Annotated in this window: 52 protein-coding genes and 1 rRNA gene (1 of these 53 running past the window's edge); 14 read left to right on the top strand and 39 right to left on the bottom strand. The window is 73.1% G+C overall.

Annotation, left to right across the window (positions count from 1 at the left end; translation table 11 throughout):
- The 6 genes from IE273_RS09405 to IE273_RS09380 form a co-directional block, all read right to left on the bottom strand.
- Nucleotides 1–663, bottom strand: the 5' portion of a protein-coding gene (locus IE273_RS09405) for a DUF1684 domain-containing protein (RefSeq protein ID WP_189814694.1). It extends 135 nt beyond the left edge of the window; only the first 663 of its 798 coding nucleotides appear in the window; its start codon is at nt 661–663; the stop codon falls past the left edge of the window.
- A 24-nt stretch (nt 664–687) separates the two neighbouring features.
- Nucleotides 688–2,052: an NtaA/DmoA family FMN-dependent monooxygenase gene (locus IE273_RS09400; protein ID WP_189814693.1), complete on the bottom strand. Its 1,365-nt coding sequence runs from the start codon at nt 2,050–2,052 to the stop codon at nt 688–690.
- On the bottom strand, nt 2,049–3,131 hold the full coding sequence (locus tag IE273_RS09395) for an LLM class flavin-dependent oxidoreductase (protein WP_189814692.1): 1,083 nt from the start codon (nt 3,129–3,131) through the stop codon (nt 2,049–2,051). Before IE273_RS09395 ends, IE273_RS09400 begins: the two co-directional genes overlap by 4 nt.
- A 106-nt stretch (nt 3,132–3,237) precedes the next feature.
- Nucleotides 3,238–3,999 (bottom strand): amino acid ABC transporter ATP-binding protein, encoded by a 762-nt coding sequence (locus IE273_RS09390; RefSeq protein ID WP_189814691.1) that lies wholly within the window; start codon nt 3,997–3,999, stop codon nt 3,238–3,240.
- A complete protein-coding gene (locus tag IE273_RS09385; RefSeq protein ID WP_189814690.1) occupies nt 3,996–5,756 on the bottom strand; it encodes an FAD/NAD(P)-binding protein in 1,761 nt (586 codons plus the stop codon). Before IE273_RS09385 ends, IE273_RS09390 begins: the two co-directional genes overlap by 4 nt.
- Nucleotides 5,753–6,610 carry an amino acid ABC transporter permease gene (locus IE273_RS09380; RefSeq protein WP_189814689.1) on the bottom strand — a complete coding sequence of 286 codons (858 nt, stop codon included), beginning with the start codon at nt 6,608–6,610 and terminating at the stop codon, nt 5,753–5,755. The genes IE273_RS09385 and IE273_RS09380 overlap by 4 nt, the downstream gene beginning before the upstream one ends.
- A 464-nt stretch (nt 6,611–7,074) precedes the next feature.
- Between IE273_RS09380 and IE273_RS09375 the strand changes: the two genes are divergently transcribed.
- Nucleotides 7,075–7,995, top strand: a complete 921-nt coding sequence (locus tag IE273_RS09375; RefSeq protein WP_373309315.1) for an ABC transporter substrate-binding protein — start codon at nt 7,075–7,077, stop codon at nt 7,993–7,995.
- Between the two features lie 6 nt (nt 7,996–8,001).
- Here the strand turns inward: IE273_RS09375 and IE273_RS09370 are convergent, their stop codons facing one another.
- A complete protein-coding gene (locus tag IE273_RS09370) occupies nt 8,002–9,291 on the bottom strand; it encodes a DUF5685 family protein (RefSeq protein ID WP_189814687.1) in 1,290 nt (429 codons plus the stop codon).
- Nucleotides 9,292–9,557: 266 nt separating this feature from the next.
- On the opposite strand from IE273_RS09370, the gene IE273_RS09365 reads away from it, so the two are divergent.
- Nucleotides 9,558–9,995, top strand: a complete 438-nt coding sequence (locus tag IE273_RS09365; RefSeq protein WP_103812297.1) for a cell division protein SepF — start codon at nt 9,558–9,560, stop codon at nt 9,993–9,995.
- A 40-nt stretch (nt 9,996–10,035) separates the two neighbouring features.
- Here IE273_RS09365 and IE273_RS09360 read toward each other — a convergent pair whose 3' ends face one another.
- Together IE273_RS09360 and IE273_RS09355 are read right to left on the bottom strand one after the other, a co-directional pair.
- Nucleotides 10,036–11,226: an acyl-CoA dehydrogenase family protein gene (locus tag IE273_RS09360; protein WP_189814686.1), complete on the bottom strand. Its 1,191-nt coding sequence runs from the start codon at nt 11,224–11,226 to the stop codon at nt 10,036–10,038.
- 112 nt (nt 11,227–11,338) lie between these two features.
- Nucleotides 11,339–12,994, bottom strand: a complete 1,656-nt coding sequence (locus IE273_RS09355) for an MFS transporter (protein ID WP_189814685.1) — start codon at nt 12,992–12,994, stop codon at nt 11,339–11,341.
- Between the two features lie 261 nt (nt 12,995–13,255).
- Between IE273_RS09355 and IE273_RS09350 the strand changes: the two genes are divergently transcribed.
- Nucleotides 13,256–14,479, top strand: coding sequence for a glycosyltransferase family 39 protein (locus IE273_RS09350; protein ID WP_189814684.1), 1,224 nt, complete (start codon nt 13,256–13,258; stop codon nt 14,477–14,479).
- 238 nt (nt 14,480–14,717) lie between these two features.
- Nucleotides 14,718–15,743 carry a phosphatase PAP2 family protein gene (locus tag IE273_RS09345; protein WP_189814683.1) on the top strand — a complete coding sequence of 342 codons (1,026 nt, stop codon included), beginning with the start codon at nt 14,718–14,720 and terminating at the stop codon, nt 15,741–15,743.
- 111 nt (nt 15,744–15,854) lie between these two features.
- Here the strand turns inward: IE273_RS09345 and IE273_RS09340 are convergent, their stop codons facing one another.
- Together IE273_RS09340 and IE273_RS09335 are read right to left on the bottom strand one after the other, a co-directional pair.
- A complete protein-coding gene (locus IE273_RS09340; protein ID WP_014671811.1) occupies nt 15,855–16,070 on the bottom strand; it encodes an I78 family peptidase inhibitor in 216 nt (71 codons plus the stop codon).
- Nucleotides 16,071–16,664: 594 nt separating this feature from the next.
- On the bottom strand, nt 16,665–17,363 hold the full coding sequence (locus IE273_RS09335; RefSeq protein WP_189814682.1) for a LysM peptidoglycan-binding domain-containing protein: 699 nt from the start codon (nt 17,361–17,363) through the stop codon (nt 16,665–16,667).
- A 543-nt stretch (nt 17,364–17,906) separates the two neighbouring features.
- Here IE273_RS09335 and IE273_RS09330 point away from each other — a divergent pair.
- Both IE273_RS09330 and IE273_RS09325 read left to right on the top strand, forming a co-directional pair.
- Nucleotides 17,907–18,698 (top strand): DUF8842 C-terminal domain-containing protein, encoded by a 792-nt coding sequence (locus IE273_RS09330; protein ID WP_189814681.1) that lies wholly within the window; start codon nt 17,907–17,909, stop codon nt 18,696–18,698.
- Nucleotides 18,699–18,753: 55 nt separating this feature from the next.
- Nucleotides 18,754–19,152 (top strand): hypothetical protein, encoded by a 399-nt coding sequence (locus IE273_RS09325; RefSeq protein ID WP_014671814.1) that lies wholly within the window; start codon nt 18,754–18,756, stop codon nt 19,150–19,152.
- A 63-nt stretch (nt 19,153–19,215) separates the two neighbouring features.
- Here IE273_RS09325 and der read toward each other — a convergent pair whose 3' ends face one another.
- From der to aroH, 5 genes are all read right to left on the bottom strand, one after another.
- A complete protein-coding gene (der, locus tag IE273_RS09320; protein ID WP_189814680.1) occupies nt 19,216–20,697 on the bottom strand; it encodes a ribosome biogenesis GTPase Der in 1,482 nt (493 codons plus the stop codon).
- A 66-nt stretch (nt 20,698–20,763) separates the two neighbouring features.
- Nucleotides 20,764–21,471 (bottom strand): lysophospholipid acyltransferase family protein, encoded by a 708-nt coding sequence (locus IE273_RS09315; RefSeq protein ID WP_189814679.1) that lies wholly within the window; start codon nt 21,469–21,471, stop codon nt 20,764–20,766.
- Complete coding sequence (cmk, locus tag IE273_RS09310; protein WP_189814678.1) at nt 21,429–22,124, bottom strand: (d)CMP kinase; 696 nt, start codon at nt 22,122–22,124, stop codon at nt 21,429–21,431. The genes IE273_RS09315 and cmk overlap by 43 nt, the downstream gene beginning before the upstream one ends.
- A 99-nt stretch (nt 22,125–22,223) precedes the next feature.
- Nucleotides 22,224–23,309, bottom strand: a complete 1,086-nt coding sequence (locus IE273_RS09305) for a prephenate dehydrogenase (protein ID WP_189814677.1) — start codon at nt 23,307–23,309, stop codon at nt 22,224–22,226.
- Nucleotides 23,306–23,668 (bottom strand): chorismate mutase, encoded by a 363-nt coding sequence (aroH, locus tag IE273_RS09300; RefSeq protein ID WP_014671819.1) that lies wholly within the window; start codon nt 23,666–23,668, stop codon nt 23,306–23,308. The genes IE273_RS09305 and aroH overlap by 4 nt, the downstream gene beginning before the upstream one ends.
- Nucleotides 23,669–23,815: 147 nt before the next feature.
- On the opposite strand from aroH, the gene IE273_RS09295 reads away from it, so the two are divergent.
- Nucleotides 23,816–24,280, top strand: coding sequence for a Rieske (2Fe-2S) protein (locus tag IE273_RS09295; protein ID WP_189814676.1), 465 nt, complete (start codon nt 23,816–23,818; stop codon nt 24,278–24,280).
- 22 nt (nt 24,281–24,302) lie between these two features.
- Entirely contained in the window at nt 24,303–25,046 is a 744-nt protein-coding gene (locus IE273_RS09290; RefSeq protein ID WP_189814675.1) for a nucleotidyltransferase domain-containing protein, read from the top strand.
- Here IE273_RS09290 and IE273_RS09285 read toward each other — a convergent pair.
- The 11 genes from IE273_RS09285 to pyrG form a co-directional block, all read right to left on the bottom strand.
- A complete protein-coding gene (locus tag IE273_RS09285; protein WP_189814674.1) occupies nt 24,972–25,721 on the bottom strand; it encodes a nucleotidyltransferase domain-containing protein in 750 nt (249 codons plus the stop codon). The genes IE273_RS09290 and IE273_RS09285 overlap by 75 nt on opposite strands.
- A gap of 4 nt (nt 25,722–25,725) precedes the next feature.
- Nucleotides 25,726–26,733, bottom strand: coding sequence for an ADP-ribosylglycohydrolase family protein (locus tag IE273_RS09280; RefSeq protein WP_189814673.1), 1,008 nt, complete (start codon nt 26,731–26,733; stop codon nt 25,726–25,728).
- Between the two features lie 64 nt (nt 26,734–26,797).
- On the bottom strand, nt 26,798–27,859 hold the full coding sequence (locus IE273_RS09275; protein WP_189814672.1) for a pseudouridine synthase: 1,062 nt from the start codon (nt 27,857–27,859) through the stop codon (nt 26,798–26,800).
- Nucleotides 27,860–27,872: 13 nt separating this feature from the next.
- Nucleotides 27,873–28,523, bottom strand: a complete 651-nt coding sequence (scpB, locus tag IE273_RS09270; protein ID WP_189814671.1) for an SMC-Scp complex subunit ScpB — start codon at nt 28,521–28,523, stop codon at nt 27,873–27,875.
- Nucleotides 28,520–29,536, bottom strand: a complete 1,017-nt coding sequence (locus tag IE273_RS09265) for a segregation and condensation protein A (RefSeq protein ID WP_189814670.1) — start codon at nt 29,534–29,536, stop codon at nt 28,520–28,522. The genes scpB and IE273_RS09265 overlap by 4 nt, the downstream gene beginning before the upstream one ends.
- 17 nt (nt 29,537–29,553) lie before the next feature.
- Nucleotides 29,554–30,102, bottom strand: a complete 549-nt coding sequence (locus IE273_RS09260; RefSeq protein WP_189814669.1) for a hypothetical protein — start codon at nt 30,100–30,102, stop codon at nt 29,554–29,556.
- Nucleotides 30,087–31,220, bottom strand: coding sequence for a ParA family protein (locus IE273_RS09255; RefSeq protein WP_078611716.1), 1,134 nt, complete (start codon nt 31,218–31,220; stop codon nt 30,087–30,089). Before IE273_RS09255 ends, IE273_RS09260 begins: the two co-directional genes overlap by 16 nt.
- Before the next feature lie 379 nt (nt 31,221–31,599).
- Nucleotides 31,600–32,724, bottom strand: a complete 1,125-nt coding sequence (gene ald, locus IE273_RS09250; protein WP_189814668.1) for an alanine dehydrogenase — start codon at nt 32,722–32,724, stop codon at nt 31,600–31,602.
- Between the two features lie 139 nt (nt 32,725–32,863).
- Complete coding sequence (locus IE273_RS09245; protein ID WP_189814667.1) at nt 32,864–34,924, bottom strand: tetratricopeptide repeat protein; 2,061 nt, start codon at nt 34,922–34,924, stop codon at nt 32,864–32,866.
- Between the two features lie 204 nt (nt 34,925–35,128).
- Nucleotides 35,129–35,755: an NUDIX domain-containing protein gene (locus IE273_RS09240; RefSeq protein ID WP_189814666.1), complete on the bottom strand. Its 627-nt coding sequence runs from the start codon at nt 35,753–35,755 to the stop codon at nt 35,129–35,131.
- Between the two features lie 101 nt (nt 35,756–35,856).
- A complete protein-coding gene (gene pyrG, locus IE273_RS09235; protein WP_189814665.1) occupies nt 35,857–37,506 on the bottom strand; it encodes a CTP synthase in 1,650 nt (549 codons plus the stop codon).
- Nucleotides 37,507–38,048: 542 nt separating this feature from the next.
- On the opposite strand from pyrG, the gene IE273_RS09230 reads away from it, so the two are divergent.
- The 3 genes from IE273_RS09230 (at nt 38,049) to IE273_RS09220 (ending at nt 43,037) form a co-directional block, all read left to right on the top strand.
- On the top strand, nt 38,049–39,851 hold the full coding sequence (locus IE273_RS09230) for a glycoside hydrolase family 15 protein (RefSeq protein WP_189814996.1): 1,803 nt from the start codon (nt 38,049–38,051) through the stop codon (nt 39,849–39,851).
- A gap of 70 nt (nt 39,852–39,921) precedes the next feature.
- Nucleotides 39,922–41,304 carry an FAD-binding oxidoreductase gene (locus IE273_RS09225; RefSeq protein ID WP_189814664.1) on the top strand — a complete coding sequence of 461 codons (1,383 nt, stop codon included), beginning with the start codon at nt 39,922–39,924 and terminating at the stop codon, nt 41,302–41,304.
- Between the two features lie 86 nt (nt 41,305–41,390).
- The gene (locus tag IE273_RS09220) at nt 41,391–43,037 is read left to right on the top strand and encodes a PucR family transcriptional regulator (RefSeq protein WP_189814663.1); all 1,647 of its coding nucleotides are present in this window, start codon (nt 41,391–41,393) and stop codon (nt 43,035–43,037) included.
- 7 nt (nt 43,038–43,044) lie between these two features.
- On the opposite strand, the gene IE273_RS09215 is transcribed toward IE273_RS09220, so the two are convergent.
- The 6 genes from IE273_RS09215 to IE273_RS09190 form a co-directional block, all read right to left on the bottom strand.
- A complete protein-coding gene (locus IE273_RS09215) occupies nt 43,045–44,247 on the bottom strand; it encodes a glycosyltransferase family 4 protein (protein WP_189814662.1) in 1,203 nt (400 codons plus the stop codon).
- 314 nt (nt 44,248–44,561) lie between these two features.
- Nucleotides 44,562–44,720: a hypothetical protein gene (locus IE273_RS09210; protein WP_189815016.1), complete on the bottom strand. Its 159-nt coding sequence runs from the start codon at nt 44,718–44,720 to the stop codon at nt 44,562–44,564.
- A 254-nt stretch (nt 44,721–44,974) separates the two neighbouring features.
- Nucleotides 44,975–46,717, bottom strand: coding sequence for a DNA repair protein RecN (gene recN / locus IE273_RS09205; protein WP_189814661.1), 1,743 nt, complete (start codon nt 46,715–46,717; stop codon nt 44,975–44,977).
- Nucleotides 46,718–46,756: 39 nt separating this feature from the next.
- Complete coding sequence (locus IE273_RS09200; protein WP_014671839.1) at nt 46,757–47,674, bottom strand: NAD kinase; 918 nt, start codon at nt 47,672–47,674, stop codon at nt 46,757–46,759.
- Complete coding sequence (locus IE273_RS09195; RefSeq protein WP_189814660.1) at nt 47,671–48,486, bottom strand: TlyA family RNA methyltransferase; 816 nt, start codon at nt 48,484–48,486, stop codon at nt 47,671–47,673. Before IE273_RS09195 ends, IE273_RS09200 begins: the two co-directional genes overlap by 4 nt.
- Nucleotides 48,487–48,493: 7 nt before the next feature.
- The gene (locus IE273_RS09190) at nt 48,494–48,772 is read right to left on the bottom strand and encodes a hypothetical protein (protein ID WP_014671841.1); all 279 of its coding nucleotides are present in this window, start codon (nt 48,770–48,772) and stop codon (nt 48,494–48,496) included.
- A gap of 42 nt (nt 48,773–48,814) precedes the next feature.
- On the opposite strand from IE273_RS09190, the gene IE273_RS09185 reads away from it, so the two are divergent.
- Nucleotides 48,815–49,162, top strand: a complete 348-nt coding sequence (locus tag IE273_RS09185; RefSeq protein ID WP_189814659.1) for a sterol-binding protein — start codon at nt 48,815–48,817, stop codon at nt 49,160–49,162.
- Nucleotides 49,163–49,174: 12 nt separating this feature from the next.
- On the opposite strand, the gene IE273_RS09180 is transcribed toward IE273_RS09185, so the two are convergent.
- From IE273_RS09180 to IE273_RS09165, 4 genes are all read right to left on the bottom strand, one after another.
- Nucleotides 49,175–50,047, bottom strand: a complete 873-nt coding sequence (locus IE273_RS09180; protein WP_189814658.1) for an ABC transporter ATP-binding protein — start codon at nt 50,045–50,047, stop codon at nt 49,175–49,177.
- On the bottom strand, nt 50,044–51,090 hold the full coding sequence (locus IE273_RS09175; protein WP_189814657.1) for a FecCD family ABC transporter permease: 1,047 nt from the start codon (nt 51,088–51,090) through the stop codon (nt 50,044–50,046). Before IE273_RS09175 ends, IE273_RS09180 begins: the two co-directional genes overlap by 4 nt.
- The gene (locus IE273_RS09170) at nt 51,087–52,130 is read right to left on the bottom strand and encodes a FecCD family ABC transporter permease (RefSeq protein ID WP_189814656.1); all 1,044 of its coding nucleotides are present in this window, start codon (nt 52,128–52,130) and stop codon (nt 51,087–51,089) included. Before IE273_RS09170 ends, IE273_RS09175 begins: the two co-directional genes overlap by 4 nt.
- 132 nt (nt 52,131–52,262) lie before the next feature.
- Nucleotides 52,263–53,291: an HAD hydrolase-like protein gene (locus tag IE273_RS09165; protein WP_189814655.1), complete on the bottom strand. Its 1,029-nt coding sequence runs from the start codon at nt 53,289–53,291 to the stop codon at nt 52,263–52,265.
- A 74-nt stretch (nt 53,292–53,365) separates the two neighbouring features.
- On the opposite strand from IE273_RS09165, the gene IE273_RS09160 reads away from it, so the two are divergent.
- The gene (locus tag IE273_RS09160; RefSeq protein WP_189814654.1) at nt 53,366–54,649 is read left to right on the top strand and encodes a DUF1015 domain-containing protein; all 1,284 of its coding nucleotides are present in this window, start codon (nt 53,366–53,368) and stop codon (nt 54,647–54,649) included.
- Nucleotides 54,650–54,736: 87 nt separating this feature from the next.
- On the opposite strand, the gene IE273_RS43250 is transcribed toward IE273_RS09160, so the two are convergent.
- Nucleotides 54,737–55,489, bottom strand: a complete 753-nt coding sequence (locus tag IE273_RS43250; RefSeq protein WP_194523979.1) for a tetratricopeptide repeat protein — start codon at nt 55,487–55,489, stop codon at nt 54,737–54,739.
- 294 nt (nt 55,490–55,783) lie between these two features.
- Between IE273_RS43250 and IE273_RS43245 the strand changes: the two genes are divergently transcribed.
- Entirely contained in the window at nt 55,784–56,686 is a 903-nt protein-coding gene (locus IE273_RS43245; protein ID WP_194523980.1) for a hypothetical protein, read from the top strand.
- 29 nt (nt 56,687–56,715) lie between these two features.
- On the opposite strand, the gene rrf is transcribed toward IE273_RS43245, so the two are convergent.
- A 5S ribosomal RNA gene (rrf, locus tag IE273_RS09150) occupies nt 56,716–56,832 on the bottom strand.
- Nucleotides 56,833–57,002 lie beyond the last annotated feature (170 nt).

The raw sequence follows: 57,002 nt of genomic DNA, 5'->3' as shown, positions 1-57,002 counted from the left end.
GACGGTCGTGCGTCCTTCGGCGTCCGGGGCCGGCGCGAAGAGGAAGCGGAACCGGAAGCTCGTGTCGCCGCTGGTGGCGTCGGCGAACACCGCCCACAGCAGCCCGTCCCCCTGCCGCGCGACCTTCAGCGTCCGTTCCTGTCCGGCCAGGGTGAAGGTGAGCTCCCCGGCGAGGCCGAAGCCGCGCTCGCGGCCGTCCGCGTTGCCGAGCCGGACGGTCCGTGTGCCCTCGTACGGCGTGAACCGGCCCGGCACCGACCAGCGGGGGTCGTGGGGCCCGGCCTCGATGCCCCGGAAGGCCTGCCGGGCGGCGGAGCCGGGGTCGTACACCCGCACCCCCCAGACGCCCTCGCGCACCAGCACGACCAGCCGCTTCCCGCCGAGCGCGACCCGCGCCCGCGCCTCCGGACCGCGGTCGGCGGCCAGCCTGACCTCACCCGCGAAGGGCCGGCCGTCCACGGTCAGGCCGTCGGTCCCGGCGGCGGTGAGCAGCACCCCGCCCTCGTCCGCCACCCAGTTCCCGGGAATGTCCGGAATTCGACCATCCGGATAGTCCTCGATCCAGTGCGTCGCGGTCAGCGCGAGCGGCCCGTAGGGCGCCGAGACCCGCTCCACGCGCTGCTCGTGCCACTGCTTCCAGGCGTCGGACGCGTCCGTCGTCATGCCGTCGGTTCCTTTCGTCGATGATCAGCGTTCCCCTGCCGGAGGTACCGGTGAGGACAGCCCGAGATGGGAGCGGAGTGTGCCGCCCCGGTATTCCGTGCGGAACGCGCCGCGCTCCTGGAGCAGCGGCACCACCCGGTCCACGAACTCCTCCAGTCCGCCGGCCGGGAGCCGCGGGACCAGGACGAACCCGTCGGCGGCCCCCTGGCGGACGTACCGGTACAGGTCGTCGGCGACCGCGTGGGGCGTGCCGACGAAGGACTGCCGGCCGCTCGCCTCGATCACCGTCTCCCGCAGGGACAGCCCCTTCTCCCCGGCCAGCGCCCGCCACTTCTCGGCGAGCGCGCGCGTGCGGCCGTCCCGGGTGCGGGGGGCGGTCTCGGGGAGCGGTCCGTCGGGGTCGTACCCGGAGAGGTCCGTTCCCCAGACCCGCTCCAGCGCGTACAGCGCGTACCGCGGGGTGACTTGCTGCCGTCGGATGCCGGCGGCGCGTTCCTGCGCCTCCGCCGCGGTATCCCCGAGGACGACGGTGATCCCGCACATGACCTTCAGGTCCCCCGGGGCACGGCCGTGTGCCGCGAGGCGTCCCTTGACGTCGGCGTATCGGGAGCGGGCCGCTTCCAGCGGGCCGTGCCGGACGAGCAGTACGTCGGCCGAGGCAGCGGCCAGCTCCCGGGCCCGCCCGGAGTCCCCCGCCTGGATCACCACCGGCCGTCCCTGGGGCGAGCGGGGCAGCCCGCACTCGCCGGCGATGTCGAAGTGCCGGCCGCGGTACGCGAACGGCCGGGGCACCCCCTCGGGACTCCAGGAGTCCCACAACCACCGTGCCACGCTGAGGAGTTCGGCGGCCCTGCCGTACGGGTCGGGTGCGCCGCCGGAGCGTACGTCCGCTGCCGCGCGGGGGTCCGCCGAGACCGCCACCCGCCAGCCCGCCCGGCCGGCGCTGAGGTGGTCCAGGGTGGCCAGTCTGCGGGCGAGGTCGTACGGCTCGCCGAAGACGGCGTTCACGGTGGCGGCGAGCCCGAGCCGCGCGGTGACCCCGGCGAGCGCGTTCAGCACGGCGACCGGCTCCGGGCCGCCCACCGCGTCAAGTTCGTGCAGCCGTCCCCGGTGCTCGGGCAGCGGCGGCTCCTCGTCGAGCAGGAGGAAGTCGAACAGGCCGCGCTCGGCGGCGCGGGCGAGCCGCTCGAAGGAGGCGAAGGCGAGCCGCGAGCCGACGGGCGCACCGGCCCATACTTCCGTACCGGGTCCTACGGCAGTACCGGTCCCGTCGGCGTCGTCGGCCTCCGGATGCAGGACCTCCGTATCCACGGCCTCCGCAGGAACGGCCCCCGCGTGCACGGCCCCCGGATGCGCGACCGCCAGATGCAGCCGCCGCCGTACGGTCATGACGCTCCCCCGGGCACGGCCGTCGCCCCGGGCACCGCGTACCGGTTGGCGGGCCGGGCCAGGCCCAGGTGCTCGCGCAGGGTGCTGCCCGGGTAGAAGGTGCGGAACAGACCGCGGTGCTGGAGCAGCGCCACCGTGCCGTTGACCAGCCGCTCCAGATCGCGGCGCGGTTCGACGGGGACGAAGTGGAAGCCGTCGGTGACCCCGTCGGCGTGCCAGCGGACCACCAGCTCCGCGAGGTCGACCGGGCCGCCCCGGTACAGCGGACCCCGCCCGGTGGGCCGCGGGCCGCCGCCCCCGTGTCCCGGCTCGGCCGCGTGCTCGCCGTCGCCGAGATCCACCAGCAGGCTCACCAGGACCCGCAGCGCGTCCGGGTTCCGCCCCGACGTCCGTGCCCGCTCCCGCAGTTCGTCCCGGACACCGGCGGCCTGTGCGGGGGCGGTGACGCGCACCAGGGCCACGTCCGCGTACCGGGCGGCGACCGCGCGGGCGGGGCCGTCGGTGGCGTCGACCACGCGGACGGGGTGGCCCTGCGGCGGCCGGGGCACGGTCGACGGGCCCCGGACCGAGAAGGCGGTGCCGGTGAAGTCGACGCGGTGCAGCCGGTCCCGGTCGAGGAAGCGGCCGGTGGCCACGTCCCGGATCTCGGCGCCGTCCTCCCAGCTGTCCCACAGCCTGGCCGCCACGTCGGCGACGTCACCGGCCTCCTGCCAGAGCGCCTCGGCCGGTGCGGCGTGCCGGCGGCCGAACAGCCGGGCCTCGCCCTCGGTGGTGGACACGTCGATCCGCCAGCCGGCCCGTCCCCGGCCGACCCAGTCCAGGGTGGCCACGGCGGCCTGTACCTGGAAGGGCTCGGTGTGCGTGGTGGTGACCGTCGGCACGAGCCCGATCCGCCGGGTCGCGGGCGCCACCCGGCACAGGACACCGAGCGCGTCGGGCCCCGGCCGCGCGAAGGAGTCGTCCAGCGTCACGAAGTCCAGCCCCCCGCGCTCGGCGAGCCGGGCCAGCTCGACGTAGGCCCCGGCGTCGGGGATCCCGGGCAGGTCGACGGCGGCGGCAAGGTGCGGCAGACCGCTCACGCCGACCCCCTCCGCACTCCTCGTCCCCGCCGCACCGGCGAGTCACCACGACGGCGCGGACCGGCGGTGCCGGACCCACCGCACCCCACGACCACGGCCCCCACCCTCACAGCGCCTTCGCCAGGAACGCCCGGGTCCGCTCCTCCCGCGGAGCGCCCAGCACCTCGTCCGGCGCCCCCCGCTCCACTATCCGCCCGTCGGCCATGGACACCACCGTGTCGGTTGCCTCCCGGGCGGACGCGATCTCGTGCGTGACGACGATCATCGTCGTCCCCCGCGCCGCCAGGTCCCGGGTGACGTCCAGCACCTCCCCCACCAACTCGGGATCGAGCGCCGACGTCGGCTCGTCGAACAGCAGCGGCTTCGGCTCCGGCGCGAGCGGCCGCGCGAGGGCCACCCTCCCCCGGTGCCTGAACGGCCCGGGGGCACCCCCGGCTGCTGCCCGCCGGACAACTGCCGCGGACAGGCGTCGGCCCCGTCCCCGAGCCCGAACCGTTCCAGCAGCCGGTGCGCGCTCTCCACCGCCGCCTTCCGGGGCCGCTTCAGCGCGGACACCGGGGGCCTCGACGACGTTGTCCAGGACGGTGAGGTGCGGGAAGAGGCCGAAGTTCCGGAAGACGAACCCGATCCGGGTTCTCTGGCGGAGCACCTCGCGCCCGGGCAGCTCGTACAGCCTGTCCCCGGCCCGCCGGTACCCCAGCAGCGCGCCGTCCACGCTGATCTCGCCCCGGTCCGCCTTCTCCGGGTGGTTGACGGTCCGCAGCGGCGTGGACGTGCCGGAGCCGGAGGGGCCGAGCACGCCGGTGACCTCACCGGCGCGCGAACCGACGCTCTTGTGCACCGACCTGGTGTCGACCATGACGCTCATCGCGCGAGTTCCTTTACGAGTGAGCCGCTGAGGAAGGCCAGCACCGCCCGGGCGGTCGCGTCGTTCTGCCGGAACGCGGGCCCGCCGGTGCGGGGGCGGGTGAAGGCGCCGGGGGCGCGGGTGTCGGTGTACGGGCCGAGCGCGAAGCGCCGGGGGTGCGGGCGTCCGGCGCGGTCGAGGACGCGGCCGTCACCGGGGTCGACCCGGAGCAGCCCGTCGGGGGTCTCGGCCGCGCCGTCGGCGTGCAGTTCGCGCAGCAGGCTGTCGCGGGCGCGCCGGACGGTGGGCGCGGGCAGCCGGGCCTCCACCAGCGCCCGGGCCTCCACGGAGAAGCCCGGCACGGTGGGGCTGGCGGCCCGGAACACCCCGTCCTCGGCGGTGACGGCCATGCCGGCCCCGACGAACCGGAGCAGTCCGGCCCGGGACAGCGCGAGCATCTGCCGCAGCCGGGGTCCGGGCGGCCCGGACGCCAGGTAGCTGAAGAACCCGTGCCACCAGGACCCGATGTCCCCGAGCCGCACCAGCTGCCCGTAGACGGAGAGCAGCCCGAGGAACACCCCGAGGTCCGGGCTGTGGGCGGGATCGTGGCGGCGGCGCAGGTCGTCCTCGATGTAGTCCCTGAGCCCTTCCTGGAAGTCGTCGTGCGAGGCGTACCGCACGCCGTCCAGGGGGTGGTCGAGCGCGGTGAGGTCGAGCCGGTCGGCCGGGTCCGGTACGGCGGCGGCGACGAGCGCCCGGGTCTCGTCGGGGCCACCGGCCGCCGCGTACTTCTCCTCGAAGTCGGCCCAGGCCATCGCCGTACGCCCGGGGTGGGCGGTGAACAGCCGGTGGTAGTGGGCGAAGCCCAGCTCCTTCTCGACCAGGGGCCACACATCGCGCCGGAAGTCGAAGCCCGCGGGCCGGGCCAGCAGCTCCGCCACCTCGGCGGGGCCGAGGAAACGGGGCAGCGGGGGCCGGTCGCCGGTCCAGTCGTAGCCGATCTTCGAGTGGTACGGCACTCCGCGCCGCGAGCCGACGTACAGCACCGGCTCCCGCCCCGAGGGACGGTACGTCTCCCCCTCGTACCGCCCGCCGCGCCCCTCGGTGAGCAGCACCATCAGGTCGACGAAGGCCAGCCCGAAGCCGCGGACGAGGACGGGCTCGCCGGGCGCCAGGGCGGTCAGGTCGCTGTCGGCGGTGAAGTCGGGCGGCAGGTGCACCAGGCCGTGCTCGCGGGCGTAGGCGGCCAGTTCGTTCTGCTCGGCGTCGAGTTCGCTGTCCAGGTGGCCCAGGGTGAGGATCACCAGGTCGGCCGGGAGCGGGTGCGGACGGCCCTCCAGCCACACCCGCTGGCGGCCCTCGCGGGGGCCGTCGACCCGCAGGGCGCGGTGGGGGTGGTGGTGGACGGTGACGTTCGGGGGCAGGTCGGCGACGGCCCGTTCGTACACCCAGCGCAGATAGCGGCCCTGGAGCTGCCGGTCGGGGAAGGTACGGCCGTCCAGCCGGGCCCACTCGTGCAGCGTGGGGCCCTCGCGCACCGGGCCGGCCATGGCCACCGTGTCGTCGGTGAACATGGTGACGTCCTCGGCCTGCGAGTTCATCCACAGCAGCGGTGACTGCGCCTGCCGCCATATGCGCCCGCCGCCGGGCGGGTGGGGGTCGACCAGGTGGATGTCGAGGCCCGGACCGGCGTACAGCTCGGGCGCGTTGGCGGCGAGGCGTTCGAGGAGGCCGGTCCCCCGCGGCCCGGCTCCGACGATGACCAGTTGCCGCCTCATCGGGCCGTCTCCGTGCCGCGCGCGTAGTACTTCTCGACGAACGTCTGGGCGATGCCGAGCAGGGTGGTGACGATGGCGTACCAGAGGGTGGCGACCATCAGCAGCGGGATCACCTGATAGGTGCGGTGGTAGATCAACTGGGCGGAGAACAGCAGGTCGTTGACGGCGATGACGCTGACGATCGAGGTGCCCTTGAGGGTGCCGATCAGCATGTTGCCGGCGGGCGGCACGATGGCGCGCATCGCCTGCGGCAGCACGATCCGCCACCAGCGCCGCCACCGGCTCAGACCGAGCGCCTGGGCGGCCTCGATCTGCCCGCGGTCGACGGAGAGGATGCCGCCGCGCACGACCTCGGCGGCGTAGGCGGCCTCGTGCAGGGTGAGGCCGATGATCGCGACGGCGACCGGGGTGAGCAGGTCGACGGTCCTCACACCGAAGGCCCGCGGGTACAGCGCCCCGATGTTGAACCACAACAGCAGCTGCACCAGGATCGGGATGGACCGGAACAGCCACACGTATCCCCAGCTGACCGCCCGCAGCACGGGGTTGGCGGAGAGCCGGAACGCGGCGAGCAGGGTGCCGAGGGCGAAGCCGAGGACCATCACGACCGCGGTCAGCCACAGCGTGAGCCACAGCCCGCGCAGGACGGAGTCCGAGGTGAAGTAGTCGCCGACCACGTCCCATTGGAACGCCTTGTTGCGCACGACGGAGTCGACGACGAGCCCGAGCAGCGCGAGGACGACGACGGCCGCCGCCCACTGGCCGTAGCGGCGCCGCGGGACGATCCGCGGGGCGTCCGCGGGCCCGGGTGTGTCCGGGACGGTGGGGATGTCGGCGAGGGTGTCCGATGACATGAAGGCTCCGTGACGCGCGTCGTCGAGGACGCGCCGAGTCGTCAGAACGGGTGGTGCCTTCACACGGGAGCGCGCCGCGCGGCGCGGATACGGCCGAGCCCCTCAGCAGGGCCGTGCATCGAGAGTACGGTGCCGTTTCCGTCCGCTGTCAAGGTTGTCCAGACTGTGAGCAGTACATCTCAAGTCGGTTGACGCGGAACCGGATGCCTGTTCCACTTGGCCCATGCATCCACAGCAGTGGCTGGTCACCCGCTCCCACATCGACTTCGGTCGCGTGTGGTCCTCGTCCTGTTGAGCTGACCCCCTGCTCCCGCCTGCCCTCCGGGCGGGCCTGCTCGCGTTCTCCCGCCGGTTCCCGGCCTGTTCTCCGCCTTCACACGCGCACCCCTCCCCCTCGCGTTTCCGCACACCCTCCCGCCTCAGGAGACCGCTACCCGATGCGCACGCCCGCTTATCGCCATTTCATGCCCTTTGTCGCCATCACCTCGGCCGCGCTGCTCCTCACCGCCTGCGGCTCCGGCTCCGGTGGCCCGGGCGGCACGGACGCCTCCGGTGTGGCGGCCAAGTCCGACGAGGTGCCCACCACGGACGTCGTCTCCGCCGTGCGGAAGAACGACGCCGCGGCGAAGCTGCTGCCCACCGGCACCACGGGCCTCACCGTCGCGGTCAGCGTCGGCGGCACCCCGCCCGGCACCACGTACCTCGCCGACGGCACGACCCTGACCGGTCAGGACGTCGACTTCACCCAGGCGGTCGCCCGGGTGCTCGGCATCAAGCTGAGGATCGAGCAGGCGAGCTTCGAGGCGATCCTGCCCGCCCTGGACAGCGGCAAGTACGACTTCGGCGCGAGCAACTTCGGCGTCACGGACGAGCGCCGCAAGACCATCGACTTCGTCACCTACGTCAACGACGGCCAGGGCTTCGCCACCCGAAAGGACAGCAAGCTCCCGAAGATCACCGACCTGAAACAGCTGTGCGGTCTGAACGTCGCGACCGGCGCCGGCACGACGTTCGAGGCCACGCTGGAGGCCGGCAAGCACGTGTGCTCCGACGCGGGCAAGAAGGCGTACCGGGTGCAGACGTACGCCGAGTCGAGCGCGATCTGGTCCTCGCTCCAGCAGGGTCGCAGCGACGTCGTGATGTCCACGATCAACGGTCTGCGGTACGCCGTGGCGCACCAGCAGGGCCTGAAGTTCCTCAACGAGTACCACCGCCTGGACGTCGGTTTCGCCTTCAAGAAGGGCACGGAACTGGCGCCGGCGTTCCAGGCGGCGGTGAACAGACTGCTGTCCGACGGCACCTACGACAGGATCCTCAGGAAGTGGGGCACGACGGGTTCCGCGATCGAGGAGTCCCGTGTCAACCCGCCGGAGCTGAAGGGCTGACGCTGCTCAGCAGCCGTCGCACGGGCAGCAGCAGTCACAGCCGTCGCAGCCGCCGGGGCAGGAGCAGCAGTCGCACCACTGGCAGCAGCCGTTGCGCTTCTTCCGGGACCACGGCCCCTCGTACTCCTCGGCGCAGCACATCTTGCAGGTGCAGCACAGCGCGAAGAACATCCCGCAGCCCGCCCAGAAACCGCGCCGGCCCTTGACCGGCTCGGGCGGCGGTCCGAAACCGCCCCCGAAGCCGCCACCTCCGCCGAAGCCGCCGCCCCCGCCGGGAGCACCGCCGCCGGCGTACGGATTGCCCGGGAGGGGGGCGCCGGCGCCGTACGGGTTGCCGCCGCCGTACGGCTGTTGCGGCGCTCCGGGACCGTACGGCCCCGGCTGCGTCCCCGCGTCGTAGGACCCCCGCGGCCCCCCGTGCCGATCGGCCGCGCACCCCGGTGCCGCCCCGAAGGCGCGGTCCGCCGAGCGGCGCAGTTCGTGGACGAGGAGGAGGTGGACGAGCCGGCCGTCGCGGAACTCGGCCTCCCGGAGGGCGAGCCGGATGCCGTGCAGGGCGTCCTCGGCGAGCCGGCGCGCCTCGGTGAGGGGCGTGCCGGTGGCGGTGAGCGGGTTCCAGGCGCCCGACTCGGCGTCGGCCCCCCGGTCCTCCACGGCGTCCAGCAGGTGGGCGAGCCGGCCGAAGAGCCGCCCGGCCTCGGCCAGCGGTCCGGCGTTGTCCGGCCGCCCGGCCAGCACCGCGGTGTGCGCGAAGGCCGCGGCGGTCGCGCTCTCGGTCGGCTCGGTGACCGTCAGCAGCGGGGTGCCGGGCCCGGCCAGGGCCTCGACGCCGGGCTGCCGGTCGACGGCGTCGACGAGGACGCCGGTGTCGAAGCCGACCGCCGCCCCGCCGCGCTCCCCGGCCCGGCCCCAGTTCGCGGCGATCCGGCGCGCGGCGGCGGCGACCGGCGCGCGCGCCAGCAGTCCGTCCCGGTCGGCGACGTGGTCGCGCATCTTCGCGGAGGCGAGCACGAGGGAGACGGCGGCGGCGAGCCGCGCGCCCTCACCCTGTGCGACGGACGCGGTCCGCATGCCCCGCAGCGCGCACGGCCCGGCCGTACGGCGAGTGCCGCTCAGCGGGCCGGTCTGAGCCTCGGTCAGGACCGAGAGGAGAAGCCCGTCATAGTTTGTCACGATCCGTGCGAACTGACCGTGGTCGCGGCGCAGGGCGAGGCACAGCCCGCACAAGTGCGCCATCCAGTCGGCCCTGAACCGCTCACCGAGCCGGTGGGCGCAGGGCCTGACGATTCCGAACACAACATCCCCCGTACTGTGATACGACGTTGGCGTTCACCCGTACGCACCGTGCATCACCCGTCCGCCGCAGACAATCATATTTCACTCTCAGTCAGCAGCCGTATGAGTCTCGCCCCTTGGGGCACAAGGACTCTCGACGGATCCGCTGTGCACCAGTACCGTCACAAACCCCCCGCGCGGCGTCTATCCACTTGGCGCGCCGTCCGCATCATGGATGACCATAGGGATGCGGAAAGCAAGAAGGACCGCTGTGAGAGGAGGCGTCCATGGGATCGGTACGCAAGGCGAGTGCGTGGCTCGGCCTCGTCGACGACAACGATGACGAGCGCTACTACGACGACGACTACTCCGAGGGCACCGAGTCCGGGGACGCCTGGGTCACCGACCCCCGGGTGAAGGTGGCCACGGACACGGCCGAGGACAAGGGCCGGCGGATCGGCACGGTGACCCCGGACAGCTTCCGGGACGCCCGCGCCATCGGCGAGCTGTTCCGGGACGGCGTCCCGGTCATCATGAACCTCACCAACATGGAGCCCGGCGACGCCAAGCGGGTCGTGGACTTCGCGGCGGGGCTCATCTTCGGTCTGCGCGGCTCGATCGACCGCGTCTCGAACCGGGTGTTCCTGCTCACCCCGGCCGACACCGAGATCATCAGCGGCGAGGCGTCCGCCCACCGCTCGGACGGCTTCTTCAACCAGAGCTGAGGCGGGGCCGCCGCACCGGCCCCGCCCTGCGCACCGGGGCTCACCGGAAGGCGTCGAGCCCGGTGAGCGCCTTGCCCAGCACGAGCTGGTGCATCTCGACGGTGCCCTCGTAGGTGAGCACCGACTCCAGGTTGGTCGCGTGCCGCATCACCGGGTACTCCAGGGAGATCCCGTTGGCACCGAGGATCGTCCGCGCCGTACGACAGATCTCGATGGCCTCGCGGACGTTGTTGAGCTTGCCGAAGCTGACCTGCTCGGGACGCAGGCGGCCGGCGTCCATCCGCCGCCCCAGATGGTGGGCGAGCAGGATCCCCTTGTGCAGTTCCACCGCCATGTCGGCGAGCTTGGCCTGGGTGAGCTGGAAGCCGCCGATGGGCCGCCCGAACTGCTCCCGTGACCTGGCGTAGTCGAGGGCCGCCTCGAAGCTGCTGCGCGCGGCGCCCATCGCGCCCCAGACGATGCCGTAGCGGGCGTGCGACAGACAGCTGAGCGGTCCGCGCAGCCCGGTGACCTCCGGCAGCACGGCCGTGGCGGGCAGCCGTACGTCGTCCAGGACGAGTTCGCTGGTGACGGAGGCGCGCAGGGACCACTTGTGCTTGATCTCCGGTGCCGAGAAGCCGGGGCTGTCGGTGGGGACGACGAAGCCGCGGATGCCCTCCTCGGTCTGCGCCCAGACGACGGCCACCCCGGCGACGGAGCCGTTGGTGATCCACATCTTGCGGCCGCCCAGCACCCAGTCGTCGCCGTCCCGCTTCGCGTGGGTGCGCATGGAGGCGGGGTCGGAGCCGTGGTCGGGCTCGGTCAGCCCGAAGCAGCCGATCACCTCGCCGGCCGCCATGCGCGGCAGCCACTGGAGCTTCTGCTCCTCGCTGCCGAACCGGTGGATGGCGTACATCGCGAGGGAGCCCTGCACGGAGACCAGCGACCGGATGCCCGAGTCGGCCGCCTCCAGTTCCAGGCAGGCCAGGCCGTACTGGACGGCGCTCGCGCCCGCGCAGCCGTAGCCGGTGAGGGACATGCCGAGGGCGCCGATCGAACCGAGTTCGCGCGCGAGGTCCCGGATGCCGGGCAGTTCGCCCTTCTCGTACCAGTCGGCGACGTACGGCAGCACACGGTCGGCCGCCCACGCGCGGACGGTGTCCCGGACGGCCAGGTCCTCCGGCTCCAGCAGGTCGTCGATCCCGAGCGGGTCGGCGGCATCGAACGGGGGCAGCTTCGCGGACGCGGACATGGAACACCCTCCGGAACACGGGACGTCACACGGGACGTCGGCAAAACTAGCAACGCTAGTTACGGCTCTCCGGCCGACGTTACGGTGCAGTGTCCCGCACGTCCAGAGGAGGTCAGGCGGTGACCCGCGGCTTCCCGGCCGCCGCCTCCGCCTCGCGCGGCGACGGCAGCGCGGGCTCGCCGCCCGCCGGTTCGCCGCCCGCCGACTTCCCGCCCGCCGGCTCCTCGCCGCACTGCATGAGCCACGGCAGCCGCAGTGCCATCACCGCGCCCAGCAGCAACAGGGCCGCGCTCGCCAGCAGCGTCACATGCAGTCCGTGCACGAAGGAGTCCCGCGCGGCACGGCGCAGCGCGGTCCCGGCCGGGCCGCCGAGCCGTCCGGCGACCTCGTAGGCCTCGCCGAGCGAGTGGCCCGCCGCGTCCGAGGCGGGCCGCGGCACGCCCGGCACCGACCGCAGGCCCGGCGCGTAGGCCGCGTTCATCACGCTGCCCAGCAGCGCGATGCCGATACCGGCCCCGAGCTGGTACGCCGTCTCGCCGATCGCCGCCGCGCCGCCGGCCTGGTCGGCCGGGGCCTCGCTGAGCATCGACTCATAGGCCCCGAAGAGCGTGGTCTCCAGGCCGAAGCCCAGCAGCACGAAGCCGGCCAGCAGCAGCGTCGGGTCGTCGGTGCCGCCCATGCCCGTCAGCGTCAGCACCGCCGCCGCCGTCAGGCAGAAGCCGAAGCACACCATGCGGCGCGGTCCGAAGCGGCGCAGCATGCGCGCGCCCGCGAGGCCGGCCGCCATCGCGGCGAGGGTGAGGGGCAGCAGCCTCAGGCCGGTCTGCAACGGTGACAGGCCGAGCACCAGTTGCAGGTACTGGGCGGCGATCAGCTCCAGGCCGACCAGCGCGAGCATGGCCAGCACGATGCAGCCCACCGAGGTGCTGAACGCGGGCCGGCGGAACATGCGCAGGTCCACCAGCGGATGCGGGAGCCGCCGCTGGCGCCGTACGAAGAAGAAGAGGAGGGCGGCGCCGGTCAGCAGCGGCAGCACGGTGACGGGGCTCGCGACCGCCTCCCCGCCGCCGAGCCGCTTCACGCCGAAGACCACGCCGAACAGCCCGGCCGCCGCCATCAGCGCGCCGGTCACGTCCCAGGGGCCCTCGCGGTCGCCCCGGGACTCGGGCAGCAGCATCCGGCCCACCGGCAGGCTCACCAGCATCAGCGGGATGTTGACCAGGAAGACCGCGCCCCACCAGAAGTGCTCCAGCAGGAAGCCGCCGAGCAGCGGTCCGATCGCCGCGCCGACCGCCGCGACCGCGCTCCAGACGCCGATGGCGAGGGCGCGCTCGCGCCGGTCGGGGAAGACCTGGCGCAGGATCGACAGGGTGGCCGGCATGATCATGGCGCCGCCGACACCGAGCAGCGCGCGGGCGGCGATGAGCGTCTCGGCGGTCGGTGCGAACGCGGCCACGGCGGAGGCCACCCCGAACAGGGCGTAGCCGAGCAGCAGGACGCGTCTGCGGCCGACCCGGTCGCCGAGGGTGCCGAAGAGGATCAGCAGCGAGGCGCAGACCAGCGGGTAGACGTCGACGATCCAGAGCAGTTCGATGGCGCCGGGCTTGAGGTCCTCGGTGACGGCGGGGACCGCCACGTGCAGCACGGTCGCGTCGAGCGCGACGAGCAGCAGGCTGACGCAGAGCACGACGAGGACGACCCAGCGGTTGGCACCTGCCCCGGGGGCCCGACGGCGCGGCCGGACGGCAGCCGTGGTCGTCCCGGACATGTACGTACCTCCCAGATGCTCCCTCGTGCGGGGCGGACCGACGGGGCGGGGACCCCCTGTCGTACGGCCGGAGAGGAGCGGTGTCTCCGGCCCGCGCGAACCCACGCGGGTGACTCGTCACAGTACGCGAGTCCGCCGCGCGGTCACGTGGCGGACCTCTCACCCACCGGAGGGAACCCGTGTGGCGTACGCCACGTCAGCCCCTCTTGACCCTGACCCCGGCGAGAGGTCCGGTGGAGCGCGCGGTCGATAATCGAGCCCGTGACCGATCTCGCGACGCGTGTGGCCCCGCCCCACGCCCCTCTTCCGCGCCGGGCGGCCCCGGCCCTCCTGGGCTACGCGGCCGTCCGCGCCCTGGGGCTGGTGGTGCTGGCGGTGTGGAGCGCCGCGCGCGGCAAGAGCGCGTTCACCTTGCTGACCGCGCGCTGGGACTCGCTCTGGTACACGCGGGTCGCCGAACTGGGGTACGGCTACGTGGTGCGGCTGCCGAACGGGGACGTCCACTCCAACCTGGCCTTCTTCCCGTTGCTGCCCTGGCTGGAGCGGCTGCTGCACGCGGTCACCCCGCTGTCGTACGCGGGCGCCGGGTTCGTGGTGAGCCTCGTGGCCTCGCTCGCCGCCGCGGCCGGGATCTTCGCGGTCGCGGACCGGGTGTACGGCCCCCGGACCGCGGTGTGCGCGGTGCTGCTGTGGGCGGTGCTGCCGGTCGGGATCGTGCAGTCGATGGCGTACAGCGAGTCGCTGTTCACGGCGCTGGCGGCCTGGTCGCTGTACGCGGTGCTGACCGGGCGGTGGGTGAGCGCGGGCGCCCTGGCGGCCCTGGCCGGGCTGACCCGGCCGGTGGGGGTGGCCGTGGTCGCGGCGGTGTGGGCGGCGGGCGTGGTCTCGTTCGGGCGAGAGCGCGGCGCGCAGCACACGCCGGGCGCGCACCATGACGGACACGCGCCCGCGCCCACCCCCGGCGCGTCCGGCGCCCCGTACGCCCCCGGCCGGCGGCGCGCGCTCGGCATGCTGCTCGCTCCGCTCGGGGCCGCCGGCTACGTCCTCTGGGTCGGCCACCGCACCGGGGAGGGCCCGCTCGGCTATCTGGACGTGCAGGCCGGATGGCGCAACGGGTTCGACGGCGGCTACGCCTTCGCCCGCTTCGTGGCCGACAAGTTCACGTCATTTCCGTCCGCTCTCGCCGGCCTCGGCCTGATCGCCGGGGTGGCCCTGCTCATCTGGCTGTACGTCACCGGGGTCCGCGCGCGCCAGCCGGTCGAACTGCTGGTCTACACGGGCGTCGTGCTCGTCCTCGCCCTGTGCGCGTCGAGCTACTTCGGCTCCAAGCCGCGGCTGCTGATGCCCGCGTTCCCGCTGCTGCTGCCGCTCGCCCGCGCCCTGGCCCGGCCGCGCGTACCCCGATCGGCCCTGCTCACGGCGGGGTTGGCGGTCGCGGCGGCGGTCTACGGGGCGTTCTGGCTGAACGGTTCCGGACCACCATGATCGACCGGGGCCGTCCGATGACGCCCCGGAGAATTCCGCGCCAGGACCGGGTTAACACATTCATAAGCGCCGCATAAACAACACCCGGCATGATCAAAGGAATTGGCCCGATCGGACTCACAGGATTGCGGAATCCCGGGAATTCGGCCCGCCCTTGAGAGGTTTCCCACATCACATCGTCATCACAAAGACGCTGTTTCGACCGGGAACACCGCTCACTCGCTGTAACGTCGATTGGGTGCGTACCGAACGAAACCTCACCCGGCGTCTGGACCGGGTGTTCGCCAGGCTGGACCGTGAGCCGGAACGACCGGCCCACATCGATGTGCCGAGGATGAGCCGGCACCGGGTCGTTCTGTTCTCCGCGACCCTGGCTTTCTACCTGGCGATCGTGTGGGCCGTGGTGACGACCTCCTGGCTGGTCCGGCTGGACTGGCAGGTCATGTTCTTCCGGCCGTACCAGCAGTGGCCCGAGATCCACGCGTTCCTCGACTACTACGTGGTGCTGGGCCAGCGCGGCCCCACCGCCGTGATGGTCGCGGCCTGGCTCGGCTGGCGCTCCTGGCGGCAGCACACCCTCCGCCCGCTGCTCACCCTGGCCACCTCGCTGCTCCTGCTGAACATCACGGTCGGCGCCGCCAAGCTCGGCATGGGGCGGCTCGGTCCGCACTACGCGACCGCGATCGGCTCGAACGAGATGGGCCTGGGCGGCGATATATTCCCCAGCGGCCACACCGCCAACGCGGTGGTGACCTGGGGAATCCTGGCGTATCTGGCCTCCACCCCGACGGCGCGCCGCTGGCTGTCGGCCCTCTCCGCGGTCACCTCGCTCGGCGTCGGCCTCACCACCGTCTACCTGGGTACGCACTGGCTGAGCGACGTGCTGCTGGGCTGGGCCGCCGGTCTGCTGATCCTGCTCGCCCTGCCCTGGTTCGAGCCGCTGATCGCCAAGGCCGAGCTGTGGCTCTTCGACCTGCGCGACCGCCTGCGCGCCCGCCGCGGCCTGCCGGCGCCCGAACCGGCCGTGCCGGTCACGCCGGTGCTGCTCAAGCCGCGCAACCTGCCGGCCGAGCAGCCGACGCCGGCCCGCGAGCCGGTGGCCTCCACCCGGTCCTCCCGGGGCCTGGCGCACCTCGCGCCCGGACCGCACACGGCCCGTTCGGAACGCACCCCGGTCACCCCGGCGGGCAGCCGCCGCCCGCCGCACGCCGACCGCCTCCCGCGCGGCACGTCCCAGCCGGCCCGGCCGCTGACCGGCGGCTGACGGACCACATCGGCACGGGGTCCGGTACGCACCACCGCCCCACGGCACGACGAAGGCCCCGCTCCTGCCCGGAGCGGGGCCTTCCGCGTATTCACCCGGGGGCCGGGCCGGTCAGCCCTTCCAGGCGCGGGCCACCCGGCCGTCCCGTACCTCGAAGTTCAGCCGTCCGGCCCGGTACTCCATGGTGATGATCGCGCCCGGCGGCAGCGACCGCACCGTCGACCAGCCGCGCTGCCGCGCGAGCCGTTCGGCGTGCGCCGCGTCGAGGCCGACGTACCCGTCCGGGCTGTCCTGGGGCTCCGCTGACGGAGTGGGAATCGGTGCCATGCGGCCACGCTAGGCCGCAACCGGCGGTGACGGAAGCCGGGCACAGACGGGTAAGGACCGTATCCGGTTCCCGTCACACTTCTGTCACAGCCACCGCGATCCCGTTTCGGCCGCGGTCACATCATCGTCCGCCACGGCGAGTGTCACACGAACGGGGGTTTCCGTTCGGCCCGCCGGGGTAATCGAACAGAATTCACGCGTGCCGGAGGGCCGCTCCGAATTACCCGGCGGAAAGTGCCGCAGTGGGGATCGGGACGGGCCCGGGGACGCGATTGTCCGCGCAATCCGCAGTGGCCCGGCGGCGGCTGACGCCACGTAGGAAATTCACGGATTCAGCACACAATCGCCGGACTCCCCCTGTCGGAACGCACGCCCGGCGAGGCCCGGGACGGCGGCTCGCGGGTGCGCGTGCCGCGGGCTGAAGTCCCCCGTGCCGGCCCCCGGCACCGGCCGACCACTCGCGGTGCGCCCGGAGCAGCGGGAGCGGGCGCGACAGGCGTGCCGAGGTCTCCCACCCGGGCCCGAGTCCGCCCGGGAACGCGGACAGCCGCCGTCCCCGTTGGGAACAGCGGCTGGTCCGCCTGCGGGCCGGGCTCAGAGCGCGAGGCGCTGCCCGGGCACGATCAGGTTCGGGTCGTCGCCGATGACGGCCTTGTTGGCGGCGTAGATCCGCTGCCAGGTGGTGCCGTGCCGGGCCGCGATGGTGCTCAGGGTGTCGCCCCGCCGGACGGTGTAGTCGCCGCCGTGCGGGGCACCACGGTGGGTGGTGGCCGCGGGGCGTTCCGGCGCCTTCGCCGGGGTGGACCGGGTGGGGGCGGACTTCGTCGTCGCGCCGCTGGTGCGGTTCGCCGTGCCGGAGGAGCCGGTGCGGGCCGCCGCCGGGGCGGCGCCGGAGGCCCCGGCCCGGCCCGAGCAGACCGGCCAGGCGCCCCAGCCCTGGGCCTGCTGGACCCTGGTGGCGACGGCGATCTGCGCGCTTCTGGAGGCCTGGTCGGCCGTCGGGGCGTAGGCGGTGCCGCCGTACGCGCGCCAGGTGCCGGCGGAGAACTGGAGGCCGCCGTAGTAGCCGTTGCCGGTGTTGATGTGCCAGTTGCCGCCGCTCTCGCACTGGGCGATGCGGTCCCACACCCCGTTGTCCGCCGCGGCGGCGTTGCCGGTCGCGGCCAGCAGCCCCAGCGGGGCCAGCAGGGCGGCTCCGGCGAGCGCGGCCGTCGTACGGCCCCTGCGGGCGCCCTCGGGACGGGCGCCGTCGGGACGGGTGGTGTTGCGGGTGGTATCGGCACACTCGGACATGTAGTTCCCTCTCCACGAACCCGGGCTCCCCCAAGGCGGAGCGCGGCTCGCCGCGTAGGACCGCGGTTCCTCGCGCCCGCCCCGCCCGCCGTGACCGGTGTCGGCGATCCTGCGCTGCCTGGTGCCGGTCGGCGGACGTACCCGAGCGGTGCTCGTTGCACACGGCGGAGGAATGTAAGGAGGGTGAGCGCCGGGAATCAACCAACTCGCCGTTGTTCCAGGCCACTTGCGCGTTACCCCGGGTATCGGCGATTTTCGGCCACCCACTACATGCACTGATTTCCTGATTTGTCGACCATCGATCGACGCTCGCTGTGACCCACTTCACCTCGTCAAGTTCCTTGACGGCGAATGGAGTTGACAGCCAGTGTTCGAATCGGCACCCCAGGTGATCGTGGGCGGGGGAAGGTGCGAACCAGTCGTCCCCGGGGCGTGACCACCACCACAGGACGCCCGTTGTCTTCTTCATGAGCCCGGAACCCCGGGGCTCATCGGCCGGGAGCCACCCGGCCGACCCAGCACCGCATCCCGAGGGAGCCACCCGTGCCGCGCATGCTCGACGTCAGCGACGCCGTACGCGCCGAGATCGGCGACGAAGAAGCCGACCGGCTGCTCGCCGGAGAGAACGCCCCGGGCAGTTACGACTGCACGTCCTGTCGCACCCCGGGCGACTCCGAGCAGGAGCGCACCAGCACCGTTCTGTTCGTCGGCGACGAGACCGCCGTCCTCGCCTTCGCCCACGCCAGCTGTCTGCCCTCGCAGGTCGTCCAGGTGACGGAGGAACAGCTCCAGGGCGCCGTCCGCTCCATCGGCGCCGTCGGCGGCGACCCGGCCGGCGGTGAGCCGCGCACCTCCGTGCCCGAGCAGGCGGTGCTCGGCGTGACCAGCGGACTCGTCCTGGTCGACGGGGAACTGCACCCCGCGCTCGTCGTCGAGCCGACCTCGCCGATCGTCCGTCCGGGCACCACCGGGACGGGCGACGACTTCCTGCCGCTGCTCATCGAGCAGGGCTTCATGCCGGTGGCCGAGCTGGCGTCCGTCCCTCCGGTGCTGCACGGCTGGTCGGTCCTGCTGGCCGTGGGCCAGCTGCACGCGGTGCTTCAGCCGTCGGCGGTCGGCGGGCAGCCGGTGGCCTGGTGGCAGGCGCACCAGCCGCTCCAGGTGACCGACAGCTGGCGGGCCGCCGCGAACAAGCACCAGCAGGTGCTGATGTTCGCCGCGCCGGTCGGGTCCATCGGGCGTCAGCCCCGGGAGGACCTGCTGCGGGACGCGCTGGACAAGGCCGCCGCGGTCGGCAGGCTGGTCGCCGCGGCACTTCCCCTCGCGGGCACCTGAGCCCCGGTGAGCCGTCCGGCCGCATCTCTTTCCGGTTACGGTCGTTTGGACATACGTGCACGCATACGACACTCCTCCCCGCCGGTCCTTCTCCTCCGTGCCGTCCGCCCGGGCGGCGCACGAGCCGTCCGGCGGGTCCTCGGCCACGCCGATCTACGACTCGCTCTACGCGGAGTGGGTCAGGACCTTCCGCACACTGCCGGGGGACCGCAGCGGTGAGGAGGAGCTGGGGTTCAGCGCCTTCGGCGACTTCCCGGACGGCACGGGCACGTACGGCGGGCACCGGGCGGGGTCGTTCAGCAGTTCCTACAGCGCCTACAGCGCGGGGGCCTACAGCGCCCGGCAGCAGTCGCAGTGGCAGCGGGTCGGCACGCTGGGCCGGCAGCACGAGACGGGGATGCAGCACGTGCCGGCCGCGGCCGCCCTGCCGCCGGGGCCGCGCCGGAGTGCGTGACGGGCACACGGACGAGGAGGGCCGCCCCGGAACACCGGGGCCGCCCTCCTCGTCGTACCGCCGTTACTTCTTCTTCGCGCCGCGCTTCTCGCGCACCCGCACCGAGATGTGGATCGGGGTGCCCTCGAAGCCGAACTCCTCGCGCAGGCGGCGCTCGATGAAGCGCCGGTAGCCCGCCTCGATGAAGCCGGAGGCGAAGAGCACGAACCGCGGGGGCTTGGTGCCGGCCTGGGTGCCAAAGAGGATGCGCGGCTGCTTGCCGCCCCGGACGGGGTGCGGGTGGGCCGAGACCAGCTCGCCGAGGAAGGCGTTCAGCCGGCCCGTGGGGACGCGCGTCTCCCAGCCGGCCAGCGCCGTCTCGATCGCCGGGACCAGCTTCTCCATGTGCCGGCCGGTGCGCGCCGAGACGTTGACCCGGGGCGCCCAGGCGACCTGGCCCAGCTCGGTCTCGATCTCCCGCTCCAGGTAGTAGCGGCGCTCCTCGTCCAGCGTGTCCCACTTGTTGAAGGCGATGACCATCGAGCGGCCCGCCTCGACGGCCATGCTGATGATCCGCTGGTCCTGCACGGAGATGGACTCGGCGGCGTCGATCAGCACGACGGCGACCTCGGCCTTCTCCACGGCGGCGGCCGTGCGCAGCGAGGCGTAGTAGTCGGCGCCCTGCTGGAGGTGGACACGCTTGCGGATACCGGCGGTGTCCACGAACTTCCACGTCTTGCCGCCGAGCTCGATGATCTCGTCCACCGGGTCGCGGGTGGTGCCCGCCAGCTCGTTGACGACGACGCGCTCCTCGCCGGCCACCTTGTTCAGCAGCGAGGACTTGCCGACGTTCGGGCGGCCGATCAGGGCCACGCGGCGGGGGCCGCCGATCGCGGTGCCGAAGGACTGCTCGGGGGCGTCCGGCAGGACCTCCAGGACGGCGTCGAGCATGTCGCCCGTGCCGCGGCCGTGCAGGGCCGAGACCGGGTGGGGCTCGCCGAGGCCCAGGTTCCACAGGTAGGCCGCGTCGGCCTCGCCGCTCGGACCGTCCACCTTGTTGGCGCACAGCACGACCGGCTTGCCGGCCTTGCGCAGCAGCCGGACGACCGCCTCGTCGGTGTCGGTCGCGCCGACCTTGGCGTCGACCACGAAGACCACCGCGTCGGCCGCCTCGATCGCGTACTCGGCCTGGGCGGCCACGGAGGCGTCGATGCCGAGGACGTCCTGCTCCCAGCCGCCGGTGTCGACGACCTTGAAGCGGCGGCCGGCCCATTCGGCCTCGTAGGTGACGCGGTCGCGGGTGACGCCCGGCCGGTCCTCCACGACCGCCTCACGGCGGCCGATCATCCGGTTGACCAGTGTCGACTTGCCGACATTGGGGCGGCCGACGACGGCGAGCACGGGCAGCGGGCCGTGGCCCGCCGCCTCGATGGCGCCCTCGACGTCCTCGATGTCGAAGCCCTCTTCCGCGGCGAGCTCCATGAACTCCGCGTACTCGGCGTCGCCGAGAGCCCCGTGCTCGTACTCGTGCTCGGCCGAGCCGTCGGGCTGGATGTCGTCGTTCATGAAGTCCGTACCTCGTCGTTCATTCGTGGTGATCGGTGGAACGAGCCCCCCGCGGGGGCTGATCCACTACTCAAGTGTCGCGCGGCGCCCGGTCAGGCGCCTGGCGTTTTCCAGGTGGCTGGTGAGCTGCTTCCGGATGCGCTCGGTCGCCTCGTCCAGCGCCGTGCGTGTGCGCCGCCCGCTGCCGTCGCCCGCCGCGAACGGGTCGCCGAAGACGACGTCGACGCGGGAGCGCAGCGGCGGCAGCGCCTTTATCAACCGGCCGGGCCGCTCCGCGCTTCCCAGGACGGCCACGGGGACGATCGGCGCCCCGCTGCGGACCGCGAAGTAGGCCAGCCCGGCGCGCAGCGAGGCGAAGTCACCCTCGCCCCGGGTGCCCTCCGGGAAGATGCCCAGCACTCCCCCGGCCGCCAGCACGTCGAGGGCCTGGCCGATCGCGGTGCGGTCGGCGGCGGCGCGGTCCACCTTCAGCTGGCCGATGCCGGTCAGGAAGGGGTCCAGCGGGCCGGTGAAGGCTTCCTTCTTGATCAGGAAGTGCGTCGGCCGGGGTGCCACGCCCATGACCATCGGGCCGTCGATGTTGTGGGAGTGGTTCACCGCGAGGATCACCGGGCCGGTGCCCGGCACCCTCCAGGCGCCGAGCACGCGTGGCCGCCACAGCCCGTACATCAGGCCGACGCCGATGCGCCGCCCGATCTCGGCGCCCCGCTCCGACGCGGCCGGCGGACGGCTCACTTCCCGGCCCGCTTCTCCTCGACCAGGGTGACGACGCACTCGATGACCTGGGCGAGGGTGAGCTCGGTGGTGTCCACCTCGACCGCGTCGTCGGCCTTGGCGAGCGGCGAGGTCTTGCGGCTGGAGTCGGCCGCGTCCCGCTTGATCAGGGCCTCGCGGGTGGCGTGGACGTCGGCGCCCTTCAGCTCGCCGCTGCGGCGGGCCGCGCGGGCCTCCGGGGAGGCGGTGAGGAAGATCTTCAGGTCGGCGTCCGGCAGGACGGTCGTACCGATGTCCCGGCCCTCGACCACGATGCCCCTGTCCGCGCCGGCGGCCAGGGAGCGCTGCAACTCGGTGATCCGGGCGCGCACCTCGGGCACCGCGCTGACCGCGCTGACCTTGGAGGTGACCTCCTGGGTGCGGATCGGGCCGCCCACGTCGACGCCGTCGACCGTGATGGTCGGGGCGGCCGGGTCGGTGCCGGAGACGATCTCCGGCTTGCCGGCGACGGCCGCGATGGCGGTCGGGTCCTCCAGGTCGATGCCGTTGGTCACCATCCACCAGGTGATCGCCCGGTACTGGGCACCGGTGTCCAGGTAGCTGAGGCCGAGCTGTGCGGCCACGGCCTTCGACGTGCTCGACTTGCCCGTGCCGGAGGGACCGTCGATCGCGACGATCACGGGCTTGGCGGTCGGGGCGGCGCCGTTTTCCACGGGAGGGCACCTTCCTGGTGAAGGGTGGTGAGCGGGGTCCGGGACGCGAGGGCGCCCCGCACAAGGTTACTGGCTCGCGGGAGGCGCCCTCACCGGGTGTTACCGGCGCAGCGCCCAGCCCCGCTCGCGCAGTGCTTCCTCCAGCAGCGGCACCGCCTTCGGTTCGACGCTCAGCTGGACCAGACCGGCCTGCTGCCCGGTCGCGTGCTCGATCCGGACGTCCTCGATGTTGACCCCGGCCCGGCCCGCGTCGGCGAAGATGCGGGCCAGCTGGCCGGGCTGGTCGTCGATGAGGACGACGACGGTCTCGTACGCGCGCGGGGCGCTGCCGTGCTTGCCGGGTACCCGCACCTGGCCGGCGTTCCCGCGGCGCAGCACGTCCTCGATCCCGGCGGTGCCCTCGCCGCGCTCGGCCTCGTCGGAGGATTGCAGGGCGCGCAGCGCCCGGACCGTCTCGTCCAGGTCGGCGGCGACGTCGGAGAGCAGGTCGGCGACCGGTCCCGGGTTCGCGGACAGGATGTCGATCCACATGTGCGGCTCGGAGGCGGCGATCCGGGTCACGTCCCGGATGCCCTGCCCGCACAGCCGTACGGCGGCCTCCTCGGCGTGCTCCAGGCGCGCGGCGACCATGTTGGACACCAGGTGGGGCATGTGGGAGACGAGGGCCACCGCGCGGTCGTGGGCGTCGGCGTCCATCACGACCGGTACGGCCCGGCAGTGCGAGACCAGTTCCAGGGCGAGGTTGAGCACCTCGGTGTCGGTGTCCCGGGTCGGGGTGAGCACCCAGGGGCGGCCCTCGAAGAGGTCGCCGGTGGCGGCCAGCGGGCCGGACTTCTCGCGGCCGGACATGGGGTGCGTGCCGATGTACGTGGTGAGGTCCAGGCCGAGCGCCTCCAGCTCGCGGCGGGGGCCGCCCTTGACGCTGGCGACGTCCACGTAGCCGCGGGCCGCGCCCCGGCGCATGGCGTCGGCGAGGACCCGGGCCACGTGGGCGGGCGGGGCGGCCACGATCGCCAGGTCGACCGGGCCCTCGGGGGCCTGGTCGGTGCCGGCGCCCAGGGCGGCGGCCGTGCGGGCCTGCTCGGGGTCGTGGTCGGCGAGGTGGACGGTGACGCCGCGCTGGGTGAGGGCCAGGGCGGCGGAGGTGCCGATGAGGCCGGTTCCGATGACGAGTGCGGTTCTCACTGGGCGATGTCCTTGCGCAGGGCCGCGGCGGCGCCGAGGTAGACGTGGGCGATGTCGGCGCGGGGCTTGTCCGACTCGATGTGCGCGAGGACGCGCACGACGCGGGGCATGGCGCCCTCGACGTCCAGTTCCTGCGCGCAGATCAGGGGGACGTCCACGATCCCGTGCTTGCGGGCGGCGGCGGCCGGGAAGTCGCTGTGCAGGTCGGGGGTGGCCGTGAACCAGATGCTGATGAGGTCGTCGGCGGTCAGCCCGTTCCGCTCCAGGACGGCGGTGAGCAGGGCCCCGACCCGCTCCTCCATGTGACCGGCCTCGTCCCGCTCCAGTTGGACGGCCCCCCGGACCGCTCGTACCGCCACGGTGCTGCTCCTCGCTGACATGCGTGTTCCGTTCTTGGTCCGTCCAGCGTAGTCAGCCCACGCGGGACGGGCGCGCGCCGCTCGCCCGCTGAGACGATGCGAGAGTTCCGGTATCCACCGATATGCACTTCTGTACGGAGGTCTGACATGACCCAGCCAGCGACACGGCGGACAGTTCTCGCCACGGGCGCCGGTGCGATCGCCCTGGGATGCGTGGGGTGCGGCGCCGAGAACGGCGGTGAGGCCACGTCGGCGTCGTCGGCGTCGTCGGCGTCGTCGGCGTCGTCGGCGTCGTCCCCGGCCGCGCAGGAGGCGGCCACCGACGGGAAGACGCTGGCGAAGACGAGTGACATCCCGGAGGGCGGCGGCAAGGTGTTCAAGAAGGAGAAGGTGGTGGTCACCCAGCCGAAGAAGGGTGACTTCAAGGCCTTCTCGGCGATCTGCACGCACCAGGGCTGCACGGTGAACGCGGTGGCGGAAGGCACCATCGACTGCCCCTGCCACGGCAGCAGGTTCCGCATCGACGACGGCTCGGTGGCCCACGGCCCCGCGACCAAGCCGCTGCCCAAGCGGTCGATCAAGGTGGACGGGAAATCCATCCACCTGACCTGAGGGTGCCGCGTACGCTCCGGGGATGCAGCCGCACGACCTCGTACGCGACCACACGGTCTACGCCTGTGTCATGGGCTCCCGCGCCTTCGGCCTGGCCACGGACGCCAGCGACACCGACCGGCGCGGGGTGTTCCTCGCCCCGACCCCGCTGTTCTGGCGGTTCGAGAAGCCGCCGACGCATGTCGAGGGGCCGGGCGAGGAGCGGTTCTCCTGGGAGTTGGAGCGGTTCTGCGAGCTGGCGCTGCGCGGCAACCCGAACGTCCTGGAGTGCCTGCACTCCCCGCTGGTGGAGCATATGGACGACACCGGCCGCGAACTGCTGTCCCTGCGCGGCGCCTTCCTGTCCCGGCAGGCGTACGACACTTTCACCCGGTACGCCCTCGGCCAGCGCAGGAAGCTCGACGCCGACATCCGCGCGACGGGCGCCCCGCGCTGGAAGCACGCGATGCACCTGCTGCGCCTGCTGATGAGCGCCCGGGACCTGCTGCGCACCGGCGAGCTGGTGATCGACGTCGGTGAGCGGCGCGAGCGCCTGCTGGCGGTGAAGCACGGCGAGGTGCCGTGGGCCGAGGCGGAGGCGTGGATGGTCCGGCTGGCGGCCGAGGCCGAGCGGGCCCTGCGGGGCAGCCCGCTGCCACCGGAGCCGGACCACGCGCGCGTGGCCGCGTTCCTGTACCGGGCGCGCCGGGCCTCAGCCCTCCAGGCGGAGCCGGACCACCAGGTCGTGCAGGGCGTCCTGGGCGCCGGCCGCGTCGGGCAGGGCTGAGCCGGCCTGCGCCTCGTCCAGCAGGGTGTGCAGCCGCTCCACGTCGGCCTCCACGCGCGCGTGGTCGACGTCGGCCTTGCCGTGCTCCCGGTCCCGCTTGGCGGCGATCAGCTCCGGCAGGTAGCCGGGGGCGCCGACCTCGTCCAGCAGCGTGGGCAGATGGGCCTGGACCTCGCCGCTGCGCAGGAGGTGGATGCCGGTGAGCAGCACCCGGAAGGTGTAGAGCAGCGGCTTGAGTTCGCCTGTCTTCTCGAACAGCCGCCACTGGGTCACCGCGAACCCCCGGTAGTGGTGGGCGTGGTGGCTGGTGAGGACACCGGGGGCGAGGGCGGCCAGCTCCCGGTGGGCCTCGGACGTGTGCACGACCAGGGGCGAGAGCAACTGCTCCAGCACATAGCCGTTGCGGCGGAGCATCAGCCGTGCGAACTTGCGCAGATCGTGGGTGACGAGGTCCAGTTCGACGCCGTACCGGACCCAGGTCCGCGAGCGGGTCTCCTCCGGCTCGCGCAGTCCGACGAGGTCGGCGGCGGGGAGCAGGTGGACGCCCCGCAGGTCCACGTCGGAGTCCTGCGAGGGGAAGCCGTACAGGTGGGCTCCCGAGACGGTGGCGAACAGCAGTGGGTCGGGCTGTTCCGCGACCACCGGGGCCAGGTCTATGTCGAGGTCGTCGATCATGGGCCTAAGCGTCCCAGAGCGCTCCCAGGGCCAACAGGTCGCCTCGGTACTCGATCCGCTCCGCCCAGTCGGCGGGCCAGGCCCCGGCGCCCAGCCAGGCGCCCGCGAAGGCGCCGGTGAGGCAGGCGATGGAGTCGGAGTCGCCGGCGGTGCAGGCGGCCCGGCGCAGGGCGGTGACGGGCTCGTCGGGGAAGAGCAGGAAGCACAGCAGCCCGGTCGCGAGGGCCTCCTCGGCGATCCAGCCCTCACCGGTGGCCAGGCAGGGGTCGGTCTCCGGGGAGACGGTCCGGGCGGCCTCCTGGAGCCGGCCGAGGATCTCCAGGCACTCGTCCCAGCCGCGCGCGATGAACTGCTCGGGGCCGGGGTCCTGCGAGCGGGTCCACAGGTCGCCGAGCCAGGCGTGGTCGTAGCGGGTGCGGTTCTCAAGGGCGTAGGAGCGCAGGTGCCCGACCAGTCCGGCCGGGTCGGTGCCCCGGGCGAGCAGGTGGACGGCGTGGGCGGTGAGATCGGAGGCGGCCAGCGCGGTGGGGTGGCCGTGGGTGAGCGCGGCCTGCAACTGGGCGGCGCCGGCGCGCTGTTCGTCGCCGAGCCCGGGGGCGAGCCCGATCGGGGCGACCCGCATGTTGGCGCCGCAGCCCTTGGAGCCGATCCGGCTGGCGTCCTGCCAGGCCCGGCCCTCCGCCGTGAGCAGATCGCACGCGGTCAGGCAGGTGTTGCCCGGGGCCCGGTTGTTCTCGGGCGACCGGTACCAGCCCACGAACTCCTCGCGCAACGGCCGCTCCAGGCGCTTCGGCGCGAGGGGGCCGCGCTCCATGGCGGTGGCGAGCGCGCGTCCGACGGCGAGGGTCATCTGGGTGTCGTCGGAGACACGGGCGCGCCGGGACAGCTCCAGCTCCCGCCAGGGCCCGAACATCGACAGGATCAGCGGCACGGTCTTGAACTCGGTCGGGAAGCCGAGGGCGTCCCCGAGGGCGAGACCGAGGAGTGCTCCGGTCGCCGGCTGCTTGGGCATATGCGCCGTCCCCCTTTATCGTCACCACGACAATAAAGGGGGACGGTGATCACGGCAAGGCGCTTTAGAGGTCGACTTCCTTCATCAGCATGCCGACCTCGGTGTTGGACAGGCGGCGCAGCCAGCCCGACTTCTGGTCGCCCAGGGTGATCGGCCCGAAGGCGGTGCGCACCAGCTTGTCGACCGGGAAGCCCGCCTCGGCCAGCATGCGGCGCACGATGTGCTTGCGGCCCTCGTGCAGGGTCACCTCGACCAGGTAGTTCTTGCCGGTCTGCTCGACCACGCGGAAGTGGTCCGCGCGCGCGTAGCCGTCCTCCAGCTGGATGCCGTCCTTCAGCCGCTTGCCCAGGTCGCGCGGGATCGGGCCGACGATGTGCGCGAGGTAGGTCTTCTTCACGCCGTACTTGGGGTGCGTGAGGCGGTGGGCCAGCTCGCCGTGGTTGGTGAGCAGGATGACGCCCTCGGTCTCGGTGTCCAGCCGGCCGACGTGGAAGAGCCGGGTCTCGCGGTTGGTGACGTAGTCACCGAGGCACTGCCGGCCCTCCGGGTCCTCCATGGTGGAGACCACGCCCGCGGGCTTGTTCAGCGAGAAGAACTGGTACGACTGCGTCGCGACCGTCAGGCCGTCGACCTTGACCTCGTCCTTCTCCGGGTCGACCCGCTTGCCCTGCTCGGTGACGATCTCGCCGTTCACCTCGACCCGGGCCTGCTCGATCAGTTCCTCGCAGGCCCGCCGGGAGCCGTAGCCCGCGCGCGCGAGGACCTTCTGGATCCGCTCGCCCTCCTGCTCGGCGCCCGGGAAGGTCTTGGGCAGCTTGATGTCCTTCTTGCCCGCGTACCGCTCCCGGTTGCGCTCCTCGACCCGCGTCTCGTACTCGCGGGAGCGCGACGGGGCCGTACGGCCGCCCTGCTGGGGCCGCTTCGGGCCGCCCTTGGTCCCGCCGCGCGCGGCACCGCCACGCCCGGCCTTGGGGCCGTCCTTGGTGGCCCCCGGGCCCACGTCGTAGCGGCGCTCCTCGGGGCGGGGCTTGCGGGGCCGGCCCTGCCCCTGCTTCTGGTCCCTGTCGTTGCCGGCACCGCGGTAGTTACCGCGCCCGCCGCTCTTGCCGCTGCCGCTGCTTCGCATCAAGGTTTCCGTCTTAGTCGTCTGCGTCCTGACCGCCGGGCGCGTCGGGCGCGTCCGGGTCGAACGACGGGACTCCCTCCTGGGTCTCGGCCTCGATCGCCTCCGCCTCCGGGAGGAAGGGCGCGAGCTCCGGGAGCTCGTCCAGGCCGCGCAGGCCCATCCGCTCCAGGAAGTAGTTCGTCGTCCTGTACAGGATCGCACCTGTTTCGGGTTCCGTGCCCGCCTCCTCGACCAGACCGCGCTGGAGGAGGGTGCGCATCACGCCGTCGCAGTTCACCCCGCGCACGGCGGAGACCCGGCTGCGGCTGACCGGCTGGCGGTAGGCGACGACCGCGAGGGTCTCCAGCGCGGCCTGGGTGAGCCGGGCGGTCTGGCCGTCCAGGACCAGCCGCTCGACGGCGGGCGCGTAGGCGGCGCGGGTGTAGAAGCGCCAGCCGCCCGCGACGAACCGCAGCTCGAAGCCGCGGCCCTGCACGGTGTACTCGTCGGCCAGCTCGCGCAGGGCGTCCGCGATCTGCCGCCTGGGCCGCTCCAGGATCTTCGCCAGGTGCTCCTCCGTCGCGGGCTCGTCCACGACCATGAGCATCGCCTCCAGGGCGGGCTTGAGGTCGAGGTCGGCGACGGTCCGCAGCCCGGCCGGGACCTCGGCGGTCTGCTCACTCACGGCTTCTTCTCCTCCTTGGGCGGCTCGGGCGGCCGGTCGAACTCGTCCGTGACCATGGGCGCCGCGTCCGTGTCCCCGCCGGTCCAGCGCACGCTCAGCTCCCCGAGCGCGGCCTCCTGCTCCAGGGCCACGGCCTTCTCCCGGTACAGCTCCAGCAGGGCGAGGAACCGCGCCACGACGGTGAGCGTGTCGTCGGTGTCCTCGATCAGCGCCCGGAAGCTCGCCTCGCCCAGCTCGCGCAGCCGGGCGACCACGATCCCGGCCTGCTCCTGCACGCTGACCAGCGGGGCGTGGATGTGGTCGACGTAGACCTGCGGCTTGGGCTTGGGCTGCATGGCCCTGACGGCGAGCCTGGCGAAGCCCTCGGGGCCGATGCTGATGACGACCTCGGGCAGCAGCTCGGCGTGCTGCGGTTCGAGGCCGACGGTACGGGGGTGGCGCCGGGCCTCGTCGTCGAGCCGCCGGTCGAAGATGTCGGCGATCTGTTTGTAGGCGCGGTACTGGAGCAGCCGGGCGAACAGCAGGTCCCGGGCCTCCAGCAGGGCCAGGTCGGTCTCGTCCTCCACCTCGGCGGCGGGCAGCAGCCGGGCGGCCTTGAGGTCGAGCAGCGTGGCCGCGACGACCAGGAACTCCGTGGTCTGGTCCAGGTCCCAGTCGGGTCCCATGGCCCGGATGTGCGCCATGAACTCGTCGGTGACCTTGGACAGGGCGACCTCGGTGACGTCCAGCTTGTGCTTGGAGATCAGCTGGAGGAGCAGGTCGAAGGGGCCCTCGAAGTTGGCGAGGCGGACCTTGAAGACACCGTCGGAAGCGGGCTCGGGCTCGGCGGGCTCAGACTCAGCGGGCTCAGCGGCCTCGGGCTCGGCGGGCTCCGGCTCGGGCAGCTCCGGTTCCGGTTCGGGAGCCTCGACCGGTAGGGCGGCCGGCTCGTCCGGCGTGGCTCCCGGCCCTCGCCCCAGCGCACGCCGACGACCGGCGGACGCGCCGGGGGCAGGGGCTCCGTTCGAGGTCATAGCCCCGCAGGCTATCGCTACCGCCCGCGCAGCCGTCGTACGAGGATGCTCGCGTCCCCACGGGACTCCAGGTCGGCCAGGACCACGGCCACCGCCTCGCGGACGATCCGCCCGCGGTCCACCGCGAGCCCGTGCTCGCCGCGGAGCACCAGTCGCGCGTGCTCCAGGTCCATCAGCTCCTCGGCGGAGACGTAGACGGTGATCTTCTCGTCGTGCCGCTCGCGTCCGCTGGGCCGCCGGGCCGCCGACCGGCCGCGCTTGCGCGGCTGCGCGGCGGCAGAACCTTCCTGCGCCGCCTGCCGGCGCGCCGGGCGGGTGCGGGACTCGCCGGCCTCGGCCGGATCGGCCTCCACCGCCACGTGCTCCGCGCCCTCCCCGTCACCGCTCTGGACGGGCACCGACTGCGGTGCGTCCTCGGCGGCGGCCACCTCGTCGCTCTCCCCCGCGGGAGCCGGCACCCGGGCCTCGCCGTTGGCCGCGCGGCGGGGCGTGGACGGCTGGAGCGCCATCCCCCCGGTCGTGCGGAACAGTTCGTCGGCCCCGGGCAGACTCACTCGGCGTGACACCGGGCGAGCACCTCCCTGGCGAGCTGGCGGTAGGCGGCGGCACCGACGGAGTTGGAGGCGTACGTGGTGATCGGCTCACCGGCGACCGTGGTCTCCGGGAAGCGGACCGTGCGGCCGATGACCGTGTGGTAGACGTGGTCGTCGAAGGCCTCGACCACGCGGGCCAGCACCTCGCGGCTGTGGACCGTGCGCGAGTCGTACATCGTGGCGAGGATGCCGTCGAGCTCCAGCTCGGGGTTGAGCCGTTCCTGGACCTTCTCGATGGTCTCGGTCAGCAGGGCCACACCGCGCAGGGCGAAGAACTCGCACTCCAGCGGCACGATCACCTTGTGCGCGGCCGTCAGCGCGTTGACGGTGAGCAGGCCGAGCGAGGGCTGGCAGTCGATCACGATGTAGTCGTAGTCGGGCAGCAGGGGCTTCAGGGCCCGCTGGAGCGTCGACTCGCGCGCGACCTCGGAGACCAGCTGGACCTCGGCGGCCGACAGGTCGATGTTGGACGGCAGCAGGTCCATGTTGGGGACCGCCGTCTTCAGCAGGACCTCGTCCGCGGACATGCCCCGCTCCATGAGCAGGTTGTAGACGGTGAGGTCCAGCTCCATCGGGTTGACGCCGAGACCGACCGACAGCGCGCCCTGCGGGTCGAAGTCCACGAGCAGCACGCGCCGGCCGTACTCCGCGAGCGCGGCACCCAGGTTGATGGTCGACGTCGTCTTGCCGACGCCGCCCTTCTGGTTGCACATCGCGATGATCGTCGCGGGGCCGTGGTCGGTCAGCGGGCCCGGGATCGGGAAGTACGGCAGCGGGCGTCCGGTCGGGCCGATGCGCTCACGGCGCTGGCGGGCCGCGTCGGGCGCGAGCGTGGCCGCGTACTCGGGATCGGGCTCGTACTCGGCGTCGGGGTCGTAGAAGTGCCCCTCGGGCAGTTCGTCGTAGTCGGCGAATTGGTTGTGGGGCGCGCCACTTCCGTCGCCGGCCATGGCGTTCACGTGATGGCCATCCATGCTCTGGTGTGCTGTCCCGGCCGCCTGCGGACCGGAACTCTGGTGGGCTGCGAAGGTGCGCACAGCTACGGAGCCGACAGCCTCGAATCCCGCGGGGCCCTGGCCCCGTGCAGGCATTCCTGGTTGACCACCCCCGGGAGAAAATGTCGACTCATTCACAAGTCGTCTTACCTCCTTGGTGACCAGGAAACTTCTAGACAAGGTCAGCGTGGCACCATGCCGACGGTTGGCGACTCTATGGCGTGTCGGGCGTCCGCAGCAACACAATCCGCCGGACCCGGCCCGATGTGTCGGCAATGAAACATCCCGCTGTCAAGGGCGTACGGCCGTCGCACGACAGGTTTCACCGGTGTGCGAATCGGTCGAAGGGTTACGTTCGAGGCGAGTTGACCGAGAGCCGCAAAGTGACCATACACACACCCGGCCGGACCTTGTCGGGCAAGGTCCGGCCGGGTGCGCGCTGTTGACGAGCCGTGTTGACGAATCGCCTTTTGGGTCAGCCGAGAAGGCTCTCCAGCTCGACGTGGTCCAGACCGTGGGCCTCGGCGACCTCCTTGTAAACGACCTTGCCGTCATGGGTGTTGAGACCCTTGGCGAGCGCGGGGTCGCGGCGCAGCGCCTCCACCCAGCCGTTGTTGGCCACCGAGACGATGTACGGCAGCGTCGCGTTGGTGAGGGCGTTGGTGGAGGTGTTGGGCACCGCGCCCGGCATGTTGGCGACGCAGTAGAAGACCGAGTTGTGGACCCGGAAGGTCGGCTCGGCGTGCGTGGTGGGACGGGAGTCCTCGAAGCAGCCGCCCTGGTCGATCGCGATGTCGACAAGGACACTTCCCGGCTTCATGCGGGACACCATCTCGTTGGTGACCAGCTTCGGGGCCTTGGCGCCCGGGATGAGGACCGCGCCGATGACGAGGTCGGCGTCCAGGACTGCCTTCTCCAGCTCGAAGGCGTTGGACATGATCGCCTTGACCTTCGTGCCGAAGATCCGGTCGGCCTCGCGCAGCTTGTTGATGTCGCGGTCGAGGAGGATCACCTCGAAGCCCATGCCGATGGCGACCTGGGTGGCGTTCCAGCCGGAGACACCGCCGCCGATGACGACGGCCTTGGCCGGGGTGACGCCCGGCACGCCGCCCGGCAGCACACCGCGGCCACCGGCCGCGCGCATCAGGTGGTAGGCGCCGACCTGCGGGGCCAGCCGGCCCGCGACCTCGGACATCGGGGCGAGCAGCGGCAGGGCGCGGTTCGGCAGCTCGACGGTCTCGTAGGCGATGGCCGTGGTGCCGGATTCGATCAGCGCGTCCGTGCACTCCTTGGAGGCGGCCAGGTGCAGGTAGGTGAAGAGGATCTGGTCCTTGCGCAGGCGGTGGTACTCCTCGGCGATGGGCTCCTTGACCTTCAGCAGCAGGTCGGCGGAGGCCCACACCTCGTCGGCCGTGTCGAGGATGGCGGCACCGGCGGCGACGTACTCCTCGTCCGTGATGGAGGAGCCGAGGCCGGCGCCCCGCTCGACGACGACCTGGTGGCCGTTGCGCACCAGCTCGTGCACACCGGCGGGGGTGATGGCCACCCGGAACTCGTTGTTCTTGACCTCGCGGGGGATGCCGACCTTCACGTCGATCACGGTCCTTGGCTCAGAGGGGGTATGGGGGTGCAATACAGACGTACCCAGACATGCGGGGGCACACCGGGAGACACCGCAGGAGAACGAGCGGCAGAGCCAGTCTAATGAAGGCGTTCCGGCTGTCTAGCCTTCCATTGCATCAATCTTCGCTGGGACCACTACGGATTTCGCAGGCGTTAGCGTCGTGTTCCGGCTGTGCGTCCTCTTCCGGTGGCTCCTCACCCAGCATGCGCTCTGCCGCCGCGCGGTGCAGGCGGGCCGACGCGGGGTCGCCCAGCCGGTCCAGGGTGTCGGCGAGCCGCAGCTGGAGTGCGGCCTGCAACCGCGCGTCCTCGGCGCGCCGCGCCCACTCCACGGCCTCCTGGCAGGTGCGCAGCGACTCCTCGGGCCGCCCCGCGTACTCCTGCACCCGGGCGATCTCGCTCAACGCCCGCGCGCTCGCGGCGACATCGCCGCTCCTGCGGTAGCCGGCGAGGGCGGCCCGCCAGTTCCGCAGCGCCTCCCCGTAACGGCCCGCGTAGGTGTGGGCCGTGCCGATACGGCCGTACAGCCGGGCCGCCTCCGGGTGCTCCCCCCGGGCCAGCCGCTCGGCCAGCGCCCGGCCGAACCAGTCGGCGGCCCGGTCGTGGTCCCCCAGCTCCTGGTACGCGCCGCCTACGGATTCCATCGCGCGGCCGGTCGCGTACGGGTCGTTCGCCTCGCGTCCGGCGTCCAGCGCGGCCCGGAAGCGGACCAGCGCCTCCCGGGTCCGGCCGGTCTGCGCGTCCAGATCGCCCAGGTTCAGCAGGGCCGCGGCCTTCTCCCGGGGCAGCCCGCGCCGCTCGGCGACGTCCAGGACGAGGCCGTGCAGGCCGTACAGGTCGGGTGCGGCGGCCTGCGTGCCGACATGCGCGGCCAGGGCCCTGACCAGCTGGGACATCAGCCGCCGGGCGAGGGTGTCCAGCTCGCCGTCGGCCACCGCGAGGCGCGCGGACGCCAGCAGGGCGGGCCGCCGGATGCGCAGCCAGTCGGCGGCGGCCCGCGGGGTCGGGAAGCGCAGCGCGGGGGGCAGGCCGCTCAGCTTCTCCCGGGCCTGCGGGCTGTCGGTCTCGGTGATCGCCCGGCAGGACTGGAGCAGCCGTACCGTCCGCTCCAGCATCCGGGCCCGGGCCAGCTGCAACTCGGCGGGCCGCTCCTGGGCCTCGGCCAGGGCGCGCAGCAGCGGGTGCAGACAGCCGGGGACCTCGTACTGGGGCAGCGGGGAGTCCAGCGCGCGCAGCAGGCCGAGGCCGACGAGGTCGTCCAGGGTGGCGCGGGCGGCGTCGACCGAGCAGCCGGCGAGCGCCGAGGCGGTGTGCGGGTCGGCCAGGCCGGCCGGGGCCAGGCATAGCAGTCGCAGGACGCGCGCGGCCGGGCCGGGCAGCTGGTCGTACACGAGCCGGAAGACGCGGGACAGCGGGGTGCCGTCCGCGCCGCCGTCGGTGTGCAGCCGCTTGGCGAGGTCGGAGACGGCGGCCTGGGGGCGGGCGGCCAGCCAGCCGCCGGCCAGCACCAGCGCGGCCGGGTGGCCGTGGCATGCCTCGACCAGGCTCTCCGCGGAGCGCGGGTCGACGGTGACGCGGACGGAGCCGGCGTAGCCGGTGAGCAGTTCCACCGCGGACTTGGTGTCGAGGCCGCCGAGCGTGCAGGGGCGGACGTCCGCGATACCGGTGAGCGGGCCGCCGGAGACGGCCACCACCAGGCAGTCCGGGGCGTCCGGGAGCAGCGCGTCGACCTGCTCGGCGCCGGCCGCGTCGTCGAGCAGGAGCAGCATCCGCCGGCCGGCGAGGGCGGCGCGCAGGGCAGCGGCCAGGTCGTCCTCGGCGGCGCCGGCGGGGGCGGGCAGCTCCAGCGCGGCGAGCAGGTCGCGGGCGGCCTGCTCGACGGGCACCGGCGTGCCGCCGGGCTCGCTGAGCCGGGCCCGCAGCACTCCGTCGGGGTAGCGGCCGGCGACCTGCCGGACGAGCTGCTCGGCGAGGCGGGTGCGGCCGGAGCCGGGGCGGCCGGCGATGAGGAGCACGCGCGCGCGGGGGGCCTTGCGGCCGGAGAGGGTGTCCAGTCCGGCGCGCTCGATGTCGGCGCGCAGTTCCTTCAACTCCCGCGTCCGGCCCAGGAATCGGTCCTCCCTGGCCGGGTGCGCGGTCCGCTCCGCACCGTCTGGGTCCACCGCCTGATCCGTCACGGGCCACACTCCCGTCCCACCGCACGCGCAAGCCCGCCGGTGTCTTCCGATACGGGCGTTGAAGAGCCTAGTTCACGCTCTGCGACGTTCCGGGAAGAGCACGGCGGGGGGATCGCCCGATCGGATCAGGCGATCGTCACACCGGGAGGACCGGGAGGACCGGACGGGTCCGGTCGGGTCCGGTCGGGTCCCGGACGGGCCGGGTCAGTTCTCGAAGGGGCGCGCGGGCCAGGGCGCGTCAGCGGGGCGCAGCGCGTCCAGGCCGTCCCCGCCACGGGCGGCGACCAGGGAGAGCACGCCCACCACGAGGCAGTTGTTGTGCAGGTCCCCGGCCAGGACGCGGCGCACCAGTTCCCCGACCGGCACGCGCGCGTGCTGCATGTCGGTCTCCTCGTGCTCCGCCGCGAAGCGCTCGCCCTCGGCGTCGGACAGGCCGCGGGCCAGGAAGATCCGTACGGCCTCGTCGCAGCCGCCCGGGGTGGTGTACACGTCGGTCAGCACCCGCCAGTCCTCGGCCTTGACGTGCGCCTCCTCGTAAAGCTCCCGCTGCGCGGCGTGCAGCGGGTTCTCGCCGGGCACGTCCAGCAGCCCGGCCGGGATCTCCCACAGCTTCTGCCGCACCGGGTGCCGGTACTGGTTGATCAGCAGCACCCGGTCCTCCTCGTCCAGGGCGAGGACGGCCACGGAGCCGGGGTGGACCTGGTAGTCACGGCGGGCCACCGACCCGTCGGGCATGACCACGTCGTCCGTGCGGACGGAGGTCTTGTTGCCCACGAAGGGGGTGTCCGTGGCCCGGATCTCCCATTCCTCGGGGGTGTCCTTGATCGTCATGCCCTGTCCTTCCACACGCTTTCCGAACGAACCGGCCGACAAAGAAAGCCGGGGCGCTCACCCTTGAAGGTTCGCACCCCGGCCACCGTACAACTGGTGTGTTACTTCGCGTTCTTCCGCTCGACCGCGGCCTTCACCAGGCCCGCGAAGAGCGGGTTCGCGCGGGTCGGCCGCGAGCGCAGCTCGGGGTGCGCCTGCGTGGCGACGAGGTACGGGTGGACGTCGCGCGGGTACTCCACGTACTCCACGAGCTTGCCGTCGGGGGAGGTGCCGGAGAAGACGATGCCGGCCTTCTTCTCCAGTTCCACGCGGTAGGCGTTGTTGACCTCGTAGCGGTGCCGGTGGCGCTCCTCGACGTACTCCTTGCCGTCGTAGACCTCACGCACGATCGAGCCCTCGGCCAGCTTGGCCGGGTACATGCCCAGTCGCATCGTGCCGCCCATGTCGCCCTCGCCGGCGACGATGTCGAGCTGCTCGGCCATGGTGGAGATGACCGGGTGGGAGGTGGCCGGGTCGAACTCGGTGGAGTTGGCGTCCGGGATGTCGGCCAGGTTGCGGGCGGCCTCGATCACGATGCACTGGAGGCCCAGGCACAGGCCGAGCAGCGGGATCTTGTTCTCCCGGGCGTAGCGGATCGCGCCGACCTTGCCGAGCACGCCCCGGTCGCCGAAGCCGCCGGGGATGCAGACGCCGTCCACGTCCGCGAGCTGGGCCTTGGCGCCGGCCGGGGTCTTGCAGTCGTCCGAGGTCACCCACTTGATCTTCACGCGGGCCTTGTTGGCGAAGCCGCCCGCGCGCAGCGCCTCGGTGACCGACAGGTAGGCGTCGGGCAGGTCGATGTACTTGCCGACCAGCGCCAGGGTGACCTCGTGGTCGGGATTGTGGACGCGGTCGAGCAGGTCGTCCCAGGTCGTCCAGTCCACGTCCCGGAAGGGCAGGTCGAGCTTGCGGACCACGTACGCGTCCAGGCCCTCGGTGTGCACGACCTTGGGGATGTCGTAGATCGAGCGGGCGTCGGGGCAGGCGACGACGGCGGCCTCGTCGACGTCGCACATCAGGGAGATCTTCCGCTTGATCGCGGTCGGCACCTCCCGGTCGCAGCGCAGCACGATCGCGTCCGGCTGGATACCGATGTTCCTGAGCGCGGCCACCGAGTGCTGGGTCGGCTTGGTCTTCAGCTCACCGGACGGGCCGATGTAGGGCAGCAGCGAGATGTGCACGACGAAGACGTTGTCCCGGCCGACCTCGTGGCGGACCTGGCGGACGGTCTCCAGGAACGGCAGCGACTCGATGTCGCCGACCGTGCCGCCGACCTCGGTGATCACGACGTCGACCTCGTCGGTGGCCATGCGCCGGATGCGGTGCTTGATCTCGTTGGTGATGTGCGGGATGACCTGCACCGTGTCGCCCAGGTACTCGCCGCGGCGCTCCTTGGCGATCACGGTGGAGTAGACCTGGCCGGTGGTGACGTTGGCGCTGCCGTCCAGGTCGCGGTCGAGGAACCGCTCGTAGTGGCCGATGTCCAGGTCGGTCTCGGCGCCGTCGTTGGTGACGAACACCTCACCGTGCTGGAAGGGGTTCATCGTGCCCGGGTCGACGTTCAGGTACGGGTCGAGCTTCTGCATCACGACACGCAGGCCCCGCGCCTTGAGCAGCATGCCCAGGCTGGAGGCGGTCAGGCCCTTGCCGAGCGAGGAGGCGACACCCCCGGTCACGAAGATGTGCTTGGTCGTCGTGGTGTTGGGCGGCATGGCCAAGAGGGGGCTCCCGTGGTCGCGGTCTGGGGGTGCGATACGGCGACCCTCCCGAGTCTTTCCGGGGGTGCCGTCGCTGCGGTTCGGGGGTTTTTCTCCCACCGGTCCACGGGCTACCAGCGTATCAGCGCCTGGGCGAGATGGCTCCCGGCCACTCTTCGCACTCGCCCGGGCACAGCGGGCCGCCACAGAGGTCACAGGTGTCACTCGGGTCATCCCGTGGACACACCGTCATCACCCGGTGCTCACTCGTTCGGCCCACACAGGTTGCCCGGAGCGGCACGCAGATCATCTACGTGCGTCGTATCCTGCTCGGACATTGGCTGCCGAGCCCGGCCGGAACGACGGCACACCCCCGCCAACATCACCCGGAACAACGAGAGCGCGGCAGTTCGTTGAGCAAAGACTGTCGTGTTGCCTCAGGGCTCGGCGGGCTGCTTTGCTTCACCGCTCAACGACGCTTAACAAGATCCCTTGACCGCACTAAGCGACAGCCCCCTGCGCGGGGGTGTGACGTGGCCGTTCGACTGGAGTTGCACGTGGCCGGGCGCATCGAAGACTACGCACTCATCGGAGACATGCAGACCGCGGCGCTGGTCTGCCGGGATGGCACGGTGGACTGGCTGTGCCTGCCCCGCTTCGACTCGCATGCCGTCTTCGCCGGCCTGCTGGGCACCGAGGAGCACGGATTCTGGCGGCTCGGACCGGCGCACGCCGCCGACGCCAAGCCGCCCACGGCCGCCCGGCGCAGCTACCGCGGCGACTCGCTGATCCTGGAATCCGAGTGGGACACCCCGCGCGGCACGGTCCGTGTGACCGATTTCATGCCCCCGCGTGACGGCGCCCCGCAGCTCATCCGGATCGTGGAGGGCGTCACCGGCCGGGTCCCGATGCGCTCGGCCCTGCGGATGCGGTTCTCCTACGGCCGGGTGGTGCCGTGGGTGCACAAGCACGAGGGGCGCACGGTCGCCGTCGCCGGACCGGACTCGGTGTGGTTCGACACCGAGGCCGAGACCTACGGCAAGGCGCTCACCACGTACGCCGACTTCACGGTCGCCCCCGGTGACCGGATCGCGTTCACCATCTCCTGGCAGCCCTCGCACAAGCAGCCGCCGCCGCTGCCGGAGCCGGAGGGCTCGCTGGAGGCGACGGAGGACTTCTGGCGCGAGTGGGTCGAGCACTGTACATACCACGGGCCGTACCGCGAGGCGGTGATCCGCTCGCTGATCACCCTGAAGGCGCTGACCTACGCCCCCACGGGCGGCATCGTCGCGGCCCCGACGACCTCCCTGCCCGAGGACATCGGGGGCGTGCGCAACTGGGACTACCGCTACACCTGGCTGCGGGACGCGGCGATCACCCTGTCCTCGCTGCTGCGCACGGGCTACCGCGAGGAGGCCCGCGCCTGGCGCGAGTGGCTGCTGCGCGCGGTCGCCGGCGACCCGGAGAACCTCCAGATCATGTACGGCATCGCCGGTGAGCGCGAGCTGGGCGAGGCCGAACTGGACTGGCTGCCCGGCTACGAGTCCTCGGCCCCGGTCCGGGTCGGCAACGGCGCCGCGCACCAGCTCCAGCTGGACGTGTACGGCGAGGTCACCGAGGCCCTGCACCTGGGCCACATGACCGGGCTCGCCCGCAACGACTACGCCTCCCTGCTCCAGCTGAAGCTGATCCGCTACCTGGAGGACCACTGGCAGGAGCCGGACGAGGGCATCTGGGAGGTGCGCGGCCCGCGCCGGCACTTCGTGCACTCCAAGGTGATGGCCTGGGTCGCCGTCGACCGCACGATCAAGCTGATCGAGTCCGGCGACGCGGACGGCCCGCTGGAGCGCTGGAAGGAACTGCGCGACGACATCCACCGGGACGTGTGCGAGAAGGGCTACGACAAGGAGCGCAACACCTTCACCCAGTCCTACGGCTCCCAGGAGCTGGACGCCTCCCTGCTGCTCATCCCGCAGATGGGCTTCCTGCCGCCGGACGACAAGCGGGTGATCGGCACCATCGAGGCCATCCAGCGCGAGCTGTCCACCCCGGACGGGTTCATCCTGCGCTACCCGACGGAGGGCGACCGCGAGGGCGTCGACGGCCTGCCGGGTGACGAGGGCGCGTTCCTGGCCTGCTCGTTCTGGATGGCGGACGACCTGGCGATGATCGGCCGGGTGGACGAGGCCCGCAAGCTGTTCGAGAAGCTCCTCGCGCTGCGCAACGACCTCGGTCTGCTCGCCGAGGAGTGGGACCCGCGCCTGAAGCGCCAGGTGGGCAACTTCCCGCAGGCGTTCAGCCACGTCCCGCTGATCGACACGGCCCTGCGGCTGACCGCGTCGGGCGCCTACGGCGGCTGAGCGGGCCCACGCGGTCCCGCCCGCCTAGGCTGGAAGCCGGACACAGCCCCTGTTCCGGAAGGGGGCGGCCATGGCTTCCCTCTCGAAGGCGGGCGCGGCCCTCGCCGCGCTGCGCGAGGACCTGGTCGGCGACGTGCTCGCCCCCGGGGACCTGGGCTACGAGGAGGCCCGTGCGGTCTTCAACGCGATGGTCGACCGGCGGCCCGCGGTGATCGCGCGGTGCGCGGACGCGACCGACGTGGTGCGGGCCGTGCGCTTCGGCAGGGAGCTGGACCTGCACATCGCGGTGCGCGGCGGCGGCCACGGGGTGGCGGGTACGGCGCTGGGCGACGGCGCGCTCGTGGTGGACCTGCGCCGGATGCACCGGGTGACCGTCGACCCGGCGGCCGAGGCGGTGCGGGTCGAGGGCGGCGCCACGATGAGCCACCTGGACCGCGCCACCCAGCCGTACGGTCTCGCGACCACCGGCGGGCGGGTCTCCACCACCGGCGTCGGCGGCTTCGTCCTCGGCGGCGGCACCGGCTGGCTGGACCGCGCCTTCGGCCTCGCCGTGGACAACCTCATCGCCGTGGAGCTGGTGACCGCCGACGCCGAGCGGGTGCACGCGAGTCCCGACGAGAACCCCGAGCTGTTCTGGGCGCTGCACGGCGGGGGCGGCAACTTCGGCGTCGCCACCGCGCTCACCCTGCGGCTGCACGAGCTGCCGGAGTTCTCGATCGTCCTGCTGCTGTTCCTGCCGGACGTCGGACCGGACGTGCTCCGCACCTTCCGCGAGATCTTCCGCACCGGGCCGGACGAGGTGGGCGGCGCGGCGCTGTACCTCACCGGGCCGCCCGCGCGGTTCACACCGCCCGAGCTGGTCGGCACGCCGCTGTGCGCGGCCCTGCTGACGTACGCCGGCGGCGAGGACGAGCTGCGCAAGCTCGCCGAGCCGCTGCTCGCGCTGCCGCACGAGGTGGAGCTGGCCGGTGACCTGCCGTACGCCGATGTGCAGTGCATGCTCGACCAGCCGGCGGGGCTGCGCAACCACTGGTCGGCGGAGTGTCTGACCGGGCTGCCGGACGAGGCCGTGGACGTCTTCTGCTCCCACGCGGACGGCATGCCCGTGCCGAGCCCCACCCAGCACCTGCTCCTCCCGCAGGGCGGGGCCGTCGCGGCGGGCCCGCACGAGTACCCGGTGCCGTACCGGGACGCGCCCTGGGCGGCGCACCCGCTCGCGATCTGGCCGGACCCGGCCGACGACGAGCGGGCGATCGGCTGGGTGCGGGACGTGCGCGCCGGCCTGCGGCGGTGGAGCACGGGTGCGGTGAACCTCAACTTCATCGGCGACGAGGGCCCCGAGCGGGTCCGCGCGGGCCTGGGCGCCGGGAACACCCTGCGCCTGGCGAAGGTGAAGCGGCGCTACGACCCCGACAACGTCTTCCGCTTCAACCACAACATCAGGCCGGTCTAGCCGGCAGCCGTCCGCAGGCGGCTGTGCTGAGGGTGTTGCCGCAGATGCGGCTGTCCTGAGGGCGTTGCCGCAGGTAGCGTCACCGCATGGACAGCCGTAGCGACCACCGATCCGACACCCAGGGCGCCGGGATCACCGTGCAGCGGGCGCTGGAGCTGCCCGGACTGCGCAGCGGGCTGCCGGAGGTGCTGGCGGGCGCCGACCGGCTCGGCCGCACCGTGCGCTGGGTGCACGCGGGCGAGGTCCCGAACATCGCCTCGCTGCTCAAGGGCGGCGAGCTGCTGCTGACCACCGGCTACGGCCTCGGCACCCGGCCGGCCGAGCAGCGGGCGTTCGTGCGCACCCTCGCCGAGCGCGGGATCGCCGCCCTGGTGGTGGAGCTGGGCCCGCGCTTCACCCGGCTGCCCGCCGCCCTGGTGGACACGGCCCGGACGGCCGGGCTGCCGCTGGTCCAGCTGCACCGCGAGGTGCCGTTCGTGACGGTGACCGAGGAGATCCACACCGAGATCGTCAACGGCCACTACGCGCTGCTCCAGCGCGCGGAGGAGGTGCACCGGCGCTGCACCGAGGCCCTGCTGGGCGGCGGCGGGGTGCCGCAGGTGCTGGACATCCTGGCCGGCTTCGGCGACAACCCGGTGTTCCTGGAGACCGCCGACGGCCGGCTGCTGTACGCCGCCGGTGCGGGGCCCAAGGGCGCGGACCCGCTCCAGGTGTGGGAGGGTCTGCGCGGCCCGCACAAGCAGGCCCCGCCGCCCGCCGGGTCGGTGCTGGTGGACGTGCCCGGCGGCGGGCCCGGGACCGCCGGTGCCGTGCGCGCCCGCCTGGTGCTGCTGCCGGTCCGCTCACCGCTGGCCCCGGTGCACCGGATCGCCGCCGAACGGGCCGCGGGCATCCTGGCCGTGGTGCTGATGCAGGCCCGGCAGGAGGAGGAGCTGGCGGCACGCGGGCGCGGTGACTTCCTCACCGATCTCGCCGAGGCCCGGATCGCGGCGGAGGACGCCCCCGCGCAGGCCCGGGTGCTCGGCTTCAAGCCCGGCGACAGCCCGCTGCTGCCCGTGGTGATGCGGATCGGGGACAGCCTCTCCCCCGGTGGCGGCTGGGCGGTGCTGGCCCGCGCGGTCTCCGAGGAACTGGCCGCGGTGGGGGTGCCGGCGCTGCTGGGGGTGCGGCCGGTGGAGGGCCGGGTACTGGTGCTGCTGGGGCTGCGCTCGGAGTCGGAGCGGGCGGCGGTCGCGGACCGGGTGGCGGCGGCGCTGCGGGCGGGGGTGGAGCGGGCCGGGATGCGCCGGCCGGGCTCGCCGCCGCCGGTGGTGGTCGTCGGGGTGGCGGGCGGCTGGGCGGCGGCCTCGGCGGGACTGCGGCACGCGGCGGAGACCGCGACGGCGGCCCAGGGCCTGACCGACCGGCCCTGGTACGACGCCCGGCGCCTCGACATCGACCTGCTGCTGTGGCGGCTGCGCGACCACCCGGACCTGGCGGCCTTCGTGGACCGGGCGATCGGCCCGCTGCGCGACCACGACCACCGCTCCCGGCCGCCGCTGCTGCCGACCCTGGAGACCTATCTGGCACACGCCGGCCGCAAGGCGGAGACGGCCCGCGAACTGCATCTCAACCGTCAGACGCTGTACAACCGGCTCGCCCGGATCGGGGAGTTGCTCGGCACCGACCTGGACGACCCGCAGACGGTACTGGCGTTGAGCCTGGCCCTGCGGGCGCGTCGGCACGTGCCCTGAAGGCCGCTCAGGCCAGCGGCCTCGGCTGCGTCAACTCGTCGTAGACGCTGAGCACTTGGGCGACGGTCTCGTCCTCGGTCGGCCAGGTGGCGGCCTGCCGCGTCCCGCGCTCACGCAGCACCGCGCACCGCTCCGGGTCCGCGAGGAGCCGTACGACGGTGTCGGCGAGGGCTTCCGGATCGCCGTACGGGACGAGTTCGGCCGCGTCGCCCACGAGGTCCGGGATGCCGCCGACGCGGGTGGCGACGAGCGGCACGCGCGCGTGCAGCGCCTCCTGGGCGAGGACGGACCGCGACTCCCAACTGCTGGTGAGCAGCGCGAGATCCGCGGCGGCGAGCAGTTCGGGCACGTCCTCGCGGTGCCCGATGAGCCGCACCGGCAGTTCCTCGTCCTCGATCCGCCGTTGCAGCACCGGCCGCAGCGGCCCCTCCCCCGCGACGACCACCAGGGGCACCGGGTCGAGGTCGCGCCACGCGCGGGCCGCGTCGAGCAGGACGTCGTAGCCGCGGTGCCGGTCCAGGGAGCCGACCGCGATGAGCAACGGGCGTCCGGTGGCGCCGAGTTCGGCCCGGGTCTTGGGTCGCAGCCGGTCGGGGTCGTCGCGGTCGGGGCCGTCGAAGGGGTCCAGGGTGTCGAGGGTGTCGAGGTCGAGGGCGTCGGCGTCGAGGAGGCCGCCGGTGCGGTACCGGCCCGGCAGGGCGACGGCCGCGAGCCGGGCGTCGCGCGCGCCGGTCCGCCGGGCCCGGTCGACCAGGTCGGGGCTGGTGCCGAGGACCACGGACGCGGTCCGCATCACACGCCGTTCCAGCAGCCGCAGCAGATGGGCCCGCGGGCCCTGCGCGTGGGCCCGGTTGTGCCAGGTGACCACCAGCGGGGTGGTGCGCCCGCTGAGCGCGAGCACGGTCCGGAAGGAGGCGTGCAGGCCGTGCGCGTGCACCAGGTCGGCGTTCGCGCAGGCCGTCCGGAGCGCGGCCACGGCGACGGGGTCGCTGCTGCGCGGCACGTGCACGTGCTCGGCGCCGACCCCGAGGAAGTCGTAGGCGTGATCGGCCTCGACGGGGGCGCACACGGTGACCCGTACGCCCCTCGCCACCAGTCCCTCGGCCAGGGAGCGCACGTGCGCGCTGCTGCCGGCGTTGCCTCCGCCGAGCACCTGCACGGTGCGCAGCGGCGACTGGCCGTGCGGTGCGTTGCTGCTCAGGGGGCTCACGGGGCCGGGGCTCCTGGTTCACGGGGGACGGGCACGGGTTCACGTGGGGGGGTCACGAGGAAACGTACAGAAGGTAGCGGGCTCAGGGGGGCGGAAGGGCGCACCCCGCGCGCCTCCCGGGCCGACCGTCCGTACCCGCTGCCCGCCCCGCGTTCCCTGCCAAGCATGCCAGGACGTACGGCCGTTCAGGGACATCCAGGAGGGCGCACCGTGCGGCGGGCCGGGGCAATGCGCCGGAGCACATCACCCACACGGGTGAAGGAGCGCCTGCCGCGGCCGAACGGTGTACGAGGGCATACGACGAGGTCAGCCGGTCACCGGGCGGGCACCCAGGCGCTGATCCGGTCCCCGTAGCGGGCCGCGGCCACCAGAGCGACGGCGTGCGCGAGCAGCCCCACGCGCCGGTTTCCCGCCACCACGGCCGCCCCGAGTGCGGCACCGAGGGCACGCGCCCCCGTGTCCCCGAGCGTCACGCGCGGCGCGGGGCGCCGGCTGCCCGCCCCGGCCGCACGTCGGGGAGGTCGACCAGGAACCTGTCTCCAGGCGGCGCGTGCGCTCGGAGCGCACTGCGACCGGCGCGACGAGGACGTCACCGGCGAGGACTTCACCGGCGGCGGGAACGTCGGCAGGTACGTCGGCAGGAAGGTGTCCCCGCACGCGCGGGCCCACGACATCGCCCGTGGGACCGGGGCGGACACCCGACGGCACCCGCCCCGGCGACCCGGCGCTACAGGTCCGCCCTGGCCGTCGCCAGGAGTTCCTCCGCGTGGGCGCGGGCCGTTTCGGAGTCCTCCTGGCCCGCCAGCATCCGGGAGAGCTCGCGGATGCGCTCCTCGCCCTCCAGGACCTTCACACCGGAGCGGGTCACGGAACCGTCGTTGGTCTTCTCCACCAGCAGCTGGCGGTCGGCGAACGCGGCGACCTGGGGCAGGTGGGTGACCACGACGACCTGCGCGGTCCGGGCGAGCTTCGCCAGCCGCCGGCCGATCTCGACCGCCGCCTTGCCGCCGACACCCGCGTCGACCTCGTCGAAGAGGTACGTCGGCACCGGATCGGTGCCCGCGAACACCACCTCCACGGCCAGCATCACGCGGGAGAGCTCACCGCCGGAGGCGCCCTTGGCGATGGGCCGCGGCGGGGCACCCGGGTGCGGGGCGAGCAGCAACTCGACCTCGTCCACGCCCGAGGGACCGTAGCCGACCGTCCGCCCGCCGACCTCGACGCCCTCCGGGTCCTCGGCCTGGCGGATGTCGAAGGACACGCGCGCGTGGGGCATCGCCAGCGAGGCCAGCTCGGCGGTCACGGCGGCGGCGAACCGCTCGGCCGCCTCCGTCCGCGCGTCCGTCAGCGCCTGCGCGAGCCCGCCCAGCTCGGTGCGCAGCGCGTCCCGCTCGGCCGTCAGCTCCTCGATCCGCTCGTCGTCGCCGTCCAGCTCGGTGAGCCGCGCGGCGCTCCGCTCGGCCCAGGCCAGGACGCCGGCGACGTCGTCCCCGTACTTGCGGGTCAGGGCGTTCAGGGCGGCCCGGCGCTCCTCCACCGCGGCCAGCCGCAGCGGGTCGGCGTCGAGATCGTCGGCGTACCCGGCCAGCTCACCCGCCACGTCACCCAGCAGGATGCCGATCTCCCCGATCCGGTCGGCGAGCGCGGACAGCGCCGGATCGTGCGACCGCACGGCCTCCAGGGCCCGGTGCGCGCCCGCGACGAGGGTCGAGGCGTCGATCCCCTCGGGGTCCTCCGGATTGCCCGCGAGAGCGGCGTGCGCGGCCGTCGCGGCGGACGACAGCGCCTCGGCGTGCCCCAGCCGCTCGGCTTCCTCGGCCAGCTCCACGTCCTCGCCGGGCCGCGGTTCCACGGCGGCGATCTCGTCGAGCCCGTACCGCAGCATGTCGGCTTCCTGCGCCCGCTCACGCGCGCGCGTGGTGATCTCCTCCAGCTCGGCGGCGACGGCCCGCAGCCGCCTGTACGCCTCGCCGTACTTGGCGAGCGGCACGGCGACGGCGTCGCCCGCGTACCGGTCGAGCGCCTGCCGCTGCCGGGACAGCTTCAGCAGCCCCTGCTGGTCGGTCTGCCCGTGCACGGCCACCAGGTCGTCGGCCAGCTCGGCGAGCAGCCCGACGGGCACGCTGCGCCCGCCCAGGTGCGCCCGGGAGCGGCCCTCGGCGGAAACGGTACGGCTGATCAGCAGGGCACCGTCGTCCAGCTCGGCCCCGGCCTCCTCGGCACGCACGACGGCGGCGGCGCCGGGGGGCACGGTGACCCGCCCCTCCACCACCGCCTTCTCGGCCCCGATCCGCACGAGCGCCGGGTCCGCCCGGCCACCGAGCAGCAGCCCCAGGCTGGTGACCACCATGGTCTTGCCCGCACCCGTCTCACCGGTGACGGCGGTGAACCCCGGCGACAGCTCGACAACGGCATCGTCGATGACCCCGAGCGACCGTATCCGCATCTCCTCCAACACGGAACAGACCATACGAGGTCCGGGGCCGGGAGCGCACATGGCCCGCCTATGTCACTCCGAGGGGTGGTGGGGCGCGCCCCGCCATCCCGTGGTGGGCAGCGCGAACTTCGCCACGAGCCGGTCGGTGAAGGACGAATGGTGCAGCCGGGCCAGCCGTACCGGCACGGCGCCCCGCCGCACCTCGACCCGCGCACCCGGCGGCAGCTCCACGGTCCGCCGCCCGTCGCACCAGAGGACCCCCGGCGGGATGTGCGGCAGCACCTCCACCGCCAGCACGGAGTCCGGCGAGGTGACCAGCGGCTTGGCGAACAGCGCGTGCGCGCTGATCGGCACCATCAGCAGTGCCTCCACCTCAGGCCACACCACCGGCCCCCCGGCGGAGAAGGCGTACGCCGTGGACCCGGTCGGCGTGGACAGCACGACGCCGTCGCACCCGAAGCCCGTGACCGGCCGCCCGTCGATCTCCAGGACGACTTCCAGCAGCTTCTCGGCGCCGGCCTTCTGCACGGCCGCCTCGTTCAGCGCCCAGTCGGTGTGCACGATGTCGCCGTTGCGGTGCACCACGACGTCGACGGTCATCCGCTCCTCGACCTCGTACGACCGCGCCACCACCCGGTCCACGACCCGGTCGAGATCGTCCCGTTCGGCCTCCGCGAGGAACCCGACACGCCCGAGGTTGACGCCGAGCATCGGCACCCCGGAGGCCCGCGCGAACTCGGCGCCGCGCAGCAGCGTGCCGTCCCCGCCCAGCACGATCAGCAGCTCGCACCCGTCCAGGCACTGCGGGGTCGCCTCCTTGACGAGGGCCACCTCGTCCGGGAGCGGCAGGTCGCGCGCCTCCTCCTCCAGCACCCGCACCCCGATGCCATGCCGCAGCAGGCCCTTGACGACGAGTTCCGCGCTGCGGATCGCCGCGGGCCGCCCGGTGTGGGCGAGCAGGAAAACAGTACGCGCCAGGTTCTGTGTCAACGCGGCCCCTCCGCCACTGCACGTTCGACGTCGGCCGGGTCCACCTGGGGTGCCCCCGCCCGCAGCCAGAGAAAGTACTCCACGTTCCCCGAGGGCCCGGGCAGCGGGCTCGCGGTGACCCCCCGCACCCCGAGCCCCAGCTCCCACGCCTTCTCGGCCACTCCTCGCACGGCCTCCGCCCGCAGCTGCGGACTCCGTACGACTCCCCCGCTGCCGAGCCGCTCCTTCCCCACCTCGAACTGCGGCTTGACCATCATCACCAGGTCGGCGTCCGGCGTCACGCACCGCTTCAGGGCGGGCAGCACCAGCCCGAGCGGGATGAAGGACAGATCGCCCACGACAAGATCCACAGGTTCCCCATCGATCGCCTCAAGCGTCAACTCGCGTACGTTCGTACGGTCCTTGACGGTGACGCGTTCATCCTTCTGGAGCGACCAGGCGAGTTGTCCGTAGCCGACGTCCACCGCGACGACGTGGGCGGCGCCCGCGCGCAGCAGGACGTCGGTGAAGCCGCCGGTGGACGCGCCGGCGTCCAGCGCGCGCCGGCCCTCGACGACGAGCCCCTGCGGCACGAAGGCCGCCAGCGCGCCGGCGAGCTTGTGCCCGCCCCGGGAGACGTAGTCGGGATCGCTGTCGTCGGCCTCGACGACGATCGCCGCCGCCGTCTCCACCTGTGTGGCCGGCTTGGTCGCCACGGTCTTGCCGACGGTGACCCGTCCGGCGGTGATCAGCTGGCTGGCGTGCTCGCGCGAACGGGCGAGCTTCCGGCGGACCAGCTCCGCGTCGAGACGGCGGCGTGCGACTCCTGCCACGTTCGGTTCAGCTCCTGCTCTGGTGGTACGACGGTGAGGGGGCCGCGGGTCCCGGGCGGGCGTCGAGCGCGGTGAGCGCGTCGCGCAGTCCCCGGTGTACATCCTCGTACACCTCGACATGGCCGTCGGTGGCGAGGTGGTCGGCGTCGGCCAGCCGGTCGAGCTGGGCGTCGACCTCGGCGTTGCCGGTGGGGGTGCGCGCGACGTTCAGGGGGGCGGGCGCCGCGGGGTCGTACGCGGGCGCCGCCTCGGTGTCGATGTCGGCCTCGGACACGGACTCGCTCATGCCCAGACGCTACCGCGAACCGCTGGGGTACCGTCGTGGGCGATGGCCACGATCGAGGAGTGCCGCGCCGCACTGGGGAAGCTTTCGGACAACATGCGGGGGGCCGAGGGCGACGTCCGCGCGGCCGCCGCGCTCGACCGCTCGGTGAGCTGCCACATCACCGATCTCGACGTCACCTTCGCGGGCCGGATGACCGGCGGCAGGATCGAGGTCGACGAGACCCTTCCGGGGCCACCCCGTGAGAAGGCGCGGATCAGGCTCGCCATGGCCGGGGACGACCTGGTGGCCCTGGTGGGCGGCGAGCTGAACTTCGCGACCGCCTGGGGCTCGGGCCGGGTGAGGCTGGAGGCGAGCCTGCTGGACCTGTTCCGGCTGCGGAAGCTGCTGTAGGCGCTCACGTCGTCAGGAAGCCGCCGTGGCCTTCTCCGCACGCGCCTTCCGGGCCGCCGGCACGACCAGCGGGGTGCCCGTCTCCGGGTCGGCGATGACCTGGCAGCGCAGCCCGAAGACCTCCTCGACCAGTTCGGCCGTGACGATGTCGTTCGGGGCGCCCTCGGCGATCACCGTGCCGCCGCGCAGGGCGATGAGGTGGGTGGCGTAGCGGGCGGCGTGGTTGAGGTCGTGCAGCACCGCCACCAGCGTCCGGCCCTGCTCCTCGTGCAGCTCGGCGCACAGGTCGAGGACGTCGATCTGGTGCTGGATGTCCAGGTAGGTGGTCGGCTCGTCCAGGAGCAGCAGCGGGGTCTGCTGGGCGAGCGCCATGGCGATCCACACCCGCTGCCGCTGCCCGCCGGACAGCTCGTCCACGTACCGCTCGGCCAGCTCCGCCACCCCCGTCTGCCGCATCGACTCCCGCACGACCCGCTCGTCCTCCGCCGACCACTGGCGCAGCAGGCCCTGGTGCGGGTAGCGGCCACGGCCGACGAGGTCGGCGACGGTGATGCCGTCGGGCGCGACGGACGACTGCGGCAGCAGGCCCAGGGTCCGCGCGACCTTCTTGGCGGGCATCGACTGGATGGCCTGCCCGTCCAGCAGCACCCGGCCCTGGCTGGGCCTGAGCATCCGCGACAGCGCCCGCAGCAGCGTCGACTTGCCGCACGCGTTCGGGCCGACGATCACCGTGAAGGAGTTGTCCGGGATCTCCACCGACAGCTGCTCGGCGATGACCCGCTGGTCGTAGGCGAGGGTGACGTTCTCCGCGGACAGGCGGTTCACAGTGCTCCTAGGGGTGTTCGGGTGCGCGCCGCTCGGGTCCGGGCCCTGCGCGCGCTTCATATCCGGCCCGCCCGGCGCTCGGTGACCAGCAGCCACAGCAGGTAGGCGCCACCGAGGACGCCGGTGACCACGCCGACGGGCAACTGGTCGGCGCCGAAGGCGCGCTGGGAGGCCCAGTCGGCGGCGACCAGCAGGGTCGCCCCCATGCACAGGGAGGGCACCAGGTTCGGCCCCGGCGAGCGGGTGAGGCGGCGGGCGAGCTGCGGCGCGGTGAGCGCGACGAAGCTGACGGGGCCCGCGGCGGCCGTGGCGGCGGCGACGAGCAGGACGGCGCAGACCATGAGCACGAGCCGGACGCGCTGCACGCGCACGCCGAGCGCGTTCGAGATGTCGTCGCCCATCTCCATCATCCGCAGGCCGCGCGCGTTGGCGAGGACCAGCGGGACGAGGACGGCGCACAGCCCGAGCAGCGGCCAGACCTGCTCCCAGCCCCGCCCGTTCAGCGAGCCGGTCATCCACACCACCGCGCGGGTCGCGTCGACCAGGTCGGCCTTGGTGAGCAGATAGCCGTTGACCGCCGTCATGATCGCGTTGACGCCGATGCCGACCAGCACCAGCCGGTATCCGTGCACGCCCCGCTTCCAGGCGAGCGCGTAGATGGCGACACCGGTCACCAGACCGCCCGCCAGCGCGCCCACGGTCACCTGGGAGGCGCTGCCGGACATCAGCACGATCACGACGAGCGCCCCGGCCGTCGACCCCTGCGACAGGCCGAGCACGTCCGGGCTGCCCAGCGGGTTGCGGGAGACCGACTGGAACAGCGCCCCGCCGAGGCCGAGCGAGGCACCGACCAGCAGACCGACGAGGACGCGCGGCAGCCGCAGCTCGTTGACGATGAAGTCCTGGTAGGCGGTGCCGTCGCCGGCGAGCGTCCGCAGCACGTCGGCCGCCGGGATCCTCGCCTCGCCGGTGCCGATCAACGCGACACCGGCGGCACAGGCCGCGGCGAGCAGCAGCACGACGACGACCAGCGCGCGCGGGTCCAGGCGCAGCGAGAGCCCGCCGGGGGTGCGCACGGCACGGCTCCTGGAGTGTGTCTTCACAGCTGGGACGTCCTCCGCCGTCGTACGAGAAAGATGAAGACCGGGCCGCCGATGATCGCGGTGACGATGCCGACCTGGAGCTCGGCGGGGCGGGCCACGACCCGGCCGACGACATCGGCGCCGAGCAGCAGCACGGGCGCCAGGACCGTGGCGTACGGCAGGATCCAGCGCAGGTCGGGGCCGGTGAAGGAGCGCACGACGTGCGGAACCATCAGGCCGACGAAGACGATCGGGCCGCAGGCGGCGGTCGCGGCACCGCACAGCACCACGGCGGCCAGCATGGCCAGCGCCCGGGTGCGGCCGAGGTTCGCGCCGAGGGCGCGGGCGGTGTCGTCGCCCATCTCCACGGCGTTCAGCGGCCGGGCCAGGGCGAGCGCGAGGACCGTGCCGACCGCGAGGAACGGCAGGACCTGCGCGATGGTCGAGTTCGTGGCCGAGACCAGCGAACCCACCGTCCAGAAGCGCATCTTGCCGAGGGCCGCGCCGTCCGTGATCATCACGGCCTGGAGGTAGCCGTACAGGGCCGCGCTGATCGCCGTACCGGCGAGCGCGAGCCGTACCGGGGTGGCGCCCCGGCTGCCGCCGAGGAACCACACCAGCGCGCCGACCGCCGCCGCGCCGAGGAACGCGAACCACACATAGCCGCTGAGGCTGGTGACGCCGAAGTAGGTCATGGCCGTCACGACGGCGGCGGAGGCGCCCGCGTTCATGCCGAGCAGCCCGGGCTCGGCCAGCGGGTTGCGGGTCAGCGCCTGGAGGACCGCGCCGGACAGGCCGAGCGCGGCACCGGCCAGCAGACCGAGGGCCGTGCGCGAGAGCCGCTCGTCGACGACCACGTCGCCGTACGTCCCCGTGTCGTGGAACAGGCCGTGCCAGACCTGGTCCAGCGACAGCGCTTTCGCCCCGATCGCGATGCTCGCCAGGGCGACAAGCACCAGGAGCACGACCGAGAGCAGGAGCCCAAGGGCCCTCGCCGCCCGGCGGGTTGGGGGCGCGGGGGCGGTCTCCGCGCGCTGTTCCGGAGGACTGTCGACCAACACGAGGTTAGGTTAGCCTACCCTCGCTCGGATCTCGATCCCCGGTTCCTGTGAGGCCCGCGGAAGCCCGCCGAAGTGCCCCGGGGTCCGCCCGCGTACCGCTCCCCTGAGGCCCGCCGGGCGCCTGAGGGACCGTCAGAGCCCCAGCCTGGCCAGCGCCTTCTCCCCGTCCAGCGCGCAGGATCCCTCCCCCGCCGCCGTCCAGGCCGCCGCGCACAGCGCCCGCAGCCCGTCCAGCGGCTCGCCGTCGCCCGTCAGCTCCAACCGGTCCGTCCCGGCCGCCGCCGTCCACCCGCCGCAACGGAAACCGTCACCTTCCCGGGTGATATCCGGCTGCCCGGTGAGCAGCCCGCGCAGATCTGCGTCCACATACGTCGGACGGTGCTGCGGCGGCGCGGCGAGCAACTGCGCCCCGCCGGTGACCCCGGTCAGCACCAGCAGTGAGTCCACCCCGCCGTTGAACGCGCCCTCGATGTCCGTGTCCAGCCGGTCCCCGACCACCAGCGGCCGCTCGGCACCGGTCCGGATGATCGTCTCCCGGTGCATCGGGGGCAGCGGCTTGCCCGCGACCTGCGGCTCGGCACCCGTCGCGATCCGCACGACCTCCACGGCCGCCCCGTTGCCCGGAGCGATGCCCCGCCCGCTCGGAATCGTCAGATCCGTGTTGGACGCGAACCACGGCACACCCCGCCGGACGGCGTACGACGCCTCCGCGAACCGCCCCCAGGGCAGATCGGGCCCGCCGTAACCCTGCACGACCGCCGCCGGGTCGTCGTCCGCCGACTCCACCGGCGTCAGGCCCCGCTCGCGCAACGCCACCCGCAGCCCCTCACCACCGATCACCAGCACCCGGGCCCCGGCCGGCACCTGTTCGCTGATCAGCCGCGCGACGGCCTGCGCGGAGGTGATGACATCGTCCGCGCCCGTCGGTATGCCCAGCTCCGTCAGATGCCCGGCCACCGCGTCCGGCGTCCGCAGCGCGTTGTTGGTGACGTACGCGAGACGCATCCCCCCCGACCGGGCCACCGCCAGCGAGTCGACCGCGTGCGCGATCGCGCTCCCACCCGCGTACACCACCCCGTCCAGATCGAGCAGCGCCGTGTCGTACGCCTCGCTCAGGGGCTGCCCACTGCCCTCGGGCCTCGTCCTGACGCCCTGGCTCATGTCCACATCGCTCCTCGTTCACTCGCCTTTCCCCCGATCATCCCGCACACCACTGACACACGTACGATGCCGGGATGAACACAGCAGGTCACTGGGAGGCAACACCGCGTCGAGGCCTGGAACTCACCCCGTTCCGAGGTCTTCGTTACGACCCCGACCGGGTCGGCAGCCTCGCCTCCGTCACCTCCCCGCCCTACGACGTCGTCGTACGCCCCGACGGCCTGCACCACCTCCAGTCGGCCGACCCGTACAACATCGTCCGGCTGATCCTCCCCCAGGCCGGCACCCCCAGCGCCCGCACCGAGCAGGCCGCCGACACGCTGCGCCGCTGGCTGGACGAGGGCATCCTCGCCGCCGACCCCGAGCCGGGCCTCTACGTGTACGAGCAGCGGCACGGCGACGGCATGCTCCAGCGCGGCATCATCGGCACCCTGCGGGTCACCGAACCCGCCGAGGGCGTGGTGCTCCCGCACGAGGACGTCATGCCGCCCGTGGTCGCCGACCGCGCGGCCCTCATGCGGGCCACACGCGCCAACCTGGAGCCGCTGCTGCTGACCTACCGGGGCGACGGCACGGCGGCCGAGGTCGTCGAGCGCACGGTGGACCGCCCGCCCCTGCTGGCCACGACCACCGAGGACGGCTACCGGCACCGCCTCTGGTCCGTCACCGACCCCGAGGAACTGACCCGCATCCAGACCGACCTCGCCGGCCGCCAGGCCCTCATCGCCGACGGCCACCACCGCTGGGCCACCTACCGCCGGCTGCGCCTGGAACACCCCTCCCCCAGTCCCTGGGACTACGGCCTGGTCCTCCTCGTCGACACCGCCCGCTACCCGCTGCGCGTCCGCGCCATCCACCGGCTGCTGCACGGTCTGCCGGTGGCGGACGCCCTGGCCGCGGTGGACGGCCTGTTCCGGGTACGGCACCTCGACAAGCCCCTCGCCCAGGCCCTGGAGACGCTGGCGGACGCGGCCTGCGCCGGCAACGCCTTCCTGCTCGCCGGCGACGGCGTCTTCCACCTGCTCGACCGCCCGGACCCCGATCTCCTGGCCCGGACCGTCCCCGCGGACCGCCCGGCCGCCTGGCGCGCCCTGGACGCGACGGTCCTGCACGCCACGCTGCTGGACCACGTCTGGCACATCCCCGAGGACTCCCCGGCCCACATCGCCTACATCCACGACACGGCCGCGACGGTCGAGAAGGCGGAACGCGACGGCGGTACGGCGGTCCTGCTGCACCCGGTCCGCGAGGAGGTCGTACGCGACCTGGCCCGGCAGGGCGTGACCATGCCCCGGAAGTCGACGTCGTTCGGCCCGAAACCGGCCTCGGGGCTGGTGCTGCGGGCACTGGAGATCTGAGCCGGCGGCGGGCGTCAACGCACGGGCCGCCGACACACGGAAGGGGGCAGGCTCCCCAGGAGCCTGCCCCCTTCCGTGTGACTGACGTCAGTTCTTGTCGCCGTCCTCCGGGGCGGCGTCGGCGGACTCACCGGCCGCGTCCGCGCCGTCCTCGACGTCCTCGGACAGGGCGTCCACGAACTCCACGCCGTCCAGCTCGGCGAGCCGGTCGGAGGCGTCCGTGCTGCCGTCCCGGTCCGCCTCGACGGCCTTCGCGAACCACTCCCGCGCCTCGCGCTCCCGGCCGGCGGCCAGCAGGGCGTCCGCGTACGCGTAGCGCAGGCGAGCGGTCCACGGCTGCACCGAGTTGGAGGCCAGCTCCGGGCTCTGGAGGGTCACGATGGCCGCGTCCAGCTGGCCCATGTCACGCCGGGCACCAGCGGCGACGAGCCGCATCTCGACCTGCCCGGCCTTGTCCAGCTTGTGCACCTCCGGGGCACCGGCCATGTCCAGCGCCTTCTCCGGCCGGCCGAGCCCGCGCTCGCAGTCGGCCATCACCGGCCACAGGTCCACGCTCCCGGTCATCCGCCGGGCGGCCCGGAACTCGGCGAGCGCCTCGCTGTACTTCTGGTTCGCGTACGCGGCGAATCCCGCGGCCTCGCGCACGGCGGCCACGCGGGACGCCAGGCGCAGGGCCACCTTGGAGTAGCCGTAGGCGCCCTCGGGGTCCTCGTCGATGAGCCGGGCGACCATCACCAGGTTCTTGGCGACGTCCTCCGCGAGCGTCTTGGGCAGGCTCTGCAGCTCCTGCCGGACGTCCTTGTCGATCTCGTCTCCGGTGACGTCCTCCGGGATCGGCAGCCGCTTGATCGGCTCCCGGTCCCGGTCCCGCTCATCACGGAACCGGCCCCCGCCACGGCGGTCGTCCCGGCCGTCGCGGCCACGGAAGCCACCGGGGCGCCCGCCGCGGTCACCGCGGTCGTCCCTGCGGGGCCCGCGGCCCCCACGGTCGTCCCGGCCATCGCGGCCACGGAAGCCGCCGCGCTCACCACGGCTGTCGTCCCGACGGAAGCCACCACGGTCGCCACGGTCGCGATCGTCACGGCGGTCGTCCCGACGATCGTCACGGCGGTCATCGCGCCGGAAGCCACCTCGGTGGTCGTCACGCCGGTCGTCGCGGCGGAAGCCGCCACGGTCGTCATCCCGCCGGTCGTCGCGCCGGCCGTAGCCGCCACGGTCGTCATCACGGCGGAAGGAGGGGCGGTCGCCTCGGTCACCGCGGTCGTCACGACGGAAACCGCGGTCCCCACGGTCGTCCCTGCGGTCATCGCGACGGTCGTCACGCCGATCGTCCCGACGGAAGGCCGGGCGCGAACCCCGGTCGCCCTCACGGCGGTAGCCGCCACCACGGCTGTCATCCCTGCGGTCGTCGCGACGGTCGTCGCGGCGATCGTCACGCCGGAAGCCACCGCGCTCGCCGCGGTCGCGGTCGTCACGCCGGTCGTCGCGCCGGTCGTCACGGCGGTCGTCCCGCCGGTCGTCACGGCGGCCGTAGCCACCGCGGTTGTCGTCGCGCCGGCCGTAGCCGCCACGGTCGTCATCACGGCGGAAGGAGGGGCGGTCGCCTCGGTCACCGCGGTCGTCACGACGGAAACCGCGGTCCCCACGGTCGTCGCGGCGGTCGTCGCGACGGAACCCGCCACGCTCACCCCGGTCGCGGTCATCCCGCTGGAACCCCGGACGCGCGCCACGCTCGCCCTCGCGGCGGAAACCGCCACCACGGCGGTCGTCACGCCGGTCATCACGGCGGTCATCGCGGCGGCCGTAGCCACCACGATCGCCACCGCGGTCGCTACCACGCCGGTCGTCGCCGCCACGCCGGTCGTAGTCACGGCGGTCGTTGTCGCGGCGGAAGCCGCCACGGTCACCCCGGTCACCACTGTCCCGTCGCCGCTGGTCGCGCTCCGGTCGGTCCTCGGGAGAGTTGGTGGACATGGTGACTCCTGTCTTCGGTACTACAAGCATTGTAAAAACAAAAGGACCCCTGGTCCCAGCTGAACGCTGGGACCAGGGGTCCTCCAAAGATTGTTCGGCGGCGTCCTACTCTCCCACAGGGTCCCCCCTGCAGTACCATCGGCGCTGTGAGGCTTAGCTTCCGGGTTCGAAATGTAACCGGGCGTTTCCCTCACGCTATGACCACCGAAACCCTAATGGTTTCGAGCGAACAAGCACACTCTTCATTTGTGTTTGCAGTTCAGCTCAAAGCCGGCAACCGTTCGTTGCCTCAGAACATACACAGTGGACGCGAGCATCAATGGACAAGCCCTCGGCCTATTAGTACCAGTCAACTCCACCCGTTACCAGGCTTCCATAT

It is taken from the genome of Streptomyces olivaceoviridis (assembly GCF_014650115.1).
Lineage (GTDB): Bacteria > Actinomycetota > Actinomycetes > Streptomycetales > Streptomycetaceae > Streptomyces > Streptomyces olivaceoviridis.
The sequence above is the reverse complement of the archived record's forward strand: the minus strand, read 5'-3'. Positions and strand labels throughout refer to the sequence as shown.

Coding starts and splice junctions, on each gene's coding strand:
- IE273_RS09160 (WP_189814654.1), top strand. CDS start 53,366: ATGAACACAGCAGGTCACTGGGAGGCAACACCGCGTCGAGGCCTGGAA.
- IE273_RS09360 (WP_189814686.1), bottom strand. CDS start 11,226: ATGTCCGCGTCCGCGAAGCTGCCCCCGTTCGATGCCGCCGACCCGCTC.
- IE273_RS09355 (WP_189814685.1), bottom strand. CDS start 12,994: ATGTCCGGGACGACCACGGCTGCCGTCCGGCCGCGCCGTCGGGCCCCC.
- IE273_RS09280 (WP_189814673.1), bottom strand. CDS start 26,733: ATGCCCAAGCAGCCGGCGACCGGAGCACTCCTCGGTCTCGCCCTCGGG.
- IE273_RS09185 (WP_189814659.1), top strand. CDS start 48,815: ATGGCCACGATCGAGGAGTGCCGCGCCGCACTGGGGAAGCTTTCGGAC.
- IE273_RS09285 (WP_189814674.1), bottom strand. CDS start 25,721: ATGATCGACGACCTCGACATAGACCTGGCCCCGGTGGTCGCGGAACAG.
- IE273_RS09240 (WP_189814666.1), bottom strand. CDS start 35,755: ATGACGATCAAGGACACCCCCGAGGAATGGGAGATCCGGGCCACGGAC.
- IE273_RS09390 (WP_189814691.1), bottom strand. CDS start 3,999: ATGAGCGTCATGGTCGACACCAGGTCGGTGCACAAGAGCGTCGGTTCG.
- IE273_RS09375 (WP_373309315.1), top strand. CDS start 7,075: ATGCCCTTTGTCGCCATCACCTCGGCCGCGCTGCTCCTCACCGCCTGC.
- der (WP_189814680.1), bottom strand. CDS start 20,697: ATGAACGACGACATCCAGCCCGACGGCTCGGCCGAGCACGAGTACGAG.
- IE273_RS09380 (WP_189814689.1), bottom strand. CDS start 6,610: ATGTCATCGGACACCCTCGCCGACATCCCCACCGTCCCGGACACACCC.
- IE273_RS09340 (WP_014671811.1), bottom strand. CDS start 16,070: ATGGCACCGATTCCCACTCCGTCAGCGGAGCCCCAGGACAGCCCGGAC.
- IE273_RS09335 (WP_189814682.1), bottom strand. CDS start 17,363: ATGTCCGAGTGTGCCGATACCACCCGCAACACCACCCGTCCCGACGGC.
- IE273_RS09255 (WP_078611716.1), bottom strand. CDS start 31,220: ATGCCTGCACGGGGCCAGGGCCCCGCGGGATTCGAGGCTGTCGGCTCC.
- IE273_RS09190 (WP_014671841.1), bottom strand. CDS start 48,772: ATGAGCGAGTCCGTGTCCGAGGCCGACATCGACACCGAGGCGGCGCCC.
- IE273_RS09225 (WP_189814664.1), top strand. CDS start 39,922: ATGGCTTCCCTCTCGAAGGCGGGCGCGGCCCTCGCCGCGCTGCGCGAG.
- IE273_RS09265 (WP_189814670.1), bottom strand. CDS start 29,536: ATGACCTCGAACGGAGCCCCTGCCCCCGGCGCGTCCGCCGGTCGTCGG.
- IE273_RS09220 (WP_189814663.1), top strand. CDS start 41,391: ATGGACAGCCGTAGCGACCACCGATCCGACACCCAGGGCGCCGGGATC.
- IE273_RS09165 (WP_189814655.1), bottom strand. CDS start 53,291: ATGAGCCAGGGCGTCAGGACGAGGCCCGAGGGCAGTGGGCAGCCCCTG.
- pyrG (WP_189814665.1), bottom strand. CDS start 37,506: ATGCCGCCCAACACCACGACGACCAAGCACATCTTCGTGACCGGGGGT.
- IE273_RS09180 (WP_189814658.1), bottom strand. CDS start 50,047: ATGAAGCGCGCGCAGGGCCCGGACCCGAGCGGCGCGCACCCGAACACC.
- recN (WP_189814661.1), bottom strand. CDS start 46,717: ATGGTCTGTTCCGTGTTGGAGGAGATGCGGATACGGTCGCTCGGGGTC.
- IE273_RS09295 (WP_189814676.1), top strand. CDS start 23,816: ATGACCCAGCCAGCGACACGGCGGACAGTTCTCGCCACGGGCGCCGGT.
- IE273_RS09290 (WP_189814675.1), top strand. CDS start 24,303: ATGCAGCCGCACGACCTCGTACGCGACCACACGGTCTACGCCTGTGTC.
- IE273_RS09275 (WP_189814672.1), bottom strand. CDS start 27,859: ATGCGAAGCAGCGGCAGCGGCAAGAGCGGCGGGCGCGGTAACTACCGC.
- IE273_RS09400 (WP_189814693.1), bottom strand. CDS start 2,052: ATGACCGTACGGCGGCGGCTGCATCTGGCGGTCGCGCATCCGGGGGCC.
- IE273_RS09365 (WP_103812297.1), top strand. CDS start 9,558: ATGGGATCGGTACGCAAGGCGAGTGCGTGGCTCGGCCTCGTCGACGAC.
- IE273_RS09385 (WP_189814690.1), bottom strand. CDS start 5,756: ATGAGGCGGCAACTGGTCATCGTCGGAGCCGGGCCGCGGGGGACCGGC.